The organism is Sinorhizobium prairiense, assembly GCF_029201645.2.
Taxonomy (GTDB): domain Bacteria; phylum Pseudomonadota; class Alphaproteobacteria; order Rhizobiales; family Rhizobiaceae; genus Sinorhizobium; species Sinorhizobium meliloti_A.
Window position 1 is genome coordinate 1,197,259 of the sequence record NZ_CP104133.1, and the last position, 56,030, is coordinate 1,253,288.

Sequence of the window (56,030 nt, forward strand, 5' to 3'; positions counted from 1 at the left end):
TCCTTGCCCTTCGTGCGCGCCCGATACGGAGCGCAGGCGCGCGGCCTGAAGCCCCAGTAACGGGCAAAGGCGTGGAGCCGGGCATTGAACCTGACCTCGCGTGTCACCGCATCATGGTGCTCGACCAGCGCCTTCGCATTGTCGATCAGCACTTCCGCGGGAACGCCGCCAAAGCGCAGGAAAGCGCCCTCCATCCCCTCGAACCAGTCCGTCTGCCGCTGCCGCTGCGAAGCCCGGATATGCAGCCGGCGCGAATAGCCGAGCGTGGCGACAAACACATGAATCCGCACCCGCTCGCCGCCGATCCAGACCCGCGTGTCGCCGAAATCGATCTGCATCTGATGGCCAGGCGCCGTCTCATAGCGCACCGTCGCCCGCTTCTGCGCTTTCAGTTCACGCCGCCATTCCCGAACCCGGCGCTCCACCTGCCGTAGGCTGATGGCGATCCCGTGCTCGCTTTCCAGCTCCTGGCGAATGACGTCCGCGTTGCCTTCGTGGCGGAAGAAGCGCTCCCGCAACCACTCATCCAGACCATCCAGCGCCGACGCGCGCGGGCGTCCTTTGTAAGCAATAGTCCCGCCTTCCCGAAGATAACGGCGAACCGTATTGCGGGCGCACTTGAATTCCTTCGCTATCCGTTTGGCTCCCCAGCCACTCTTATGCAGACGCACCATCGACATCACTGCGTCAGGTTCAAGCATCGCATCTCCCCGCATCCCTCTCGGCAATGCAGGATTCATCGAATTCTCAATCGACATCTATTCCTCCTCTCTAACGAGAGGGGTCAGTTCTTTATGTCGCTAGGGGGTCAATTGTGCATGTCGCCCGACAACTTCCGACGGCTACTTTGTAGCGCGCGTGTTCGCACCGTGCGCACCGGCATGCAGCTCTTTGCAGGCCAAGGGGCCGGTAAGTCGAAAATGCGAGCTGTGAAGGTCCCGAAGGATGCCTCACGCAATGCACGCGCGGCGCGTGCATTGCAAGGGCAACTCGAAATCGCCGCGCCAGATCCCGGCTCTATGAGACCGCGCGAGCTCTTGAGCATTGGCGTAAACGCCATTGCTACAACGGGACCTCCCCGGCGCATCGACACCGTGCAAGCGGATGCGCTCGCCGCGGATCTCGATCGTCGCCGTCAATCACGATCGCGCGTCGGATCGGCCGCAAACGCGGAATGCGCGATAACTAGAAGAGCCAAAGTGACGCCAATCGACCGATGCGAGTTCATCCAATTCTCAAAGTTTGAATCCGGTGGAACAGACGCCCACTTTTCGAGTTTTGTCGGAACACGTCCGTGTGAAGGAGGAAGGTTTGTGCCATGTCGCCCTCAATTTCATCTGTCCATATCGTAGCTCCAGATGAGCATATTCTAACTGTCCAGGAGGCATTGGAGCCTCTATACATGAAACTCGAACAGGAGGCGGAGGCCAGGCTGCTGGAGGCGGCTGTGTCTGCAGGTTGGTCGGCCCAAGAAGCGCTCGAAGCAATCGACGAATTAAAACGCCATGAGCTTGAGGCGATAGCCACCCAACACTAGAAGTTTCCCCTGAACAACTCAAAGCAGTAATGCTGCATCACGGTGCTTGTGTGCACGTGTCAATTCCAGGTCAATGCCGCGGCTGTGCTAATGGCGCGGCTTGCAGTCCGGCTGATGCTCAGATCAGAACCAGTTCGGCTCCGCCCGGCCGCGGCCACGCCGACGCTACCCATCTGGTCAGAGCGCAGGATCATCAATCTATCATGATGCGGACATGGTCGTGAGAAAGCCAATGTCATTCACCCGAATGGCTAAAGGATGCGGCCAGTGATCCGGTGCCTCCACTCAGACAGGCTGCGAAAGAAGCGGATCGGATCGGCCCTGAAGGCTTCGACATCGCGCGGTCAACGTCTATTCTGCGGATCACCAGCGTGACGAAGGCGGCCAGCAAGTGGCGCCAGCCGAGGAGGCCGCAAGGGTCCTAAGCGCCCACGCGCGCCATTGCGGCCGCTGTGGACCAAGGCCCTGCGGCTCGTCAAGATGCCTTCTGATCGCGGTTCTTTGATGTCTTATTTCGCGACGGATCCTCCGTGCGCTGTTCGGAAGGCCATAAGTCGGCGGAGGGCGTCAAGCAAATCAGGATAATGAGCTCAGCCTATCGGCACGGCAGTCCCACTTTGCTCGGCTGTGCTCCACATCTTATCGGTTCAATATACAAAGATGTTAGTGTCAGATAATTGCAATTAAGTCTGCGGCGTTCTCTGATGGATGCCCAGCTTCAGCCTCTCAAATACCTCGGGACAGAATTCGAATTGCCTCGCAGTTCCGCGCCCCATGGAGTTCTTCACGATTGTCTCTGTAAGTATGCCGCGCTCAACGAGTGGATCAATCGATTCGGCCACTGCATTGCGCGTCAACCCGGTGATTCTTACGATATTTGAAAGCGTTAGCTTTTCGTGGCTCTGGTGCATCATGTAGAGGACCGTCATCATCCCGAGCTGCTTCAGCCGTGATTGCGGCGTCTCCCCGTCAATCGGCTTGTCGAGGACTTCTTGCAAGGCGTAGGCCGAAAAAAGCTGGCTCTGCCAATGTGCGTTGAGTGCGCTTGTCATCTTCTATACTATCAGATATATGATTGTTAAACGAGTTCGCGAACTAGCAAGGACTGCTGGCATTCGCGCATGTTCGCGTCGATGAAAGGTGGCGGTCATGAACAAGTCTCTCGTACGGGCATTTGTCGCTGCAGTCAGCTTAGCGTCATTCTATCTAGTTTTCGACGGTAAAGCGCGAGCGGAGGACTGGGGATGCCAGGTTATCCTGTGCCTATCCAATCCGGCCGGTGCAACTCAGTATCCTGCGTGCCGGCCGCCGATCCATAAGCTCTGGCACGAGCTTGCAAAAGGACGCTCTTTCCCGACCTGCAGCGGCGTCGGGTTCCGCGTCGCGCGCCGCGGATACGAGCCCTACTACTGCAACAACGGCTATCGCCTGACGACGCGGTATGGAGATCGCGGGCTCGAGGCGAGCTGCACCTCGACCGCGCCCCAGACTGTCCCGCATTCTGAATGCTTTTTCGGCGATGACCGGGTCACCTCGGCAACGTGGCGGCTAAGGGAAGGCCGCACCGAGTGCCGACGCTATGTGACGACGCGGCCGAACCTCCGTCCGCATCCGCCCGCGCATCCTGAGCGGAAATGCGATGTTCTGGTGGATCGTCAGATGCGGAAAAAGCGCGTACTTCTGGAACACCATTCCGATGTTCCGGTGATTTGGCGCAAGGAAGGTTACGTCCTGGCCACCGATGGCGATCCTGCCGGCGCTCGGAGCCTCAAAGCCGGCTATCATCGTCAACGCTGTTGTCTTGCCGGAGCCGGACGGCCCCAACAGCGAGACAAATTCCCCGGCTGCGACGTCGATCGACAGCTCGCGAACTGCAAGGGCTTCGCCGTATCGTTTTTGAAGTCCCGCAAGGGACAGAGATTGACCGATCAAATCCGCCTTTCCTTTCAGCTGTTGGACGCTCTTCGGCGTCTTCCCCGAGATACGGCCGCTTCCGGCCGCAATGAAAAGCCTTCTTCCGACTCGGTACGAGTCAGGACAATGCGCTTATTGCTGAGGTTCTGGTGTCCCGCGGACCGCTTGTCGCCGGTCCGCGTGACGGTGCATGGGAAAGCTGCTAGTAGTCGTTGGTGCGACAAAAACTTTGCAAAACCTTCACACTTCATTTTTGTTGCATCAAAATTTCGCAGTGTCAACCGATTGAGAGAGTGAAATGGCGGACAATTCGATCGAATTGCCAGATCTTGAGAGAGCGCCGGAAAGATTGGGCGATGCCGCTTATCGGGAAATGAAGGAGCGCATCATCCGAGGCGTCTACAGGCCGGGCCATAAGTTGACGGTGCGCGCTGTCGCCCAGGACCTTGAGGTAAGCACAACGCCCGCGCGTGATGCGATCAATCGGCTGACGAGCGAGGGGGCGCTTGTTTACGCCGGGCCGAAGACGGTTGTCGTCCCGGTGCTCGACGCGGCCGCCCTTCGAGAGATAACGCTCACGCGCCTCGCGCTGGAGGGGCTGGCATCGGAGCAGGCCGCGCAACATGGCGCGCCTGCCGACGTCGAGGAACTACAGTCCTTACAAAAACTTATAAGTTCGGCCCTCGACGAAAAGCGCTATACGGACGCGCTGTGGCACAACAAGGAATTCCACTTTACGATCTACCGCCTCTCGGGTCTTCCCCAGCTTGTTTCAATGATTGAAAGCCTTTGGCTGAGGATCGGTCCCTCCTTGCATAATCTCTACCCAGAGTTTGCCGAGGAGAAATATGGCGTTCGCAACCACGAGATTGCCATGGAGGCTCTCTCGGAGCGCGACGCGGCGAGCCTCAGGGCGGCGATGGAGAATGATATCCGCGATGGATATCGCCGGCTGAAGCGGGCCAATCTGGAGAGGGATGCTGGCTGATCGTCCTAAAATTTTGTTGCATGGACTTGACGAGCTGCATTTTTGTTGCAACAAAATTGTGAAGCTCGTGCAAAGCGAGCGGTCGATTTCTCACCTCAGGAAGCCGGGACTATGCTCGTTCAAGCTACAAACAGGCTGCGGCAGGCGTCTGCGCGTCGTCGGTCAAAACATTTATTCAACCGCGCCAAGGCCGTGTTGGCAACATCCCGTCTCTTGTTGGAGCGTGGATGCCGGGTCGCCCTCTTCGGGCAAAAGCTCGTCAATGTTGAAAGCGCCGCCCAAGCTCTTTGTCAGGATTTCGGCTCCGAGCGGGTGTTCGCGCGCGCTGTCGATCTCGGTGAGCCGGCGCAGATAACGTCATTCTTTCGGGAATTGGACGATTGCTGGGGCAGAGCGGACATTCTCGTTTGTAATGCCGGCATATCACCCAAGGGGCTCAACGGGCCGACCCCACTCCAAGAGATCACACTCCAAGAATGGAACACGGTTCTTTCCGTCAACCTGACCGGGACAATGCTTTGCTGCCAGGCAGTGTTGCCCGGCATGAGCGCGCAAGGTTTTGGCCGCGTTGTCCTTGTCGGGTCTATCGCCGGCCGTGCGCTGCCCCGAATTGCGGGCACCGCCTATGTTACCTCGAAAGCCGCACTTGCGGGCTTCGCCCGCTCACTGGTCCCACGGTACGCGGCGGTAGGAATTACGGTGAATGTCGTTGCTCCGGGCAGGATTGCCACCGAGATGGCCGGCCCGCGAGACAGCGCGGTCAATCGCGCAGCAGTTGCCCGCATTCCCGCGGGCCGCATGGGGGAACCTGAAGAAGTAGCGGCCGCCATCGGTTTCCTGACCTCCGACACTGCGGCCTTCATCAATGGCGCGATCATAGACGTGAATGGCGGAGAATACGCGCCGCTTTGAAGTTGGAGACCGGGTGCGGAATGCATGCGGGTGTGCTGATTTACACGGGCAATGCGGAGCTCTTTCTTCTGCTCGAGTACATTCTCGAGACCGAGGGATTTCCCGTCCAGCTTTGCTCCGATACGAGCGAACTGATTGGTACAATCGAGACCAAAAGGCCGCTCGCGGTCCTGGTCGATTGTTCCGATCGGCGCCTGGAGGCGTCTGGTCTTTGCGGCCACATCAAGGCAATCAGCGAACGCCTGCCAGTCGCCGTCTTCACAAATGCATCGAGCACGGATCTCGGCAGTCTTGGGATCGACGTGGTCATATGCAGTCCTTACGATCCGCGACACCTGCTCGCGTTCCTCAAGGGCATTCAAACGAACTTGCCCGACGGCTCCCGCCCTGGCGTCTCACGAGAGCAGATATTTCGGCACGCGGATTTCGAGATGAATGTCACGACGGTTCGCGTTACGCGAAACGGACACACCGTAAGCCTTTCCGCACTACAATTCAGACTGCTTCTGCATCTCATGAAGATGCCCAATGTGGTGCACAGTCGTGACGATCTCATCGCCGCAGGCTGGCCGCCTGAAGCCGAAGTCGAGCCCCGCACCGTCGATATCCATATCGGTCACATCAGGCGCGCGCTGAACCAATATGGGCCCGATGTCATCCGGACCGTACGGTCCATTGGCTATGCGCTCGATAGTAGGCCCACCGCCCCACGCGGAAATTGACCGTTTTCCAATTTCCGCCGGCTAGCGCCTTGCTCGCTCACAGATCGCCGCAAGGCGCACCATCTGAGCAGATGAACCGCTAGATGAAGCGGTTTCTAACCCGTAGGAATACCTCAAACCAGAAGCCGTAATCGCTGTGTCGGTGCTCGGTCCAGGCCTCGAGCGCGCAATAGGCGGCCGCCGTTGCGGCTTCGCTGCCATAGAGGCCGATCGCCGCCTCCACCATTTCCTCCTGTTGGTGCTTCTGCCAGAAGCCATCTTTCCGGGGCTTTCCTCCCCCATGGCCGGATTGCGAAAAATTTTGGACACGCTGAACCTCCTGCTGTCCGGCGCAGGGGATCAATGGATTGCCGGACGTTGGAACTCAGCTTTCGCGAGCCACAGAACCATTTCGGTTCTCATCGTGCCGTCCCTGGCAAATGTGTATATCGTAAGCGAAGACTGTTCCCTCTCCGGACTCAGTCGAGATCATCTCCTGCTTGCTTTCCAAGCCGATCCAAGTGTTCGAAGCAGATCGCTTCCACGTCCGCGATCAGCTGACGGGCTCTTTCAACAAGCTAGACAAGGGCGTCTTCGCTGATTTCATAATGCTTCGAATATCGAGATTTGACGTAAGCCTCATTCAAGATGTTGAACCACGCTACATACTGATGCTGATCGCGGGCCAAACTTCAGAGAACCGCTGGTCTTGTTCCTCGGCGAGGCGGCGCAGATCCCTCATATTGTGAGATGCGGGGCTGCAGCTCGTCGGGACAAGCAAGAGTGCTGAGTACGCATGCTCGATCGCTTGGTGCAGGAGAAAGGCAGCCCCTTTGAAGTCGCGTTCGGGTAGACAGAACTCCGCGGTCTTTAAGAATACCCTGGAATGCGGCATACGGTCCTCGAAATACTCGACGGCTATTCGCAGGGCGTCGGCCGGCCCTCGAGATCTTGGCTCGGCAAGTGGTTCGTCGTCGGGTTCGTAGAGGAGAATTCCGTCGCGGCGGATTTCGACGAAGAAGTACTGTCCATCGTAGAGTGCCGTGTTCACTTCACGTCTTGAATGGACGATGAGGCTTACCGGCGTCTGGATCTCCGGTAGATGCATGAGGCGGTCCTGTGCCTTGTGCCAGTAGGTCCAGAAATCTGCTAGCTTCCTGTTGTTGACGACGATCAGCAGATCGTAGTCCGATTTGTATCCCTTCTTGGTGTGCGGCTCATCGACCCATGTTCCTCGGGCGTAGGACCCGAAGAGAATGATCTTCAGAATGCGGCCAAGCTTCTTGAAGTCGGCCGTTCCCTCCTTGAGGGCGTCCTCGAATTCCTGGTGCAGGACCTGGACGATGCGCGCGAGTTCGCGCTGTTTTCGAAGCGGAAGTTGGTCAATGCTGGTCTTCATCGGTTCTGGCGCGTTCTCTGAAGTCATGATGCATGAATAGCGAACCCGGTTCGCTGCATCTACACAGTGCCCATCTCACGTCTAAATTCAACAAAAATGTTGCAACAAAATATGATATAAACCGCTCAAGTTTTCAAGCTAGTGCGTTATTTTGCACAATATCACTGAAATTATAGGGATTACGCGCGAGTGTCAGGCATACTATTTCCATTTTTTGTGACATCAAAACACGGGAAGAGAGCGGCGATGAGACAGCTTGAAGGCACGAAGGCTCAGCAGACAAAATACTTGGTCCTGATCTGCTCGGGTAATGCGAACTTCTATGTGCTGCTTGCGCACATCCTCGCGTCGGAAGGCTTTCAGACGATGTTGGTGAGCGAAGAAGAGGTAGTGGACCAGGCTGCGCTAAGGCCGGTCACAGCAATCATCCTGGATTCAGCAGAGGATTCAGAGCTCACGGTGAGAACATGTGCCGCCATAAAGGCTAACGACGTAACCTCGCGCATCCCGACTATCGCCGTCGTTTCGTCGGGCAATGAGCGGTACTATCTGGCACTGTTGAAAGCGGGGGTTGACGAAAACTTCGTGCGCCCGGTCTCGCCGGCAAGGCTGCTTGCTTACCTTGGTTCTCTGCCGAACAATCGTGCGAATAATAGGCAGCCGACACATCCCGCTAGCGACGAGGCCGCTGAAACCTTTGGCGCGTTAAGAATCGAACCTGGGCGCCGTCTCGTCAGATATGGTGATGAAGACGTTCAATTCGGTCCCATCGAATTCAACCTGCTGCGATGCCTGCTTGAGGCACCAGGCCGGGTGCGGAGCCGTTTGGAACTGATCGAAGCGGCGTGGCCATCGAATCGCTACGTGCAGCCGCGCACCGTGGATGTGCATGTTAGTCGCTTGCGTCGGGAGCTCGAGCGCCTGACCGGCCGTCCTCTTATTCGCACAATACGGGCCACAGGCTATGCGATCGACATTGATGGCTCCGATTGAGCTCGGATACGTTTTACATTTCTCATGTATCATTCAAGAATGCAGGGAAAGGAGAATTTAACCGTAATTTTACGCGGAATGCGAAATTCAGCTTGAAAATATTTCGCAAATACTTCGTTGAGTTCAGCGCCTAACCAAATAAATCTCCCGTACATTCGCCGCTCAAGTATCGGGAGATTTTCGGATGGAAGAAAAAGCGCCGGGGCAGGGAAACATTGCTGGCAAGGGTGCCGCAAGGAACACTGCCAGCTTAATCCAGTACGCACAAAACCATTTCGATGCCGCGCATTTTCAGGGCTTGATGGCGATTTACGGGCGTCCCTTGGCGGATCGTGCCGTGGCACTAAACCACGACCGTGGACGCCGGGTCGTTGATTTTGTGCGTTGCTCCTATCTCGGCTTGGACAACCATCCGCAGATCGTCGCAGGTGCCGTCGACGCCCTGAAAGATTACGGCGCGCTTCATTGGTCATGCGCAAGGACGCGTCTCAATTTCTCAATCCTCGGTGACTTGGAGGCGGCGCTGTCGGAGTTGTTCGATGCGCGGGTGATTACTTATACCACGGTGCTCGCAGCCAACATGAGCGCGTTGCCGCTGATTGCTTCCGGGCATCTCACGGGTGGCGTTAAGCCGCTGATGGTATTCGATCGCTTCGCCCATGCGACGCTTGCCTTTCACAAGGGAACCATTGCCGCCGAAACGCGCGTCGAGACCATTGCTCACAATGATCTCGACGCGCTCGAGACGCTCTGCCGCGCGAACGAATCCGTCGCCTTCGTTTGCGACGGCGTCTATTCGATGGGCGGAAGCGCCGACATCGAGGACCTAAGGCGCCTGCAGGACCGCTATGGCCTGTTCCTCTATATCGATGACGCACATGGCGTCTCCATTTTCGGCAAGCACGGGGAAGGCTTTGCCAGATCGCAAATGAGCGGACACCTGGGTGATCGAACGATAATTGCGGCTTCGCTCGGAAAGGGCTTCGGCGCCTCAGGAGGCTTGATCATGCTCGGAACGGCGCGGCAAGAGGAACTGTTTCGAAGATTCGCGGTCGCTCATGCGTTTTCGGCGTCGCTGAATGTCGCGGCAATCGGCGCGGCGCGCGCGTCGCAGCAACTGCACCTAACGCAAGAACTCACTGAGCTACAACAGGGACTTCGAAGCAGAATCGCCTTGTTCGACAGCCTCGTTCCCACAGACCAGCAAGGCTCACCCTTGCCGATACGAACGGTCGAGATAGGCGACGAGATGACGGCCATCGAAGCCGCAAGAGCTTTGCTCGACCGCGGTTTCTATACGTCGGCGATCTTCTTTCCCACGGTTGCACGGGGAAGGGCAGGGTTGCGGCTTTGCCCCACGGCCGGACACTCCGAAGACGATATCCGGGCGGTGGGCACCGCGATCCAAGACGTGCTGACGAACAGATAAGAGCGTGCGCTGCACCAAGGCCACGCCAACATTGAATCTTACAAGGAGCGAACATGTCTGAGCACCTCTCGGAGTGCTGTGTCTCCGTCCCCGGTTCAAGGAACCTCGTCGAGACTGTCTCCCAACGGTTTGCCGAATTTTGCGTCTCAATCGTGGACAACGGAATGGAAAAGACCTTCAAGTTCATCGATGGCGAGGCCGTCGTGAGAGCTGTCGGTAGAGGGATTTTGATGCGGGTCGTCGCGACAGACGTGATCTCTTACTATGGAATACGAACGGCATTGGAGGGCAGCATTGTGAAGTTGGCTGCATTGGAGCCCGAGGAATTCGCTTGGTACCCGGCCGGTGAATCACCATTTGCAGCGGTCGGACGTGTACATCCGAGCCAAGATGAAGTGCATGAACGGGAGAAACTCGCCACGGCTGAGGTTCGCCACAAACGACTAACGGCAGGAATGTTGGACACGCAGAGCAATCACCACCATTGAGAACATGACCTACGCGAACTTCCACATGAATAATGCTCGCAGGTCGCCGAATGCCGGCACGCATGCGCAGGCGACAAAGCTCAAGCTGATTTGGAGCCCGTGAATACATTACGAATCGAGCAGAACTCTAGCCAACGTGCTCTACCGATAGCGTGCCCACCGGAAGGGGTTTGATCAACGACTTCGCAGAAACACTCGGGTTCAGCCAGTCAGTCCATACATCGCGCTCAAGGATCACGATCTGTCGATCGTGGTAGGGAGCGATGTCGGGCCCCGGCGCCATCGTCAGCATGGTGAAGGCTTGCCCGACCTCAGGCGTGTTGCGCCAGATGCCGGCGATGCAGAAGATCGGCTCGTCCTTCTTGGTGAACAGCCACTTGTCCTTGCGCTTCTTGCTCGGATCCTTCGGATCGGTGAACTCGTAAAAGCCGTCGGCAAGAATTAGGCAGCGGGAGTTGAACTCCCGTCCCTCTGATCGGAAGTTATACACCGGCCGCTTGTTCGGCCCCGGCCAACTCCAGCGTCGCTGTACGAGCTCGGCCTCATCCGGCACTCCGTCGATGGCCCTGACGATCGGCCCAACATCGGTGATCTTGATGTCCTCACGGGCTTCGAGATTCGGGGTGCCTTCGCCGAAACGGATCTTGATCTTGAGCTCGGCAAAGCCCTCGACGATGGAGGCGACATCCGTCATTAGCCGATAATCATTGCACATGCATCCTCCGTCTCAGGTCCGATTGTCTCGGAATCATGTTTCTGGTAAATGACGCGCGCGAAGGTTGCCAGTCCGACGCCCGCCGCGTCATCATGAGGCGCCATGATGGCGAAGTGGAGATGGTGGGGCGGCCGTGGGGCCTGCGTCCGCGCGACGTTGGCGGGCGCCGTGAACGTCGTCCGATCGGAAGACCCGGACGTTCCCCGCCCGCCGCTGCCTGGTGCCCGCGTCCGAGTTTCGCCACAGGAACTTCAGCTTCTCGCTCACCATTGGTGACTGGTTCTATTTCGCGGGGATTTGGCGGCCGGCGACCCGGCCTGGCCGGAGACATATGCCATCCTGACGATGGAGCCGAATGCCGATCTCGCGCCGTACCACGCCCGCCAGCTGGGTACACACCCGCGATCAACGCGTGGTCTGGCTCGACGGACTTTTCCGCGAAGAGGAAATCCTGCGGCCGCAGCCGGCAGGGACTTTCCAGGTCTTGCGACATCCAACCTCTCCGGTTCAGTCGATGCTGGACGGGTCTGCGTCCCCTTGGGCTTGTTCTGGCCAGACGCCATCTTAGACAGAAACTTGTTTCAGGAAATGCCGCAGAGCCGGTGAGGCCTGTAGCGTGATGCGCATGCGCGGCATTCCGAGCGCCTCTCGATGGCGCCAGCGCGTCTCCAATCCGTTCAGGTATCGCCAGTCCTGTCGTTGCTTCATTCCGGCAGTCAACTGCGCCATGCAGCGGACGTCGTCCCTTTTGCAGCTTGTCAGGACACCTATATTTGAATTAAGTCTTCAAATAAGAAGACACACACTATTTTTGTCCGACAGTCATCCGCATCGCGTTGCCGCTGCACGAGGGAAGAGTAACCACGCATGACAACAGAATCCGAACTGCCGCTTTCCGGCCTGGTGGTCGTCGACATGAGCCAGTTTCTTTCCGGCCCCTATTGTTCGCTGCGGCTGATGGATCTCGGCGCGCGGGTGATCAAGATCGAGCGGCCGGATGGCGGCGATCTTTCCCGCCGGCTTTATCTGAGCGACACCGAGATCGGCGGCGACTCGACCATTTTCCATGCGATCAACCGCGCCAAGGAAAGCCTCGCGATAGACCTCAAGAATGAGGCCGATCTGGCCGCACTGAAGCGGCTTCTCGCGCAGGCCGACGTCGTGATCCAGAACTTCCGGCCGGGCGTCATCGAAAGGCTGGGGCTGGACTATGAGGCGGTCAGGGCCATCAATCCGCGCATCGTTTATGCCTCGATCAGCGGTTATGGCGAGGAGGGCCCCTGGGTGAAGCGTCCCGGCCAGGATCTGCTGGCGCAGGCGCGCTCGGGCGTCATGTGGCTGAACGGCGACGAAGGGCAGGGGCCGGTTCCCTTCGGGCTCGCCATCGGCGACATGCTGGCAGGCGCCGCCGCCGCTCAAGGGATTCTCGCGGCGCTGGTGCGGCGCGGCATTTCCGGCAAGGGAAGCCTCGTCGAAACGAGCCTCCTGGAGGCGCTTGTCGATTTCCAGTTCGAGGTATTGACCACGCATCTCAATGACGGCGGCCGTCTGCCGAAGCGGTCGGCATTCCGGAGCGCCCATGCTTATCTCGCCGCACCCTACGGCGTTTATGCGGCGAGCGACGGCTATCTCGCGATCGCCATGACGCCGATCCCGAAGCTTGCGGACCTGCTTCAGATCGACGAACTCGCCCCCTATCGTGACGACCCGTCCTCGTGGTTCACCGAGCGCGACCGCATCAAGGCGCTGATTGCCGCCCGCGTCGCGCTCAGCACCGTCGACGAATGGCTGGCGGTGCTGGAGCCGGCCGATATCTGGTGCGCGCGCGTGCTCGACTGGAACGAGCTTCTGGAAAGCGAAGGCTTCCAGGTGCTCGACATGCTGCAGACGGTGACGCGCGAAGACGACGTATCGATCACGACCACGCGCTCGCCGCTCAGGATCAACGGCCGCCGCCCGCGCGTCGAGCGCGCCGCTCCGCGCATCGGTGAGCATGGCCGCTCGATCAGGGAGGAGTTCGGACTATGAGCGTCGTCCTCAAGGGAATGACCTGGAACCACCCGCGCGGCTATGATCCGATGGTGGCCTGCTCGCAATCCTGGCGGGAAAAGACGGGCGTCGAGATCCGATGGGAGAAGCGGTCGCTGCAGGATTTCGAGACCTTTCCGGTCGAGACCCTGGCAAGGAACTATGACCTGATCGTCATCGACCATCCGCATGTGGGGCAGATCACCGGCGAGAATTGCCTGCTGCCCCTGGACGTGCCGGGCCGCGAGGCGGAGCGACAGGCGCTCTCGGCGGCAAGCGTCGGTCCGTCCTATCGGAGCTACGCGTGGAACGAACGGCAATGGGCCTTTCCGATCGACGCGGCGACCCAGGTGCAGGCCTGGCGGCCGGACCGGACGGATCGCCTTCAGACCTGGCGGGATATGGTCGCGCTCGCGCGCAGCGGCGGCGTCCTCCTGCCGCTGAGGCCGCCGCATTCGCTGATGAGTTTCTATACGCTCTGCGGCAATCTCGGCCGTCCTTGCCGCAGCGCCGGTAAGGGCGATCTCGTCGACGCCGAAACCGGCGCCATGGCGGTCGAGCTGCTGCAGGAAATCTCGGCACTCATCGACCCCGCATGCTTCGGAATGGACCCGATCGCGGTGCTCGAGGCCATGGCGGCCGAGGCCTCGCCCGCCGCCTGCGCGCCGCTTATCTACGGCTATGTCAGCTATTCCATTGCCGGCTTTCGCCCGGCGCTCGTCCGCTTCGGCGATTTCCCGACCGTCGGTGCCGCCGGGCCGGTCGGCTCGGCGCTCGGCGGGACGGGCATAGCCGTCTCGGCCTTTTCGCAGACGCCGGAAGAGGCGATCGATTTCGCCTACTGGGTTGCGGGCGCCGGCGTGCAGCGCGGCCTCTATGCGGCATCCGGAGGCCAGCCCGGCCATGGGGACGCCTGGCAGGACGATACGGTCAATGCGGCGACCCATGATTTTTACCGCGCGACGCGGGCGACGCTCGAAGGGGCCTGGCTCCGGCCACGCCACGACGGCTACATGACCTTCCAGCAGGCGGGCTCGGACCGCCTGAACGAGGGGCTGCGGAGCAAGGAAAGGCCGAGGCTCGTGGTCGAAGAGCTCAACCGGCTGTTTCTTGCGAGTTTTCGCTGAGGGCGAAATCGCTCGCAACTCTGCCCGCGTAAAGATTGGATTCAATCTTTCTTGGTAATTTCCCGTTAGCAAGTCTCGTCAGTGGGTCCTGACGGCGCGGTTGCCGTCGGCTTTTGTATTGCGTGCGGGTCCTCATGCATCCTTTTTCGGCTGTCTCAGCGATCGTCATAACCTGCCTGGCTCTAACGAGCTGCGGCTTCGGGGGGAGCAGGCCCTCGCGCGAGACGACGAGCTCCGTCGTCCGTCCGGCAAGTCCGGTTCCTTCGGCGGAGGTCAGTGCCGCTGCCGCGCGAGCGGCGCCTCAGCCGGAGGCGCTCGCCTGGGCAGGAACCGTTCCCGAGCCGCAGGCCTTCATGCCGGCGGAAAGGACGGTGGGCATGCCGGTTCCAGTCGAGCGGCCCATTGCAATGCTCGCTCCCGAAAATCCCGCGCGCGAGCCGCGCGGCCGCTCACGCGTCTACAGCCACAGCTTCCGCGATGCCCATCCGATCAATTTCGGTACCCGGTCGCCGCGCAAACTCGCCGTTCACGGCGTCGACGTTTCGCGCTGGCAGGGCGACATCAACTGGGCGAAGCTGCGCACGCAAGGCGCCAACTTCGCCTATATCAAGGCGACCGACGGCGGCGATCATCTCGACCCCATGTTCAAGAAGAACTGGCGCCGGGCCGACGAGGCCGGGCTGAAACGCGGCGCCTACCACTTCTTCTATTGGTGCCGCACGGCCGGCGAGCAGGCGGACTGGTTCATCCGCAACGTGCCCCGGGATCCGAGCGCGCTTCCGCCCGTCATCGATGTCGAGTGGAACGGCGAGTCGAGCTGCAAGCGGCGTCCGTCGCCGGAGCGGGTGCGGGAAAAGATGCAGGTCTTCATGGACAAGCTGGAGCGCCACTACGGCCAGCGCCCGATCATCTATACCGCGCCGGACTTCTACCGCGACAATCTGCAGGGCGCGTTCCCCAATCATCCCTTCTGGCTGCGCTCGGTCGCGGCGCACCCGTCCAAGGTCTATCCCGGGCGCAAATGGATCTTCTGGCAATATTCGGGCTCGGGCCTGTCCCACGGCGTCGACGGGCGGATCGACCTCAACGTCTTCAACGGCAGCGAGGAAGACTGGCACAACTGGGTGGCGGCGCGCTCGAGCTGAGGGAACAGAAGTGACGCCGATCCGCCTGCTGCAGCCCAATGACGCGGCCTTCCCCGCACTTGCGGCCCTCATGGAGGAAATGCAGGCGCATTACCGCGTGGCCTGTCCGCCGCGCGCCGAGATAATCGCGGGGCTTGAAGCCATGCCGCCGGGCGCGGAGATCCTCGTCGCCGAGGAGCATGGTTCGGTGCTCGGTTTCGCCGCCTTCTCGGCGATTTACCCCGGGCCGGGCCTGAAGCCGGGCATCTTTCTGAAGGAACTCTACGTCAGCGGATCACAGCGGGGCCGCGGCCTCGGCCGGGCCTTGATGCAGAAGGTGGCCAGCCTGGCGAAGGAGCGCGGGCTCACGCGCATCGATTGGACCGCGGAGGCGGAAAACACACGGCTCCTCTCCTTCTATGAAGAACTGGGGGCGCACGCAAACCGGACAAGGTCTTCTTCCGGCTCGACGGAGAGGCGCTCGCGCGGCTGTCGGACTGAAGCGGGCGCCGCGGCCCGGGCCGGCCGCCCTCAGTCGCCCATGCCTTCGGCTTCCGCCATCAGCCATGCCTCGAACGTCCGCATGGAAGCACTCGGAGCGATGTCCCGCGGTTTTGCGAACCAGTAGCCATGGTCGCTTCGATATCCGAAGCCGTTCGGATTGACGAGCTTTCCCGCCGCAAGGTCATCGAGGATAAGGCCGCGCGGGATCAAGGCCATTCCCTGTCCGGCAAGTGCCGCCCGGATCACCATCGTATAATAGCCGAAGCGCGTGGTGTGCCGGACCGCGAGGTCGTCCTTGCCATGACCCTTGGCGAAATAATTCCAGTGCAGCGGCGTCTGCGGGTGCTCCAGCATGATGCCGTCGGCGAGATCTTCGATCGTCTCCGGAGTGCCGTTCTTCTCCCAGTAGGAAGGGGCGCTGACGACAAGAACCTCGCGCCCGAAGAGATAGCTGGTTTCCTCGTCCGGCAGGGGTTCGCTCAGGAAACGGAATATCGCATCGGGCGTCTGGGACTGTGTCGGAGAAACGAACGTCGTGAACTGCACCTCGATCTCCGGGTGCTGCTCGGTAAAACGAAGGAAGCGCGGCAGCAGCCACCGGTCCCCGAAAATGGGCGGCACCTGCAATCTCAGCACGCGCGGGCCCGGTTTCAGGCGGGCGACGCGGAGGGCGGCGTCCTCCATCGCCTTCAATGCGGTGCGCGCCTGTTCGATATAGATCGTGCCGACCTCCGTCGGGATCATTCCGCGCGGTGTCCGGACGAAGACGGGGCTGCCGATCAGCTCTTCGAGCGACAGCAATTGCTTGCTGACGGCGCTCTGCGACAGCGACGTGCTTTCGGCGGCGGCGCTCGTCGATCCTCTTTCGGCCACCGCAAGCAGCACCTGAAGCGCAGTCGTCGAAGGCAAGCGCCGCCGTCCCGAAGCCATGAAAATTCCTCCGCCAGATGCAGCCGATGCGCGTCCGCTCCGCCCCGTTCTTTGCGCAGACCCTAAATAAGTGCCCGGAGCAAGGCTAGTCGTTTTTGTCATAGCTTGGTGAAATAACTTCGCTTGCCGGGCTATGCCACCCGTGGGAGCTTCTTCGAAAGAATGACAAATAAAGGGAACGAAGATGACTGAGCCCACTCAGCTTTGGGGTGGACGATTCAAGTCCGGACCGTCCGAAGCGCTTGCCAATCTTTCCCGCGCGCCCCGCTCTTACTTTCGCCTGTACAGGGAAGATATTGCAGGTTCGCGCGCCCATGCTTCGGAGTTGAAGCGGGCCGGCGTGCTGGACGAGAGTGAATTCTCCGCGATACGCGCGGCCCTGGAAGGCATCGAAGCCGATGTCGGTGCCGGCCGCGAAGAACCTATTGCGGCCGACGAGGATCTGCATACCTTTCTCGAACGTCTGTTGATGGCGCGCCTCGGCACTCTTGGCGGCAAGCTTCGCGCCGGGCGGTCGCGCAACGACCAGACGGCCAACAATACGCGCCTCTATCTGCGGCGCATGGCGCGGGAGCTTTCCCGGGGCGTGATCGCCATCGAAGAAGCACTGATGGAGCAGGCATCCCGGCACACGGAGACCGTGATGCCCGGCTTTACCCATCTTCAGCCGGCCCAGCCGGTCGTGCTCGGCCACCACCTCATGGCGCACGCGCAGTCGCTGCTGCGCGACCTGCAGCGTTTTGCCGATTGGGACCGCCGCTTCGATCGCTCGCCTCTGGGTGCGGCCGCGCTGGCCGGATCCGGCATTGCGCGCCGCCCCGATCTCTCCGCCATCGACCTCGGCTATTCGGCCGCTTGCGAGAACTCCATCGATGCCGTCGCCGCGCGCGATCACGTCGCCGAATTCCTCTTCATCTGCTCGCTGGTGGCGGTGGATCTCTCGCGGCTTGCGGAGGAAATCTGCCTCTGGAGCTCCAAGCAGTTCAGCTGGGTGCGGCTGCATGATTCCTATTCCACCGGCTCCTCGATCATGCCGCAGAAAAGAACCCCGACGTCGCCGAGCTGACGCGCGGCATGTCGGGCACGCTGATCGGCAACATCGCCGGCTTCCTCGCGACCATGAAGGCGATGCCGCTCGCCTATAACCGTGATCTCGCCGAGGACAAGCGCAGCCTGTTCGAGACGATCGACGTTCTCGAACTGGTCCTGCCCGCCTTTGCCGGCATGGTGGGAACGCTGGAATTCGACGTGGAGAAGCTGCGCGAGGAGGCGCCGAAGGGCTTCACGCTCGCGACCGAAGTGGCCGACTGGCTGGTGGGCCGGAACGTGCCTTTCGCCGAAGCGCACGAGATCACCGGCGCCGTGGTGCGCTATTGCGAAGAGCGCGGTCACGATCTATCCGGCCTGACGGCTGAGGATCTGCCGGGGATCGATCCGCGGCTTCAGCCGGAGATGCTTGCGGCACTCGCGCTCGAAAAGGCGCTTGCGAGCAGAAACGGCTACGGTGCGACGGCGCCGGAGCGGGTTCGCGAGCAGATCGCCCGCTTCGAAACGGCGCTTGCCGGCTGCCGCGCCTTTGCCGGCGGCCCGACCGGCGGGGCCTTAGCGGGAGCGAAGAACGGCGCAGAGGAGGCGCGACGCCGATGAATGTGGCAAGCCTCGCAACTCCGCCTGCGCATTCCAAATACGAGATCGCCCACCTGAAACTGGTGCCGAAGAGGCATATCGGGCGGATGATTGCGGCGGGCATCGTGCTCCTGCTGTTTGCGGGTCTCGTGCGGGCCTTCAGCGTCGGGCAGATCGAATGGAGCTATGTCCGCGATTTTCTCTTCGCACCCGCAATCCTCGCCGGCCTCTACAACACCCTGCTGATGACGGTTGCCGCCATGGGCCTCGGTATCGTCCTTGGCGTCGTCATCGCCATCATGCGGATTTCAGGCAATCCGGTGCTGTCGTCGATCGCCATCGGCTATATCTGGGTCTTTCGCGGCGCCCCGGCGCTGCTGCAGTTGATGCTGTGGTTCAACCTGGCGCTCATCTTCCCGACGCTCGGCATTCCGGGACTGTTCGAGTTCAGGACGGTCGACGTCATGACGCCCTTCGTCGCCGCCGTACTCGGGCTCGGCATATCCCAGGGCGCCTATACTTCGGAGGTCGTGCGAAGCGGGCTTCTGTCCGTCGACAGCGGCCAGTACGAGGCTGCGCGCACGATCGGCATGACGCAGATGATGATGCTGCGCCGTATCGTTCTGCCGCAGGCGATGCGCGTCATGGTGCCGCCTGTCGGCAACGAGGTGATCGGCATGGTGAAGCTGACGTCGCTCGCCAGCGTCATTCAGTATTCCGAGATACTCCACAACGCGCAGATCATCTATTTCGCCAATACCCGCGTCCTCGAACTGCTGCTGGTCGCGAGCTTCTGGTACCTGCTCGTCGTCTCCGTGCTCTCGATAGGGCAGCACTATATCGAGCGCTATTTCGGCCGCGGTTCGAAGTCGATCCGCTCGTCCATGTGAGGTCGGTCATGAACCAGGATATTCTCGTCAAGGCTATCGACGTCACGAAGAACTACGGCACGTTCCGCGCTCTCGACAAGGTCAGCCTGGACGTCGCCCGCGGGGAGGTGAGCTGCATCATCGGTCCCTCGGGCTCGGGCAAGAGCACGCTTCTGCGCTGCATCAATCTTTTGGAGCGGATGGACGGCGGAGCGATCTGGGTCGAGGACGAACTGATCGGCTACCGCCGCGACGGCAACAATCTCCACGAGATCAGCGATGCGGAGATTTCGCGCCAGCGGCGGCGGATCGGCATGGTCTTTCAGCGCTTCAACCTGTTCCCGCACAAGACCGCCCTGGAAAACATCACAGAGGGCCCGGTGCAGGTGCTCGGCGAGCCGGTAAAGGAAGCGCGCGACAGGGCCTCGGCATTGCTGGAGCGGGTGGGCCTCGCGGACAAGGCGAACCATTACCCTTCCGAGCTTTCCGGGGGCCAGCAGCAGCGCGTCGCGATCGCCCGCGCCATGGGCATGCGGCCGGACCTCATTCTCTTCGACGAACCCACATCGGCGCTCGACCCTGAACTGGTGTCGGAAGTGCTCGATGTGATGCGGGACCTTGCCGCCTCCGGCATGACGATGATCGTCGTCACCCATGAGCTCGGCTTCGCCCGCAACGTGGCGAATACCGTCACCTTCATGGAGACCGGCAAGGTGGTCGAAACAGGCTTGGCATCGGAGGTTCTCAGCACCCCGAAAAGCGCCCGAACGGCGGAGTTCATCAAAGCCGTTCACAGCTGAGGAACAGAAAAACGGCGGCAGACGAAGCCGCCGGCTCGAACCAGGACAAGATGGGGAACCACATGAACAAGCATATCGCAGCGCTCACGGTCGCATGCCTCGCCGCAACCTCCGCCAGTGCCGCCGGCCTGCCCGAGCGGGTGAAGTCGGCCGGCAAGGTCGTCGTCGCCAACCAGCCGAACTATCCGCCGATGGAATATGTCGACCCGGCGACCAACGAGCTTAAGGGTGTCGACATCGACCTCGGCGTTGCGCTCGCCAAAGAGCTCGGCACCACGGTCGAGTGGTCGAATATCGGCTTCGAGCAGATGATCTCGTCGCTTCAGACCGGCCGCGTCGACCTTATCCATAGCGGCATGAGCGATCTTCCGAAGCGCCGGGATACGCTCGATTTCATCGATTACATGAAATCCGGCGCGCAGTTCTACACGTCCTTCGCCCGCAAGGACGAGTTCAAGACGCTCGCCGATTTCTGCGGCAAGACCGTCGGCATGAGCCGTCGCACCTCTTTCCCGGACGAGACGGCGAAATGGAGTGCTGCCAATTGCGAAGCCAAGGGGCTGCCGGCCATCAAGGTCGTCGGTACGGAAGGCTCCGCCGATGCCCGCGCCCAGCTCAAGCAAGGCCGGCTCGACGCCGCCGTCCAGGGTTCCGAAACTCTGCCCTATCTGATGGATCTCGAGAAGGACACCTACGCCGTCGTGGGTGAGCCCTTCACCGTGGTCTATCAGGGCATCGGTTTTGCCAAGAAGGACACGGAACTGCGCGACGCCTATGCCGCAGCGCTGAAGGCCCTGATGGAATCAGGCGAGTACAAGGCGATTTTCGCCAAATACGGCCTCGAGGGCACCTTGCTCGATGGCATTTACGTCAATGGCGAAGCGGTGAAGTAATCCGCCGCGTTGCGGCCCCGCCGAACAGGCCGGGCCGCAAAATGCGCCGTCGCCGACCGATTCTCGACAAACCATGAGCAGTTCCATGCCCCGCGTTGCCGCCGACGCGCCGGTCGACAGGCTGGCATCCTTTCTTGCAGCCCTTAAGTTCGAAGCGCTTCCAGCCGATGTCGTCAAAAAGACCAAAGTCCACATCGCGGACACGATCGGCGCGGCACTGGCTGGCGCCCGCTCGGCGGAAGCCGGCATAGCCCGCAGGGCCGCCGGTGTGCCCGGTAGCGCGCTGATCTGGGGCACCGGCGATCGCGCGGCAGCGCGTGAGGCCGCGCTCATAAACGGGGTCGCGGCCCACGCTTTCGAACTCGACGATTCCGGCGGGTGCGACCATTCGGGCGCCGTCGTCATTCCCGCCGTTCTGGCCGCGATTGCCGAGGCGAAGCGCCCGGTGACGGGCAGGGAGCTCATCGCCAGTGTGGTCGCGGGCTACGAGACCGGCCGGCGCGTCCTCGAAGCGGCGGGCGGATACGACAGCCACAACGGGCTCGGCTGGCATTCCACGGGCACCTGCGGGACGCTTGCGGCTGCGGCGGCCGTGGCCAGGCTTTCCCGTTTCGATGATCGTGCCACGCGCGATGCGATCACGCTCGCCACCAGCTTCTCATCCGGCCTCTGGGCCTTCATCCATGACGGATCGCAGGCGAAGAAGGTCCATGCCGGCCGCGCGGCCGAGGGCGGGCTGCTCGCGGCGCGGTTGGCGGGGAGGGCCTCGCCGGCCCCTCCAGGGTCTTCGACGACGTCTGGGGCGGCTTTTTCCGGTCGTTCAACAAGGATGTCTGCGAGCCGCAGAAGCTATGCGAAAGACTCGGCGACGACTGGAAGGTGAGGCGTGCGGTCCTCAAACCTTACGCCTCCTGCCGGGGCGCCCATTCGGCGATCGATGCGCTGGACGACCTGCTTTCGGAAACGGGCCGTGATGCAGCTGAGATCGAGCGGATCGAGCTGCGGTTGAGCGCCATGCTGATGGGAATGTGCGGCGCCCGGGAGAACGGTGCCATGGCGCCCACGCAGATGAGCCTGCCCTATGCGCTTGCGGCACGCTGCGTGTACCTGACGGCCGGGCTCCAGGCCTATGCCGCCGACCGGCGTGCCGATCCCCGCCTGCGGGCCGTCATGGAGCGCGTGCTGCTCACGGTGGACGATGAGATGCAGCCGCTCGACGAGCCGGTCGTCACGCTTCTCTTCAAGGACGGCGCTCGTCTGGCACGAATGGTGCCCCGCGCGACCGGCTCCGCCGAAAGGCCGATGCGCCCCGCCGCCATCCGCGCCAAGTTCGGAGAGCTCGCCGCGATGAGCATCGAAACGGAGCAGGCGGACGGGCTCTGGCGGATGCTCGCCGAGGTCGAACACGTCGAGGATTGCCGCGCTCTGGAGCCCCTGCTTGCCGGCGACGGCGACAAGCGTCTCGTTTTCTGCTGAGGATTTCGTCATGACCTACGACCTGACGCCCCGTCCGCTCAATCCGGCGCCGCAAACGCCGGCGCTGACCTGGCCGAACGGCGCGAAGAGCGCCGTCTTCATCGGCTTCGACGTGGATGCCGAAACCGCATGGATCGGCAACAATCCTTCGAATGTCGATCGGATGGTGACCACCTCCCATGGCGGCTACGATGCGCGCGTCGGCATTGCCAGGATCGTCGAACTGATGGACGAGCTGGCGATGAAGGCGACGTTCTTCACGCCCGGATGGACGGCGCTTGCCCATCCCGCGGCCTGCGAGAAGATTGTCGCGGCCGGACACGAGATCGGTCACCACGGCTATCTTCACAAGATGCCGGATCGCGATCGGCTGGACGAGACGTTCGAGGAGATCGACCGCGGCTTCGAGGCGCTGCAGCGGGCATTCGGCATCCGTCCCGTCGGTTATCGCGCGCCCTCGGGAGAGAACTTTCCCGAGCTCATCGCCTATCTTGCCAAATCGGGCATCCGCTATTCCAGCTCATTTCGCGACGACATCCTGCCCTACCGGCACGCGTCGGCGGACGGCGTGCCAGGCCCGGTGGAGATTCCGGTCAATTTCGCATTCGACGACTGGAATTTCGGGATGTCCAGCCGCTCGAGCGCGCGACCGCTCTTCGGCCGCGAAGCCGTCCTTTCGCTCTGGATCGACGAATTCGAGGCCACCCATGCCTGGGGCGGCGTCACGACGCTCGTCCTGCACCCGCAAGTGTCCGGCCGTCCGATGCGCTGGCACCTCCTTCGCGACTTCCTGCGTCACGTTCAGGCAAAAGGCGACGTTTGGATCGCAACCGGCAAGGAGATCGCCGACCATTTCGAGACGCTGGAACGGCAACGCGCCGCATCATGACGGCGTCTCCCGCACGCCCTCATTGCGGTGTGACAAGCACAGGGGTGAGGGAGCAAGGGAGAGAATGGTCAGGGCAGGTTCCAGATCCGCCGCGCATTGCCGGAGAGCAGCTTCCTCCGTTCCTCGGGACTGCAGCCTTCGATGAGAGCCTGGGTGGCCGCGACCCAGGTGGAGAGGTTGCCGCCGAGGGTGCAGACCGGCCAGTCGCTGCCCCAGACGACGCGGTCCCATCCGAAGACTCCGATGGTGTGCTCGACATAGGGACGGATGGAGGCGAGCGCCCAATCTTCCTCCGCATAGGCGACCACTCCGGAGATCTTGGCGACGACATTCGGGCGGCGGGCGATCTCGGTCATATGATCGCGCCAGGGATGCTCCGCGTGACCCTTTATGTCGGGAACGCCGCAATGGTCGAGAATGAACTGAACGTCGGGCGCGAGGTCGGCGAGTGCCATGGCTTTCGGAATCTGATGCGGCAGGACGCAGAGATCGAAGGTGAAGCGGGTGCCGGAGAGCCGCTTGATGTTTTGGCGAAAGAGAGATTGCTCGGAGAGATCGTCGGCAACGACGTGCAGCACCCGCCTGAAACCCTTGACGAAGGCGTTTTCCTCCTGCCGCGCGAGATAGGCGGCGAAGCCTTCCTCTTCCGGGCGGCAGGCGGCAATTGCGCCTTTGAGGAGGCTTCCGGGCTCACCCGCACGACGCGCGACCTCGCGCGTTTCGAGTTCGATCTCAGCCGGGTCGACGTCCACTTCCATATGCAGCGAGGCGGCAATGCCCACGCGCTTTGCCTCCGCCGCATAGGTCGAGTAGAGAAAATCGCGATTGAGCGCGGGAACGCCGGCGAGCCACGGATAGTTTAGCGCCGATTTGTCGATCAGATGCAGATGCGTGTCGATGATCAAGGCTGCTCCTCCTCTTCGTTCAAATAGGAAGTCTGTTTTTCCGATGCGGATCAACCCTGCGCGACATCGGCTCCGGCGAGCGCCGAGAGCTGCGATGCGGTCTTGAGCAGGAGCGATATGGTCTCGGTGATATCAGGGGCCGAAGGATTGTTGACCAGGGAGATATAGGGGCAGGTGAGCGCTGCGATGCTGCGTCCGTCGGGCCCAAGGATCGGGGCGGAGAGGTTGTAGACACCGGCGGTCTGGGCACTTGCCATCATCTCGTAGCCGCGCTCGCGGATCTGGTCGAGACGGGCGTAGAATTCCGGGGTGAGGTTGATCTCGTCCCTGCTGCGCACATGTTCGGAGATCATCATTTCCCGTTCCTCCGGCGAACGGAAAGCAAGCAGCACGTGGCCCGATCCGGTGTCGAACAGGCTGATATGCGAGCCCACCCGGATCGAAATGCCCCAATAGTCCGGCGCCTCCTGCTGCGCGATCACGACGGCCGAGCCGCGGTCGAAGACGGCGAGTTGGTTGGCCTGCTTGGACCGCTGGGCGAGCTCGCGCATCAGCGGCGTGGCGAAGGAGGCGAGCCGGCGCACGGGCGCATGCAACTGCGCCAATCCGAAGAGTTTCAGGGTCAGCGAATAGAGATCGCCGTCGATACGGGTCACGTAGCCGCGGCGCACGAGACGGTCGAGCATGCGGTAGAACTCGTTCGGACTGCGGTTCAGCCTCTTCGAAATCTCAGCCTGCGTGAGGCCGCCGTCGACGCTGGCAAGCAGCTCCAGTATGTCCAGGCCCTTGTCGAGTGCCGGCGCGCGATACTTGTCGGACTCTTCATTGTCCATCCGCGTCTCTCCCAGATGAATATTCCTCTCCATATACGCATGAAAAGCGGAAGACGGAAGGGAATGGCCCTTGACCATCCATAAATTTATCGTTTGTATATAAATTAGTTTCTCACGGATGAGGACTCATGCTCCTGGAGAAGGGCGTGTTCAGCGGAGGAAATACAATGAACAGGCTGCTTTCCGGCGTATCGGCCGGAGTGATCATGCTTGCTTGCGCAATGGGGGCGGCAAATGCCGCGGACCTGCCCGGCAAGTTCGAAGGCGTGACCATCGACGCCAAGCTGATCGGTGGACAGCAGTACGAGAAACTCTATGAGCGCATCGGCGAATGGGAGAAGGCGACCGGCGCTAAGGTCAACATCCTGTCGAAGAAGAACCACTTCGAACTGGACAAGGAGATCAAGTCCGATATCGCCACCGGCGGCCTCACCTGGTGCGTCGGTTCGAATCACTCTTCCTTCGCGCCGCAATATCCGGACATCTATGCGGACCTTTTCGGCCTCATCCCTTCCGAGGAAGTGGCCAAATTCGTGCCGGCCGTAATCGACGCCTCGACGCTCGACGGCAAGCTCGTCATGCTGCCGCGGGCGCAGTTCGACGTCTCCGCGCTCTATTTCCAAAAGAGCCTATACCAGGACGAGGCGAAGAAGACCGAATTCAAGGCCAAATACGGCTATGACCTCGCGCCGCCGGACACCTGGGCTCAGGTGAGCGACCAGGCAGAATTCTTCGCCGCTCCGCCGAATTTCTACGGCACCCAGTTTGCCGGCAAGGAGGAAGCGATCAACGGCCGCTTCTACGAAATGCTGGTCGCCGAGGGTGGGGAATATCTCGACAAGGACGGCCGCCCCGCCTTCAATTCGGAAGCGGGCGTGCGCGCGCTCGAATGGTTCGTCAAGCTCTACAAGGACAAAGCGGTACCGCCGGGCACCACCAACTATCTCTGGGACGATCTCGGACAGGGCTTCGCCTCGGGCTCGATCGCGGTCAATCTCGACTGGCCCGGCTGGGCATCCTTCTTCAACGATCCGAAGTCGTCGAAGGTCGCCGGCAATGTCGGCGTCAAGGTTCAGCCGGCCGGCTCCTCCGGCAAGCGCACCGGCTGGTCCGGGCATCACGGCTTCTCGGTGACCGAATCCTGCGCCGACAAGGAAGCAGCCGCCTCGCTCGTCTGGTGGCTGACGAACGAGGACAGCCAGAAGCTCGAATCCGCCGCCGGCCCGCTGCCGACGCGAAGCGCCGTCTGGGACTACAACATCAAGGCCGCTGAAGGCGACGCCTACAAGACCGAGGTCCTGCAGGCGTTCCAGGAAGCGGCCAAGCATGCTTTCCCGGTGCCGCAGACGGCTGAGTGGATCGAGATCTCCAACGCAGTCTATCCGGAGCTGCAGGCAGCGATCCTCGGCGACAAGACGTCGAAGGAAGCGCTCGACGCGGCCGCCGAAAAGGCGACCGGCATCCTCGAAGACGCCGGCAAGCTCTGATCCCGATTGAAAGGCGGCGCCGGACCGTTTCGGCGCCGCCACGCATGTGAACTCTTCCCAGGATCTCCGATGAAGCTCTCGAAACTGTCGGCACCCACGCTTCTGCTGCTTCCGGCCTTCATCGTCCTGGCAGTGTTCATCGTGCTGCCGCTCGTCTTCTCGCTTTATTCGAGTTTCACCCCGTTCCGTCTGACGAAGCCGGACTCGCTTTGGGTCTTCATCGGTTTTCGCAACTATATGAACGTCCTCACCAATGCCGAGTTCTGGGTCGCGTTCGGCCGGACGGTGCTCCTTCTCACCGTCGCGCTCAACGCCGAGATGTTCCTCGGTCTTGGCTTGGCGCTGCTGGTCAACAAGGCGACTTACGGCCAGCGGGCGTTGCGGACCGCGATGATGTTTCCGATGATGTTCTCGCCGGTGCTGGTGGGCTTCCAGTTCAAGTTCCTGTTCAACGACAATATCGGCTTCGTCAACAACGCGCTGCAGTCGCTGGGCCTCACCGACCGTGCCATCCCCTGGCTGATCGACGGCAATCTCGCGCTCTTCTCGATCATCGTCGCAGAGGTCTGGTCTTCGACCGCGGTTTTCGCGATCCTCATTCTCGCCGGGCTGCTTGCCATGCCCAAGGATCCGGTCGAGGCGGCCCATGTCGACGGCTGCACGCCCTGGCAGACCTTCCGCTACGTCACCTGGCCCTATCTGATGCCCTTCGCCTTCATCGCGATGACGATCCGTTCGCTCGATGTCGCGCGCGCCTACGACATCGTCAAGATCATGACGGATGGCGGCCCGGCAAAGCGCACCGAACTTCTCTGGACGCTTATCGGACGCACCGCCTATGGCGACGCCCGCATGGGGATGGCCAACGCAATGGCCTATGTCGCCATCCTGCTGTCGATCGTCTTCACCGTCTATTTCTTCCGCAAGCTCGCCGCGGCGCGCCAGCAGATCAGAGCCGAGTGGTAATGGATACGAACGCGTCTCATCGCCTGCGGCGGCGGTTGCTGAAGGTGGCGCACCTCGTGGGGCTCTTTCTCGCCATGCTGGTCATCTGCCTGCCGGGCCTCTGGATCGTGCTTTCATCGCTGAGGCCGACGGTCGAGATCATGGCCAAGCCGCCGGTCTGGATTCCGGAGACGCTCTCGTTCGACGCCTACCGGGCGATGTTTTCGGGCGCTGGACAGGGGGCGTCCCGGTCTGGGACTATTTCCGCAATTCGCTCATCGTATCGGTCACCTCCACCGTCATCGCCCTGGCGATCGGCCTTTCCGGCGGCTATGCCTTTGCGCGCTACCGGTTCAAGGCGAAGTCGGCCATCTTCCTCGGCTTCATGCTGACGCGCGCAGTACCGGGCATCGCGCTGTCGCTGCCGCTCTTCATGCTCTATGCGCGCACCGGCATCATAGATACGCATTTCTCGCTGATCCTCACCTATGTCGCGCTCAACGTTCCCTTCACGATCTGGCTGATCGACGGATTCTTCCGCCAGGTGCCGAAAGATCTCGCGGAAGCCGCGCAGATCGACGGCTGCACACCTTGGCAGGCCTTCTGGCAGGTGGAGTTTCCGCTTGCCGGCCCGGGCATTGCGTCGGCCGGTATCTTCGCTTTCCTGACGTCCTGGAACGAATATGCGCTCGCTTCGCAGATTACCCGCTCCGTCAATTCCAAGACCTTGCCCGTGGGGCTCCTCGACTACACCGCCGAATTCACCATCGACTGGCGCGGCATGTGCGCGCTTGCGGTCGTCATGATCGTTCCCGCGTTGACCCTCACCTTCATCATTCAGAAGCACCTCGTCTCGGGCCTGACCTTCGGCGCGGTGAAAGGATAATCGTTCATGGCGCCCGTTACGCTCAAGAAACTCGTCAAGCGCTACGGCGCTCTGGAAGTCGTGCACGGCATCGATCTCGAAGTGAAGGATCGCGAATTCATCGCGCTCGTCGGACCTTCGGGCTGCGGCAAGTCGACGACGCTGCGCATGATCGCGGGGCTGGAGGAGGTCAGCGGCGGCGCGATCGAGATCGGCGGGCGCAAGGTCAACGATCTGCCGCCGCGGGCGCGCAACATCTCGATGGTCTTTCAGTCCTATGCACTCTACCCGCATATGACGGTTGCCGAGAATATGGGCTTCTCGCTGAAAATCGCCGGGCGTCCGGCGGAAGAGATCAAGACGCGCGTTGCCGAGGCGGCGGCGATCCTCGATCTCGGCCATCTTCTCGAACGTCGCCCTTCGCAACTGTCGGGCGGCCAGCGCCAGCGCGTCGCCATGGGACGCGCGATCGTGCGGCAGCCGGACGTCTTTCTGTTCGATGAGCCTTTGTCGAATCTCGACGCGAAGCTCAGGACCCAGGTGCGCACCGAGATCAAGAAACTGCACGCCCGCATGCAGGCGACGATGATCTACGTCACCCATGATCAGGTGGAGGCGATGACGCTCTCCGACCGCATCGTCATCATGCGCGACGGGCATATCGAGCAGGTGGGCACGCCGGAGGATGTCTTCCGCCGCCCGGCGACCAAGTTCGTCGCCGGCTTCATCGGCTCGCCGCCGATGAACATGGAGGAGGCGGTCCTGACGGACGGAAAGATCGCCTTTGCAAGCGGAGCGACCCTGCCGCTTCCGCCACGCTTCCGTTCCTCGGTTCGCGAGGGCCAGAAAGTGACCTTCGGGCTTAGGCCGGACGATGTCTATCCTTCGGGGCACGGCCTCCATGCGGGCGATGCGGACGCCGTCCACGAGATCGAGCTTCCGGTCACGATCACGGAACCGCTGGGCAACGAAACCCTGGTTTTCACTCAGTTCAACGGGCGGGATTGGGTCTCGCGGATGCTCAACCCGCGGCCGCTGCGCCCAGGCGAGGCGGTGCGCATGAGCCTCGATCTGTCCCGGGCGCATCTCTTCGACGGCGAGACCGGAAAGGCTTTGGCAGGCTGACATGGCAAGGATCGAGAAAATAGAACTGCGGATGGTGGATCTTCCGCCGAAGGTCAAGCGGACCGACGCCATCCAGAGCTTCGTGAGCCAGGAAACGCCGATCGTCACGATCACGGATGCGGACGGTGCGACCGGCACCGGCTACAGCTACACGATCGGAACAGGCGGATCGTCCGTCATGCGGCTGCTCTCCGATCATCTGGTTCCAATCCTGCTCGGGGAAGACGCGGACTGCATCGAGGCGCTTTGGCACAAGATGGAGTTTGCGACGCATGCGACGACCATCGGCGCCATCACGGCCTTGGCGCTCGCCGCCGTCGATACGGCGCTATGGGATCTGCGTGCGAAGAAGCAGAAGCTGCCGCTCTGGAAACTGGCGGGTGGCGCGAAGGAAAGCTGCCCGCTCTACACCACCGAGGGGGGCTGGCTGCACATCGAAAAGCAGGCCCTCGTCGACGACGCGTTGCAGGCGAAGGCCAGGGGCTTCTCCGGATCGAAGGTCAAGATCGGCAAGCCGAGCGGGGCGGAGGATTACGATCGGCTCTCGGCCATGCGCGCAGCACTTGGCGACGGCTTCGAAATCATGACGGATTGCAATCAGGGCTTCACCGTCGACGAGGCGATCCGCCGCGCCGCCCGGCTCCGCGAACTCGATCTCGCCTGGATCGAGGAACCGCTGCCGGCCGACGATCTCGACGGTCACATCCGCCTGACGCGATCGACGCCGACGCCGATCGCCGTCGGCGAGTCCATCTATTCCATCCGCCATTTTCGCGAATATATGCAAAAGGGCGCCTGCTCGATCGTCCAGGTGGACGTGGCGCGGATCGGCGGCATCACCCCTTGGCTGAAAGTGGCCCACGCGGCGGAGGCCTTCGACATTCCTGTCTGCCCGCATTTCCTGATGGAACTGCATGTGAGCCTCGTTTGCGCGGTGCCCAACGGGAAATATGTGGAATACATTCCGCAGCTCGACGATCTGACGCAAAAGGGAATGGAGATCCGGGAGGGCAGGGCGATCGCGCCTTCCGATCCGGGCATTGGCATCGCCTGGGATTGGGAGGCTGTCCAGGCGCGCTCGGTCGCCGAGTTCACCCGCGAGTTCCGCCGGTAGAAGGGAACGGTCATGCAGAGAATGGGAATGGTGATCGGGCTCGAACCGCCGAAAGTGGCGGAATACAAGCGGCTGCATGCGGCCGTCTGGCCGGAGATTCTCGCGCTGATCAGCGAGTGCAACATCACCAATTACTCGATCTTCCTGAAGGAGCCGGAAAATCTTCTCTTCGGCTACTGGGAATATGTCGGGGAGGACTTCGAAGCCGACATGGCGAAAATGGCGGCACATCCGACAAACCAGGAATGGTGGTCGGTGTGCATGCCCTGTCAGAAGCCTCTCGAAAGCCGCAGGCAAGGCGAGTGGTGGGCTATGATGGAGGAAGTCTTCCACCATGACTGAGACGTTCGATCCCTCGTCGCTGCGGCAATGGTGGCCGAAGCCGGCTACGCCACGCCCCATCGTCATCTTCGGTGCGGGCAGCATCGTCGGCGACGCCCATCTTCCGGCCTACAGAAACGCAGGCTTCCCGGTGGCCGGCATCTTCGATCCGGATGCGGAGAAGGCGGCGGCGCTCGCACGGCAATGGGATGTCAGCGCGTTTACGAGCGAAGGGGAGGCTCTTTCGGCGGAGAACGCGATCTTCGATCTCGCGACGCCGCCGGCCGCGCACGCCTCGATTCTCTCGAAACTGCCGAAGGGCTCCTTCGCGCTGATACAGAAGCCGATGGGCAGCGATCTTGCGGCGGCGACCGGGATTCTCGAAATCTGCCGTGAGCGGAACATCAGGGCGGCGGTGAACTTTCAGCTTCGCTTCGCGCCGATGATGCTCGCGCTCAAGGACGCGATCGCCAGGGGCTATCTCGGCGAGGTTGTCGATTTCGACGCCTGGCTGGCGCTTGCGACGCCCTGGGGGCTCTGGCCGTTCCTGAAGGGACTGCCGCGCATCGAGATCGCGATGCATTCCATCCACTACCTGGACCTCGTGCGCAGTCTCCTAGGCGATCCCCAGGGTGTTCACGCCAAGACCATCGGCCATCCGAACCACGAGGTGGCTCAAACCCGCACCGCCGCGATCCTCGATTACGGCGATGCCGTGCGCTGCGTGCTTTCCGTCAACCACGACCACGATTTCGGGCGGAGGTTCCAGGCCTGTGAATTCCGCATCTGCGGGACGAGGGGTGCCGCCTATGTCAAGCTCGGCGTCAATCTCGACTATCCGCGCGGGGAGCCGGACGAGCTGTGGATTCGTCCCTCGGGGGACAGCGAATGGATTTCGGTGCCGCTTGAAGGTTCGTGGTTCCCCGACGCCTTCGCCAACCGGATGGCCAATCTGCAACGCCATGCCTGCGGCGAGGACGATGAACTCATCGGGTCGGTCGAGGACGCATGGCGGACGATGGCCCTGGTGGAGGCCGCCTATCAATCGAGCGCGCGCCCGGCAACGCCGATCGCAGCGCTTCCATCGGAAAAGTGAAATGAGCGAGCAGACGATCTACTACGAGGACTACGAACAGGGCCAAGTGCGGCTGACGAGCGGACGCACGATCACGGAAACGGACTTCGTCGTCCACGCCGGGCATACGGGTGATTTCTTCCCGCACCACATGGACGCGGAGTTCGCCAAAACGCTGCCCGGCGGCCAGCGCATTGCCCACGGCACGATGATCTTCTCGATCGGCGTCGGGCTCACCGCCTCCTTGATCAACCCGGTCGCCTTCTCTTACGGTTACGACCGTCTGCGATTCGTCCGCCCTGTCCATATCGGCGATACGATCCGCACCCGCGTCACCATCGCCGCCAAGGAAGACGATCCGAAGCGCCCGAGGGCCGGCCGGGTCATCGAGCGGTGCGAGGTCATCAACCAGCGCGGCGAGGTCGTTCTTGCCGCGGATCACATTCTGATCGTCGAACGCAAACTTGAGGGAACCATTCAATGACAGCGAGCCTTGCCGGAAAGGTCGTCCTCGTCACAGCTGCGGCGCAGGGCATAGGACGCGCAACCGCACTTGCCTTCGCCAGGGCCGGTGCCAAGGTCCATGCGACCGATATCAATGCGGACGTTGTCGGCAGCCTCGAAGGCGAGGCGGGCATCAGCACCCACAGGCTGGACGTCCTCGACACCGCTGCGGTCGAAGCGCTGGTCGCAGAGATCGGGGCCGTGGACGTGCTCTTCAACTGCGCCGGTTTCGTGCATGCAGGCTCGGTCCTGACGATGAAGGACGAGGACCTCGATTTCGCCTTCGACCTCAACGTCAAGTCGATGATCCGCACCATCCGCGCGGTGCTGCCCGGCATGATCGCCCGCAAGGACGGGTCGATCGTCAATATGGCCTCGGTGGCCTCCAGCATCAAAGGCGTGCCGAACCGCTTCGCCTATGGTGTGACCAAGGCAGCCGTCATCGGACTGACGAAAGCTGTTGCGGCGGATTATGTGGGCGACGGAATTCGCTGCAATGCGATCTGCCCGGGAACGGTCGAAAGCCCGTCGCTCGAAAGCCGCATGCGAGCACAGGGAGACTACGAAACGGCGCGCGCGGCCTTTATCTCCCGCCAGCCGATGGGCCGCCTCGGCACGCCCGAAGAGATCGCCGACCTCGCCGTCTATCTCGCCGGCGCCACCTACACCTCCGGCCAGGCCTACGCCATCGACGGCGGCTGGACCATTTGAACGCTTCATCAGGGAAAAAGCACATGAAATTTCTTCGTTATGGCGAACCGGGCCAGGAAAAGCCGGGTCTCCTCGGTTCCGACGGCATCATCCGCGATATTTCCGGCCACGTTCCCGATCTCGCCGCAGGCGCGCTCGATCCCGGCAAGCTTGAAGAACTCGCGAAGCTCGATGTCGCGGCGCTGCCTGCCGTGTCCGGCAATCCGAGGCTTGGTCCCTGCGTCGCAGGTACGGGCAAGTTCATCTGCATCGGCCTCAACTATTCCGATCATGCTGCCGAGACGGGCGCGACCGTGCCGCCGGAGCCGATCATCTTCATGAAGGCGACCTCCGCCATCGTCGGGCCGAACGACGATCTGATCCTGCCGCGGGGTTCGGAGAAGACCGACTGGGAAGTGGAACTCGGCATCGTCATCGGGAAGACAGCGAAATATGTGAGCGAAGCCGAGGCGCTCGACTACGTCGCCGGCTATTGCACGGTCCACGATGTCTCCGAACGCGCTTTCCAGACGGAACGTCACGGTCAGTGGACGAAGGGCAAGTCCTGCGACACCTTCGGGCCGACCGGACCGTGGCTCGTCACCAAGGACGAGGTGGCGGACCCGCAGGATCTCGCAATGTGGCTGAAGGTCAACGGCGAGACGATGCAGGACGGCTCGACCAAGACGATGGTCTACGGCGCCGCCTATCTCGTCTCTTATCTCTCGCAGTTCATGTCGCTGCGTCCCGGTGATATCATCTCGACGGGCACGCCGCCGGGCGTCGGCATGGGCATGAAGCCGCCGCGCTATCTGAAGGCCGGCGACATCGTCGAACTCGGCATAGAGGGCCTCGGCAGCCAGAAGCAGCGCGTTCGCGCCGACACCTGAGCTACTCGCATGTTTCCTTCGGTCCTATTCGACTGAAGGACACGAACAGGCAGCATCAAAGTGCCACCGTGTTCTCCGCGCGTCCGAAAAGGCGCGCGGCGCTGTAGGTCCATTGGAGCAAACATGACCCGCATCACCGACCTTCGCGTCTTCGACCTTCGTTTTCCGACCTCGGCGAGCCTCGACGGCTCGGACGCCATGAACCCGGATCCGGACTATTCGGCGGCTTACGTCATCCTCGACACGGATCGGCCGGGGCTGGCGGGTCACGGCCTCACCTTCACCATAGGGCGCGGCAACGACATATGCTGCATGGCGATCCAGGCCATGCGGCATCTCGTGGTGGGCCAGGACATCGGCGGCATTTTGAAACATCCCGGCCACTTCTGGCGTCACCTGACGAGCGACAGCCAGCTGCGCTGGATCGGCCCGGAAAAGGGCGCGATCCATCTTGCGACCGGGGCCATCGTCAACGCCGTCTGGGATCTTCTCGCAAAGGATGCCGGCAAACCGGTGTGGCGTCTCGTCGCCGACATGTCGGCGGAAGAGATCGCCGACATCGTCGATTACCGCTACTTGACGGATGTTCTCACCCGCGACGAGGCGGTCGAGATCCTGCGGCGGGCCGAGCCCGGCAAGGCCGAGCGGATCGCCAGGCTCGAGAAGGAGGGCTACCCCTGCTACACCACGTCTGCAGGCTGGCTCGGCTACGACGACGAAAAGCTCCGGCGGCTTGCGCAGGAGGCGGTCGACGCAGGTTTCGACCACATCAAGATGAAGGTCGGGCGTGACCTCGACGACGACATCCGCCGGCTGAGGATTGCCCGCGAAGTGATCGGCCCCGACAGGTACCTGATGATCGATGCGAACCAGGTCTGGGAAGTGGGCGAGGCAATCGAATGGGTGCAAAAGCTCGCCTTTGCCAAGCCCTTCTTCATCGAGGAGCCGACGAGCCCGGACGACGTCGCCGGACACCGCAAGATCCGCGAGGCGATCGGCCCGGTCAAGGTCGCGACCGGCGAGATGTGCCAGAACCGCATCATGTTCAAGCAGTTCATCGCCGAGGGCGCGATCGACATCGTGCAGATCGATTCCTGCCGTATGGGTGGCCTGAACGAGGTGCTGGCGGTGCTGCTGATCGCCGCCAAATACGGACTGCCCGTCTGGCCGCACGCCGGCGGCGTCGGCCTCTGCGAATATGTGCAGCACCTTTCCATGATCGATTACGTTGCCGTTTCCGGCACGAAGGACGGGCGGGTGATCGAATATGTCGACCACCTGCACGAACATTTCCTGGATCCGTGCGTGATCCGCAACGCCGCTTACATGCCGCCCGAGCGGCCCGGCTTCTCGATCGAAATGAAGCAGCAATCGATCGAGGACTACACGTTTGACGGCTGATGTGAGCGCTCCGTCTTTGTCAGGCTCGCATGTGGATTCTCGGGCCAAGCCCGGGCCAGACACGAGGATGGTGACCGCGCCCGGGGATTGACGCCGGAAGAAGCCCGAGGTCACGACCGAAGGGAGGCGAGAATTACTGCGACGCCACCGAAATTCTCTAAGTGTGCCACCCGCCGCCGCTTGTTCGATTTCCTCATTCCTGTGCTCGTCACAGGAATCCAGCCAGACCAAGTCCTTGGGCTGAAAGAACGCCTCCCGCGCCGCAGACGCGGCGCTGCTGGATCCCTGTGACGAGCACAGGGATGAGGCAAAAGGAGAGATTGCAGTCCTCCGATACCTTCCTGAAGCCTGTTGAGATTCGGGCCACCCGCCGCCGCCTGTTTGATTTTCCTCATTCCTGTGCTCGTCACAGGAATCCAGCCAGACCAAGTCCTTGGGCTGAAAGAACCCTTCCCGCGCCGCAGACGCGGCGCTGCTCTCATCCCTGTGACGAGCACAGGGATGAGGCAAAAGGAGAGATTGCCGTCCTCCGATACGCCTCCTACAGCGCCGCGCGTCTTATGAGACGCGCACGCTCGGTACTCAATGAATTCAAGCGCATCGCCCTGCGTGCCGACAAAACCGACCAGAGCTTCAACGCCATTATCCATCTCGCAGCAGCCGTCAACGGGCCTTAGCTCAGATATCATCGCCCGGGTGCTGCACCCCGCCTTTGCGCCCGACGGTAAAGGACCTGATATAGTCGTCGATCCTGCCCGGATCGAAGACGTGGCCGTCCATGAAACGATCGCCGTCGGTTGCTCCTTCGAGCCTGCCGTCCGCGTCGGCCGGCAAGGCATCCTTGCCCAGCGCCTCGCGATAGAGGTCCGGACGATAGGCGGAGCTGGCCGCGCCAATTCCCTGCCTCGACAAGGATGTCTGTCCCCAGCGCACCATCTGACTGTAGGTCCAGAGCGCCTGGCTGGGACGCGGGAAGTTGGCAAAGTCTGCGTGGAAGACGAGATAGTTCTCGACGACGCGGCGGTTTCTTCCCGGGTCAATTGCGAATTCGCCCGCAAGCACCCGGCGGATGATGTCGGCCGGTGCTGCCACGTGACGTTCCTCTGCCAGCACTTCCGCAAGGCGGCCGCGATTGCCCGGCTCGTCCGACCAGCGGGCGGCGCGGTCGAGCGCGACAATCAGGCGCGAGACCGTCTCCCTGTTGGCTTCCGCCCATTCGGGACGCATGCCGATGACCTTTTCCGGTGCGGAGGGCCAGATGTCCTGCTTGGTCGCGACGATGCGGCCGACGCCGCGTTCGGATGCGACCATGTTCCAGGGCGCACCGACGCAAAAGCCGTCGATCGCGCCCGCAGCCAGCGCGTCGGAGGTCATTGGCGGCGGCACCACGACCAGCTTGACGTCGCGGTCGGGATCGATGCCGCCGGCCGCGAGCCAGTAGCGGAACTCGTAGTTATGGGACGAGAAGGGGTAGGTGACGCCGAGCGTCAGCGGCGGCTTGCCGGCTGCCTCCGCGCTGCGGATGACCGCCGCCAGGGCCTTGGCATTCTTCAATGCATCCTCGCCTGCGCCGAGCCCTCCTGCCTCCTGCATGAGCCCGTAGAGCCGCGTCGACAGCGTGATCGCGTTGCCGCCGCGTCCGAGGGAAAAGGGCGCAATCGTCGGCGACGGATTGGAGCCGAGGCCGAGCATGGCGGCAACCGGCATGGGTGAAAGCATGTGGGCCACGTCGAACTGTCGAAAGGCAAGCCTGTCACGTACATTCGCCCAGGAGACGTCCTTGACGAGCTCGAGGGTGACGCCTTCGCGCTGCGCAAAGCCGAATTCGGCGGCGGCGATGAGCACGGCCGCGTCCACGAGGGGATGAATCCTGCGCGGACGGTGCGCGATCCCTCGTGCCGGATGCGACCTGGCGCCGGCATGGCGCCGCCGGCGGCGAGCTTCTTGCCGGTGAATTCACTTTTGTTCGTCAATATGTTCACTCCGGTGTCTCCCGAGGTGCCGCAGCAGAAGAGCGGCCGGTCACCGGATCAGCAATCCGGCGGCGGTCACGACGCTTTGCGCGATCTCCGAAATCTTTTTCTTCTCGTTCATCGCCGTCTGACGCAGCAGCGCGAAGGCTTCCTCTTCGGAAAGACTGCGCATTTTCATGAGAATGCCTTTGGCGCGCTCGACGAGCTTGCGCTCTTCGAGTGCGGATTTGGCCTCCGCCAGTTCACGCTGAAGCCGGCTGAAGGCCTTGAAGCGGCTGACGGCCATGTCGAGGATCGGCTTGACGCGCTCCTTCTTCAATCCGTCGACGATATAGGCCGAGACGCCTGCCTCGACGGCCGCCTCGATAGAGGCCGTGTCGGAGCGGTCCACGAACATCGCGATCGGGCGGCCGACCGTGCGGGTCAGCTGGAAAAGATGTTCCATCATGTCCCGGTTGGGGTTTTCGATGTCTATGACGATCACGTCCGGGCGGAGCGTCTCGATGACCCGGGCGACGCCGTGAACCTCCTCGATCACGGTGACCTTGCCGTGTCCTGCTTCGCGCAATCCTTCCTCGATGATCGAGGCGCGGATGGCGTTCTCGTCAATCACAAGAATGGTGAGGTCGCGATGGGTCATGCCGTATCATGATGCGATGCAGCAATTTCCGCAATATAGATATGCCTAAATATTTTGCGATATACCGGTATGCCTAAATGTTAAGCAGATGGCCGCCGGTCTGGCGTAAATTCAGGCAGGTTCATTTGTGGAAGTCGGCAACGGGTCAAGCGCTCTCGCCCAGAGGCTGGTCGCATGGAACGTCCATTGGCATTTCGCGTGCTGTCGTTCGCCTGTGTGGCTGCGCAGCGTTTCCAGAAGCTCGAGGCCGTCGGCCCGCTTCTGATCCACATAGCCCGCTCGCAGCTTCCCGATCAGTGCATCGCCGTTCGTTATCAGCCGGGCGCGCGCAGCGATCGCACCCCAGCTCCGTTCCTTGTAGAACAAGGAGGAGGCGGCTTCCTCGACGCCAGCGGCATCTTCGACCGACAACGATCGCAGTTCCAGGAGCCGGCGGAGGGTGGCTCTGACATTGACGAGGGGAATGGTCAGCGGCGCGTAGCCGAGTTCCTCGGGAGCGTGGAGCAGTGCTACGTCGGAATCGTCTTCGGCCTCGCCGCTTGCATATTGGCGAAAGATCTCGCCGATGCCGGCCATTCCGAAATCGGCGCATTCGGCCGCGCGCAGAGCACCCATGCTCGCTGCGCCGAAGACGGCCACGCCCTGGGAAAGGGCGAAGAGAATTTCCTTGTGCCAAACGGGGGCGACATGTTCGAAGTTGCCGTCGATCAGGCCGATGGCCGCAGCGCCGTCGTGCACCGCCCGGAGAACATCGCCCTGCCTGGCAGGCGGGCGGACCGTCAGCGTATCGCCGGCCAACCGCACAGCATCCGGAACGGTCGGGCCAACGAATACGACTTTCATTCCGCCTCAGTGGATTTGGAAACGGCGGAGGCAGCCTGTCCGCCGCCAATCGTCTTCATGGACAGCCATGTTCATGGCGATCTTCAGCCATGAAGTGATTCCGCATGGCGGGTTCCGGATTGGGCGGGGGTCTGATCCGACTCGGGCGTCTGCGCCATCGCCGCGACGAGAGAGATGATCTTCTTGCGAAGCACCGGGTCGGTGATCTTCAGGAAGGCCCGGTTGAGTGCGATACCCTCCTTCGAGGCGACGAAGGATGAAATCTCCTGGGATTCGTGAACATCTGCAGCGGGCCTGCCCGATTGGGCGCTGCCCTCGTCCTGCTGGAAGAAAAAGCTCGGATGAACACCGAGTATGTCGGCGATCGCCTGCAACCGGCTGGCGCCGATGCGGTTGGTGCCTTTTTCGTATTTCTGGACTTGCTGAAAGGTGATGCCGAGCCCGTCGGCGAGCTTTTCCTGGCTCAGACCTATCATCAGCCTGCGCATGCGAACACGCGAGCCGACAAAGGCATCGATCGGGTTAGGATCCTTTTTGTTCATCTGGTAGTCTCCTCGCGAGTTCGATTCAGCTTATGGCATATAAGTTTGCTTGAATGAACGCCGCGATGCAATCAGCACGCGTCGCTTTCTGTGGCAAAACGCAAGTTTCCAATGATTGTCGGGTTCGAAACGCCGGTCGGCAGAGAACTTGCCGCACCAAGGGGCAAGTGGCTGCATTCATGTACCGGAACGTTGTCGTCGAATCGGATAGGATTTAAGGGAACATCAGTAATGAGTGGAAGCCTGCGACAATGAGTGTTGAGTCCAAATCAGAAGCAACCCCGCCACGGCGCTTTGCCGGCTCGATCGTCGTCATGGGCGTCTCCGGCAGCGGCAAATCGTCGGTGGGGGAGGCGATCTCCGAAGCTTGCGGATATCCCTTCATCGAAGGCGACGCGCTCCATCCTCCGGAAAACATCAGGAAAATGTCCGAGGGGATTCCGCTCACCGACGACGACCGCTGGCCGTGGCTCGCTGCGATCGGAGAGCAGCTGGCGAGCCGGGAGCCCGTCGTCGTTTCCTGCTCCGCCCTCAAGCGCAGCTACAGGGACAAGCTTCGCGAAAGTACACCCGGCGGCCTGGCCTTCGTCTTCCTCCACGGCAGCGAGTTCCGTGCTTGCGGAGCGGATGCACCACCGCACAGGGCATTTCATGCCGTCCTCTTTGCTGCAGACGCAGCTTGCGACGCTCGAGGATCCGACAGGGGAGGTGAGGACGGTCGCCGTAGACGTCGCCCAACCGCTCGCGGAGATCGTCCGCGAGGCGCTTGCAGGCCTCGCCCGTCTTTAAGGTTGCATTTCGCAATGCCCGCCGCGGTCTTTGCAGATCGTGCTTGGCACGCCGGCTCTTTGGAAGGAAATTAGCCGGCGGCGATGTTATCGTTCGCGACGGTGGACGTGCGGCGACACACCGCAGCGGCTCACCTCTGCTCGGCGATGGGGAGATCGTGGAGCGGGCGTCGGGAGGAGATGGAAATGTTTGAAGCTGGATTGAACTTCGCGCTTGGCGAGGAGATCGATGCGCTGCGCGAGAGCGTGCGCCGCTTCGCAGCGGAGCGAATCGCGCCGCTTGCGGACGATGTGGATCGCAAAAACGCCTTTCCGATGTCGCTCTGGCGGGAGATGGGGGAGATCGGCCTGCTCGGCGTTACCGCCGACGAGGCTCATGGCGGTGCGGGACTCGGCTATCTCGCCCATTGCGTGGCGATGGAAGAGATCAGCCGCGCCTCGGCTTCGGTGGGCCTGAGCTACGGCGCCCACTCCAATCTCTGCGTCAATCAGATCAACCGCAACGGCAAACCGGCACAGAAGAGCAGATATCTGCCGAAGCTCATTTCAGGCGAGCATGTCGGGGCGCTTGCCATGTCCGAGCCCGGCGCCGGCTCCGATGTCGTTTCGATGAAACTCAGGGCCGACAAGCGCGGCGACCGTTACGTCCTGAACGGCAGCAAAATGTGGATCACCAATGGCCCTGACGCCGATGTCCTGGTCGTCTACGCCAAGACCGATCCGGCAGCCGGACCGCGCGGCATCACCGCTTTCCTGGTGGAAAAGGCATTCCCCGGCTTTTCGGCCGGCCAGAAGCTCGACAAGCTCGGCATGCGCGGATCGAACACGTCGGAACTCATCTTCACGGATTGCGAGGTGCCGGAGGAAAACGTGCTCGGCGGCGTAGGCGAGGGCGTCAAGGTGCTGATGTCCGGCCTCGATTACGAGCGGGTCGTGCTTTCTGCCGGACCGCTCGGGATCATGGCCGCTTGCCTCGATGTCGTCGTCCCCTATCTCCATGAGCGCAAGCAGTTCGGGCAACCGATCGGCGAGTTCCAGTTGATGCAGGGAAAGCTTGCCGACATGTATGTGACGATGAATGCCGCGCGGGCCTATGTCTATGCCGTGGCGGCCGCTTGCGACCGTGGTGAGACTGCGCGCAAGGACGCGGCCGGCTGTATTCTCTATGCGGCGGAAAAGGCGACGGCCATGGCGCTGGAGGCGATACAGGCGCTGGGTGGCAACGGCTACACCAACGATTATCCGGCAGGCCGGCTGCTACGCGACGCCAAGCTGTACGAGATCGGTGCGGGCACGAGCGAGATCCGTCGCATGCTGATCGGACGGGAGCTCTTCGCCGAAACGAAATAGGCCGAATAGGTAACGCTTGGGGGGAGCATGACAGTATTGCGTTCGCATATTTCGCCGTCCTCGGAGGAGTTCAAGGCGAACCGCGCGGCCATGACGGAGGCCATCGCGACGGTCGAGGACGCGGTGCGCCTGGCCGCAGCCGGTGGCGGCGAGACGGCGCGCGAGCGCCACGTCAGCCGCGGCAAGCTCCTGCCGCGGGATCGGCTCGCTACTCTCATCGATCCGGGCACGCCTTTTCTGGAGGTCGGAGCGACCGCCGCACATGGAATGTACAACGACGATGCGCCGGGCGCGGGCCTGATCACCGGCATTGGCCGGATTTCCGGCCGCGAGTGCATGATCGTCTGCAACGATCCGACGGTCAAAGGCGGCACCTATTATCCGCTGACGGTCAAGAAGCATTTGCGCGCGCAGGAGATCGCGGCGGAGAACCGGCTCCCCTGCGTCTATCTTGTCGACTCCGGCGGCGCGAACCTGCCGAACCAGGACGAGGTCTTTCCGGACCGGGACCATTTCGGCCGCATCTTCTACAACCAGGCCAACATGTCGGCGGCCGGCATCCCCCAGATCGCGGTGGTCATGGGATCCTGCACGGCGGGGGGCGCCTATGTGCCGGCCATGTCCGACGAAGCGATCATCGTCGAAAAGCAGGGCACCATCTTTCTCGCAGGGCCGCCGCTCGTTCGCGCGGCGACCGGCGAGATAGTCTCGGCCGAAGACCTTGGCGGCGCGGACGTCCACACGCGTCTTTCGGGCGTTGCCGATCACCTTGCGCGCGACGATGGGCATGCGCTGGCCTTGGCGCGCCGGGCGGTTTCGGCCTTGAACCGTGAGAAGCCGTGGCCGGTCGAGCGCATCGAGCCGGAGCCGCCACTCTATGACCCGGAGGAAATCGCCGGCATCGTCCCCGCCGACCTCAAGACGCCCTACGAGATCCGAGAGGTGGTCGCCCGGCTTGTCGACGGTTCCCGTTTCGACGAGTTCAAGGCGCGCTTCGGCACCACGCTCGTTTGCGGTTTCGCCCATGTCCACGGAATTCCCGTCGGCATCGTCGCCAATAATGGCGTGCTCTTCTCGGAATCGGCCGTCAAGGGCGCCCATTTCGTGGAGCTCTGCGCCCAGCGCAGGATTCCGCTGGTCTTTCTGCAGAACATCACCGGCTTCATGGTCGGCCGCAAATACGAGACGGAGGGAATTGCCAAGCACGGCGCCAAGCTGGTGACCGCAGTGGCCACCGTGAAAGTGCCGAAGATCACCATGCTGGTCGGTGGCTCGTTCGGGGCGGGCAATTACGGGATGTGCGGGCGCGCCTTCTCGCCGCGGTTTCTCTGGACGTGGCCGAACAGCCGCATTTCGGTCATGGGCGGCGAACAGGCGGCAGGCGTCCTCTCCTCGGTGCGCGGCGAAGCCTTGAGGCGGTCGGGGAAACCGTGGAGCGAAGAGGAGGAGGCACGCTTTCGCCAGCCGGTGCTCGATCTGTTCGAACGGCAGAGCCATCCGCTCTATGCATCGGCAAGGCTTTGGGATGACGGCGTGATCGATCCGCGCAAGAGCCGCGACGTGCTGGCGCTGTCTCTGTCGGCGGCTTTGAACGCGCCGATCGAGGAGACGCGCTTCGGACTGTTCAGAATGTGACGAGAGGTCCCGAGATGAAACGCGACAACATCAATGCCCTGAATGCACCGCAGCCGCGCGGCGGTTATTCGCAGGCTGTCAGCGTCGAGGATTTCCGGCGGATGCTTTTCGTCAGCGGCCAAATTCCGGTGACGTCGGATGACGTCGTGCCGGAAGGTTTCGAAGCGCAGGCGCGCCAGGTCTGGCTGAACGTCGATGCGCAGCTCAAGGCGGCCGGCATGTCCAAGACCGACATCGTCAAGGTCACGACCTATCTCGCCGACAGGCAGCATGTCGTGGCAAACCGTGAAATCCGCAACGACTATCTCGGCTCGCTGGCGCCGGCGATGACGGTGGTGATCACCGGCATTTTCGATTCGGCCTGGCTCATGGAAGTCGAAGTGGTAGCGGCGCAATAGCACCGGAAAAGAGGCGCATGTTTTCGAAGCTCCTGATTGCCAATCGCGGTGAGATCGCCTGCCGCATCATCCGCACCGCGCGACGGCTCGGCATTCGCACCGTCGCCGTCTATTCCGACGCAGACGGAGACGCGCTGCATGTGGCGCTCGCCGACGAGGCGATCCGGATCGGGGAGCGCCCGCCGCCGAAAGCTATCTGGCGATTGCGCCCATCGTTCAAGCGGCAGGAAGCGTCGGCGCACAAGCCATTCATCCGGGCTATGGTTTTCTCTCGGAGAACGCCGATTTCGCCGAGGCTGTCGAAGAAGCAGGCATGATATTCGTCGGGCCGCCGCCGGCCGCGATCCGCGCCATGGGTCTCAAGGACGCGGCCAAGGCGCTCATGGAACGATCCGGAGTACCGGTCGTGCCCGGCTACCACGGCGATGAGCAGGATGCGTCCTTTCTTGCCGAGAGGGCACGGGAGATCAGATATCCGGTGCTGATCAAGGCGCGGGCGGGCGGCGGCGGCAGAGGCATGCGCCGGGTCGAGCGGCAGGAGGATTTCGGCCCGGCGCTGGAGGCCGCACGACGGGAGGCCGAATCCGCCTTCGGCGACGGTTCGGTGCTTATCGAGCGCTATCTGACGAAGCCGCGTCACATCGAGATGCAGGTCTTCGGCGACCGGCACGGCAATATCGTTCACCTCTTCGAGCGCGACTGCTCGCTGCAACGGCGACATCAGAAAGTGATAGAGGAGGCGCCGGCGCCCGGCATGACGGCCGAGGTCCGCCGGGCGATGGGCAATGCGGCGGTCAGAGCCGCCCAGGCGATCGGCTATGTCGGCGCCGGCACGGTGGAATTCATCGCCGACGTGACCAACGGTCTCTGGCCGGATCACTTCTATTTCATGGAGATGAACACGCGGCTGCAGGTGGAGCATCCGGTCACGGAAGCGATCACCGGCATCGATCTCGTGGAATGGCAGTTGCGGGTCGCCAGCGGCGAGCCGCTGCCGAAGAAACAGGCCGATATTTCCATGAACGGCTGGGCCTTCGAGGCGCGCCTCTATGCGGAGGATCCGGCCCGGGGCTTCCTGCCGGCGACCGGCCGGCTGACGCAATTGAGCTTTCCCGAGGATACTGCGCGGATCGATTCCGGCGTCCGGCAGGGGGATACGATCACGCCCTATTATGATCCGCTGATTGCCAAGGTGATCGTGCATGGCCAGAACCGTTCGGCGGCGCTGGGTCGGTTGCAGGACGCGCTCAAGGAATGCCGGATCGGCGGCACCGTTACGAACCGCGATTTTCTCATCCGCCTGACGGAAGAGCACGATTTCCGCTCCGGCCATCCGGATACGGGGCTGATCGACCGCGAGATCGAGCGCCTGACCGCGCCGGTCGCACCCGGCGACGAGGCGCTGGCGCTCGCGGCGATCATATCGACCGGCGCGCTCGATCCGAACAAGTCGAGCGATCCATGGTCGTCGCTCGGCTCCTGGCAAATCTGGGGCGACGCGCACCGCATGGTGGTGATCGAGCATGCGGACGACCGCGTAACCGTGACCTTGGCTTCGCGCGGCCGCGACCAGTTCGCCGTGCGTGCCGGCGCGAGCACGCTGCCCGTCCTCGTGCTCGACCGCTTCGAGGGTGGTGCCCGGCTCGAGGTGGCCGGACAGAAGCGCCTGATCCGTTTCTCGCGGGATCGCGAGGCGTTGACGCTCTTCCATGGCGGGCGCAACCTGGTGTTCCAACTGCCGGACGGATTGACCGGCGGGCAGAGCAGCGAGATCGCCGACGACGAGCTGGTCGCGCCGATGCCGGGTCTCGTGAAGCTGGTGCGGGTCGGCGCCGGCGACGCGGTGACAAAGGGACAGGCACTCGTCGTGATGGAGGCGATGAAGATGGAACTGACGCTCTCGGCCTCACGCGAGGGCACGATCGCCAATGTGCATGTGGCGGAAGGCGCTCAGGTCAGCGAGGGCACGGTGCTCGTGACGCTGATGGAGGAGGCTGCGCAATGACGTCGCCGGCAAAGGAGCGCGTCACGATTGTCGAGGTGGCGCCGCGCGACGGTCTTCAAAACGAGTTCGCGGCTCGTCGCCACCGAGGACAAGGTCAGGCTCGTCGATCTGCTGTCCGACTGCGGTTACGAGCGCATCGAAGTAACGAGCTTCGTCAGTCCGCGCTGGGTACCGCAATTGGCCGATGCGCCGGCTGTCATGGCTGACATCGTCCGACGTCCGGGCACGCGTTACGCGGCGCTGACGCCCAATATGCGCGGCTTCGAGGCGGCGCTTGCGGCTGGCGCCGACGAGGTCGCGATCTTTGCCTCGGCGTCGGAAGGCTTCTCCGAGAAGAACATCAACTGCTCGATTGCCGAAAGCATCGAGCGTTTTCGGCCGGTCGCCGAAGCAAGCCGGCGCCAAGGCATTCCCCTGCGCGGCTATGTGAGCTGTGTCGTCGAATGTCCCTATGAGGGCGCGATCGCGCCGGCGCAGACCGCCCGCGTCGCGGGGCTGCTTGCCGACCTCGGCTGCTACGAGATCAGCCTCGGCGACACGATCGGGCGCGGCACGCCGGAAGCGATCGATGCCATGCTGACAGCGGCGCTCTGCGAGATCGATGCCAAGAAACTCGCCGGGCATTTCCACGACACGTCCGGCCGGGCGCTGGAGAATATCGCGGTAGCACTGGAGCGCGGTATCCGGGTTTTCGACGCTTCGGCCGGCGGGCTCGGCGGTTGTCCCTATGCGCCGGGAGCGGCCGGCAATGTCGATACGCTTGCGGTGAACGCCTTTCTCGACGCGCGGGGTTTTGCCACCAGCCTCGACTCGGACAAACTCGAGCGCGCCGCTGCTTTTGCACTATCGCTGAGGAGCGCAGCATGACCTTCGATACGATCCGCTGTGCCATCGACCAGCGCGGCGTCGCCCGGGTGACGCTTGCCCGTTCGGCAAAGCACAATGCGCTTTCCGCCACCATGATCGGCGAATTGACGGCCGTCGCAGGCCGGCTCGCAACCGACACATCGATCAGGGCAGTCATTCTTGACGCCGAAGGCAAGAGTTTCTGTGCCGGCGGCGATCTCGAATGGATGCGTCAGCAGTTTTCCGCCGACCGGCCGACGCGGATCGCCGAGGCGACGAAGCTTGCGATGATGTTGAAGGCGCTGAACGATCTGCCGAAGCCGCTGATTGCGCGCGTGCATGGGAACGCCTTCGGCGGTGGCGTCGGGCTGATCAGCGTCTGCGACACGGTGATCGCCGCTTCCGGCGCCCAATTCGGCCTGACCGAGACGCGCCTCGGGCTGATCCCGGCGACGATCAGCCCCTATGTCGTTGCCCGGACAGGCGAGGCGCGGGCGCGGCCGCTGTTCATGTCGGCGCGGATCTTCGGTGCGGAGGAGGCGAAGGTCGCCGGTTTCGTGACGACGGTCGTCGACGGCACCATGCTGGACGGGGCCGTCGATGCCGCGGTGACGGCCTATCTCGTCGCGGCTCCGGGCGCCGCCGGGCGGGCGAAGCGGCTTGCGCGGTCGCTGGGTCTTCCCATCACCGACGCCGTCATCGCCGCGACGATAGAACAGCTTGCCGATAGCTGGGAAACGGACGAAGCACGGGAGGGCGTGTCGGCCTTCTTTGAACGGCGCAATCCCCCCTGGCGGCTATGAGCCGAGATTGCGCTTGAATTGACGGGAAATCGATCCTATTTTTATAGGGACCCGATCAAAACAGGATCGATTTCTCATGATTGCCCTCGATTTCCAGATCCCTGCAGCCCGTTTCGGGGACGATCATTCCCCGTTTCTCTCGGCCCGCCTGGTCGCCGACCGATTGGGCGTCACCCTCGCCGAACTCGCCAAGCTGATCGGTGTCGCCCGCAATACGCTGACGGCGAAATCCGGCGCCCGGAAGGTGGACAGCGCCTTGAGCAAGGTCGTCCGCATCCTGGCCATGGCTTCCGAAATGGCGGGCGACGAAGCCCGCGCCGTCATCTGGTTCAAGCACCAGCCTATTCCCGGCTGGGCCGGCAAGACGGCATTCGACCTGGTCGGTGAAGGCAAGGCCGACAAGGTGCTCGCCTATCTCGAATCGGTACGCGCCGGCGTCTACGCTTAAGACCGGATGAGGAAACACAGTCCGCTCGTATCGCGACCCGATCCGGAACCGACGGCGTCGGTCGAGCCGATAACGCTCTGGCGGGCCTTCGTTCCACGCTGGGCACATATGCCGCTATCCGGCGCGGGTGCTGCTCGCTTCGGTGGCCGCTGGAACCCGATCGGCGTGCCTGCGATCTATGGCGCGCGCGAGCTTTCCACCGCCTGGGCCGAATACAATCAGGGTTTCGTCCAGCATCCGGCGCTGATCGTGCAGCTCGAGTTGCTGGGGGCGAGGCTCGCGGACCTCACGGATGTCAGCCTTCTTGTGGAGCTTGGTGTGGATGAGGCGATCCATCGCTGCGAATGGCGTGATGCGCTCGACAAGGGCGCGGTGCCGGAGACCCACAGGCTCCAGTCGGAGCTTCTGGCGCGCGACTTCCATGGGGTGATCTATCCATCCTTCATGTCGCCCGGCGGCACCTGTGTTGCGCTCTGGCGTTGGAACGGTCCGCAAGAACCGCGTCTCGGCGTCATCGACCCCGATGGCCGGCTGCCGAAATCGCCCGCCTCATGGGTTTGAAGATTCGTGCGACCGCCGTCGCCGCTTGTTTGACTTCCTTATTCCTGTGCTTGTCACAGGAATCCAGCCGGACCAAGTCCTTGGGCTGGAAAGGCTCTTTCCGCGCCGCAGACGCGCGCTGCTGGATCCCTGTGACGAGCACAGGGATGAGGGGAGGAGAGGTTGCAGTCCTCCGATACGTTTCCTACAGCGCCGCGTCTTACGAGACGCGCAAAGGCCGCTGGAGCACTTCGAGCTGCATGTTTCCATTGACCGGGCTGTAGAGATTCGAGCGACCGCCGCCGCTTGTTTGATTTCCTCATTCCTGTGCTCGTCACAGGAATCCAGCCAGGCCAAGTCCTTGGGCTGAAAGAACGCTTCCCGCGCCGCAGACGCGGCGCTGTTGGATCCCTGTGACGACCACAGGGATGAGGTCGGAGAGGGTGCGGTCTCTCGGCGCGTTCATTGCGTCACAGGTGGCCATCCCTCGCATATTCGCAAGCGAATGTCGTAGTAGCCGCACATCCCCGGTCCCTTGTGTGTAGCGAATCAGCGATTGTGTTGGCGCCACGGACGGGAGGCGATCGCCTCCCGTCCGTGGCGGCGGCCGAGAGCCCGTCGTCCCTCGGTGCCGATACCGTGAATAAGCTGGGGCCCGACCGCCTTTCTTTTTGAACCCGAACAGTTGCAAGGGGCAAGCCCCCGCACCGCAAGGAAGGGATGAAAGAGATGGCTGAAAAGGGTCTGGTGGTCGGTATCGATGTCGCCAAAGGGTGGCTGGACGTCGCCGTTCTGGAAACGGGAGAGAGTTTTCGCGTCGACAACGACTCGGCCGGCTGGGCGCTGCTTTTGCAGCGGCTGCGGGGTCGGCGGGTGCGGGCGGTCGGCCTGGAGCCGAGCGGCGGCTACGAGCGCGGGGCGAAACAGGCGCTGCGCAAGGCCGGCCTGCCGGTCCGCAATGTCAACCCGCACAAGCTGCGCCACTTCGCCCGCGCCCTCGGTCGCTTGGCCAAGAACGACCGCCTCGACGCGGTCGTGATCGCTCGCTACTCCGCCGACATGCCGACGCGGGAAATGCGCGTCGATCCGTTGCGCGAACAGCTCGCCGAGCTGGTCAGCGCCCGCCGGCAGCTCACCGAGGACAAGGTCAGCCTTTCCAATCAGCTTGACCAGCTGCGTGACGCGATGGTCCGGCGCCTCTTTGCCCGCCGCCTGCGCAGCATCGAGGCCAACATCCTGTTGATTGACAAGCGGCTTGCCGAACTCGTCGCCAGCGATGTGCAACTGGCGGAGAAGGATCGACTGATCCAATCCTTCAAGGGCGCTGGCCCGGTGCTCAGCCACACGCTGCTGGCGCTGGCTCCGGAGCTCGGCCAGGCGTCAAGGCGCGAAATCGCCGCGCTTGCCGGTCTGGCGCCCTACGACCACGACACCGGCGTGTTCCGAGGTCGGCGCAGCATCTGGGGCGGCCGTTCCGAGGTGCGTGGCATGCTCTACATGGCGGCCCTGACCGCCTGCCGCTGCAATCCCGTCCTTAAAGCCTTTCATCAACGCCTGTGCGACGCTGGAAAGAAGCCGAAGGTCGCGCTCATCGCCGTCGCTCGCAAGATCCTGACTATCCTCAGCGCCATGCTGCGCAGCAACCAGCCATGGAATCCGGCACACAGCTAAAAACACAGTTGCTCATTCCTGTGCCTGTCACAGGAATCCAGCCAGACCAAGTCCTTGGGCTGAAAGAACTTCCCGCGCCGCAGAAGCGGCGCTGCTGGATCCCTGTGACGAGCACAGGGATGGGAACGGAGGAGAGATTGCAGTCCTCTGAACAGTCTCCTACCGCGCCGCGCGTCTTATAAGACGCGCAAAGGTCGCTGGAGCACTTTGAGCTGCATCGCCATGCATGCCGACAAAACCGACAGAGCTTCAACGCCATTATCCATCTCGCAGCAGCCGTCATAAACTCGAAATGAAATTCAACAGGCCTTAGGCTAAGACCTTGCCGGCATTGAGAATACCGTTCGGATCGAAGGCATTCTTGATGCGCCGCATGAGTTCGAGTTCCGCGGAACTGCGGGAGCGATCGAGAAAGTCGCGCTTCAGGAGGCCGATCCCGTGCTCGGCGGAAACCGAGCCGCCATAGGTGCCGACCAGTCCGTAGACGACGGCGTCGATCGCGTGCGCCGTGTCCTCGGTTGCGCCGGGAACGGAGAAGGCGATGTGCAGGTTGCTGTCGCCGACATGGCCGAAGAACGACACGTGCGCCTCGGGGAACTTGGCCCGGAGCGCCGTGCCGCATTCCTCGGCGAAGCTGCCGATCGCGCCGATCGGCAGGCTGACATCGAAGTTGAGAAGCAGGGGCAGCCGATCCAGCGCGTGACCCTCGCGGATACGCCAGAAGGTTTGAGACTCTTTTTGCGATTGCGCCATCAGCGCGTCGCCGATCACACCGTCCTCCAGGGCTCGCCCGAGAAACGTTTCGAACCGTTCGCGCTCCGCTTCATGGCCCTGCAGGTCCTCTTCGACGATGACGGCGAAAGCGGGAGTGGCTTCGAAAAGCCTGAGCTTTTCAGCCTCGCAGTTGAAACGGAAATAGCTCTCCCACATCGCCTCATAGGCGGAGAGGCCGGCGAGTTCCTTCTGTGCCCGCTTGAGCAGAGCGACGACATTCTCATAGCTGTCGAGCGCGCAGAGCGCCGTCAGCCGCCCGGCCGGTAGCGGGCGCAGGCGCAATACCGCCCGCGTGATGATGCCGAGCGTGCCTTCCGAACCGATGAAGAGCTGCCGCAGGTCGTAGCCCGTGTTGTTCTTGATCATCTTGTTCATCGACGAAATCACGGTTCCGTCCGCAAGAACGGCCTCGAGCCCCAGCACATTGTCGCGTGCCACACCGTTGCGGATCACCCGGATGCCGCCGGCATTCGTGGCCAGATTGCCGCCGATCTGGCAGGAGCCGCGGGCTCCCAGATCGATCGGCAACAGGAAACCGGCATCCTCGGCCGCGCGCTGGGCGACTTCGAGGGGTGTTCCGGAGAGAACCGTCATCGTACCTGCGGCAGCATCGATCTCCTCGATGCCGGAAAGTCTCTCCAGCGAAATGGCAACGTCGCCAGCGCACGGATTGGCGCCGCCGGCGAGCCCGGTCAAGCCACCCTGCGGCACCACGGCCTGGCGATGCGCGTTGCAGATCCTCAGCGCGTCGGCGACCTCGCCAACGCTTGCCGGGCGAACGACCGCCAGGGGGAGGATTCGGCCCGTGAGGCTCGCATCGCCGCGGTGACGTTCGGCGATCCGGTCGCCGGTGAGCACGGCATCGCCGAGTGCGCTCGTGAGATCATCGATAACAGACATTGGACGGTTTCTAGCGCAGGATTCATTCGATCGGAACCGATTAATTCGGCAGATCAACGCCCGGCTTCCGGACCGGGCGAATCCGCGCTTTCACAGCCCGGGTTCACCGCCTCACGTGCCGGTGGCCGCGAGCACCGGCGCCTCCGCCTCTATCGGCGGTGCCTCCTTTTGTCCGCCCTTGCGGAATAGCTTCCATCGCGTCGGCCGGAAGGCGATGCGCGTGTGGTCCGTGGAGGCGGCGCGTTCCGGCGGCAGCTCGATCTCGACCGGAGGGTGCGTACGTCCGAGGTCGAGTTCCAGATGCCGGGTGCCCGCCACGCGCCGGCTGGCCGTGACGAGGCCGGCGAGGCAACCGCCGCAGCCGTCGATGAGTTCCACGTCGTGCGGCCGGAAATAGAGGGTTGCGGCGCCGTCCGGTTCGTTCCCGGCACGAAGGCCGATCGGGCGGTCCTCATGCCAGATTTCGCCATTGGCGAGGGTGACGTTGAGGCAGTTGGACTGGCCGATGAAGCCGTAGACGAAGGGCGAGACCGGATGGTCATAGATCTCGTCGGGCGTGCCGACCTGCTCGATCGCGCCCTTGCTCATCACGACGACGCGGTCGGCAAGCTCGAGTGCTTCCTCCTGGTCGTGAGTGACGAAGATCGTGGTGTGGCCGGTGCGATCGTGGATTTCGCGCAGCCACCGCCTCAGCTCCTTGCGCACCTGCGCATCGAGCGCGCCGAAGGGCTCGTCGAGGAGCAGAACGTTGGGTTCGACGGCCATGGCGCGGGCGAGTGCGACGCGTTGGCGCTGCCCGCCCGAAAGCTGGGCAGGGTAGCGTTTCTCCAGCCCGGAGAGTTGCACGAGTTCCAGCAGGTCGAGCGCCCTGCGGCGGATGTCGGCAGCCGCCGGCCGCCGTTTGGCGGGCCGCACCTTCAGACCGAAAGCGACGTTGTCGAGCACCGTCATGTGGCGGAAAAGCGCATAATGCTGGAAAACGAAGCCGATGTTGCGCTCCTGCACGGTCTTCTTCGACGCATCCTCGTCGCCGAAGAAAATCGTGCCTTCGGTCGGGCTTTCGAGCCCGGCGACCAGCCTGAGCAGCGTGGTCTTGCCGGAGCCGGAGGGGCCGAGGAGCGCGATCAGTTCACCCGAGCGGATGTCGAGGGAAACGTCGTCGAGCGCGGGAAAACGGCCGAATTCCTTGCGAATATTCTGAACGCGGACTTCCATGGAGGTCTGGACCTTTCAGTGCCTGCGGCTGGCAGCGATCTCGTCGCTGTAGCGAAGTTCAAGAGCAGTCTTCAAAACGAGCGTTACCAGCGCCAGGAGCGCCAGGAGCGCCGCCACCGCGAAGGCCGCGACGAAATTATATTCATTGTAGAGGATTTCGACCTGCAACGGCATGGTGTTCGTTTGCCCGCGAATATGGCCGGACACGACCGAGACCGCACCGAATTCGCCCATGGCGCGGGCATTGCAGAGAAGCACGCCGTAGAGCAGGCCCCATTTTATATTGGGAAGCGTCACATGCCAGAAGGTCTGCCAGCCGGTGGCGCCGAGCGAAAGTGCCGCCTCCTCGTCGGCCGTTCCCTGTTCCTGCATCAGCGGGATCAATTCACGCGCGACGAAGGGGAAGGTCACGAAGACGGTGGCGAGCACGAGACCCGGAACGGCAAAGAGGATCTGGATGCCGTAGCTTTGCAGGATCGGTCCGAGCGCGCTATGAGAGCTGAATAGCAGCACGAAAACGAGGCCGGAGATCACTGGCGAAACGGAGAAGGGCAGGTCGATCAGCGTCGTCAGGAACGCCTTGCCCTTGAACTCGAATTTCGCGATGGCCCAGGCGGCCGCCACCCCGAAGATGAGATTGAGCGGCACGGCGATCCCCGCGACGAGCAGTGTCAGACGGATCGCGGAAAAGGTCTCGGGATCGCCAAGCGCCGTGAAGAACTCCATCGCTCCTTTGCGGAACGCCTCGATGAACACCGTGGCGAGCGGCAGAAGCAGGAAGAGCGCGACGAAACCGAGCGCAACGGCGGTGAGGACCACGCGCGAAAGCCGCGTTTCCGACGTTGCAGCCGTCACAAGCGTATTGGAAGCGTAGCCGGCATCATGCGCCATAACCATATCTCCGTCTGCTCCACGCCTGGATCACATTGATGACCAGCAGCATCATGAAGGAAAGCAGGAGCATTACCGCGGCGATCGCGGTTGCTGCCGGATAGTTGAATTCCTCGAGGCGGATGACGATCAGAAGCGGCGCGATCTCCGAGACATAGGGAAGGTTGCCGGCGATGAAGATCACCGAACCATATTCGCCGACGCCGCGGGCAAAGGCGAGTGCGAAGCCGGTCAACCCCGCAGGCAGGAGACCGGGCAACAGGACCCGGCTGATCGTCTGGAAGCGGGTGGCGCCGAGGGTCGCAGCCGCCTCTTCGACTTCCTTGTCGATCTCTTCCATGATCGGCTGCACGGTACGCACGACGAAGGGCAAGCCGACGAAGATCAGCGCCACGACGATCCCGGCCGGAGTGAAGGCTATCTTGATGCCGAGCGGAGCGAGCAGCGAGCCGATCCAGCCGTTCGGCGCATAAAGCGTCGTGAGCGCAATGCCGGCGACCGCGGTCGGCAGGGCGAAGGGCAGATCGACCATGGCGTCGATCACGCGCTTGCCGGGGAAGCGATAGCGCACGAGAACCCAGGCGAGGAGCACGCCGAAGACCAGGTTGACAACGGCGGCGATGAAGGCCGTGCCGAAGCTGATCGTCAATGCGTTGACCGTGCGCTCGTCAAGCGCCAGTTCCACGAATTTCGACCATCCGAGGCCGCTCGAGCGCCACAGCAGTCCGGAGAGAGGAATGAGAACGATGATGGTGAGCCATGCCAGCGTGACGCCGAGCGCCAATCCGAAACCCGGAATGACGCTCGGCTGCCGAAACCGCCACCGCGTGTTGCTGCGAGCGGCCATCGATATCATTGCCCCGGCCTGTAGATCTGATCGAAGACCCCGCCATCCCCGAAGAATTTCGGCTGAGCTTCCTTCCAGCCGCCGAAGTCGTCGATCGTGACGAGCTTCAATTCGGCGAAGCGCGCGGTGTCCTTGGGATCCGCCAGTTCAGGCTTGAACGGCCGGTAGTAGTGTTTGGCCGCGATCTTCTGCCCGACATCGCTGTAGAGATAGTCGAGATAGGCCTCGGCGACCTTGCGGGTACCCTTGCTGTCGACGTTGCCATCGACCAGCGCAACGGGGGGCTCCGCCTTGATCGAGATCGACGGCGTGACGATGTCGAAATCGTCGGGGCCCAGCTCTTCCAGTGACAGATAGGCTTCGTTTTCCCAGGCCAGCAACACATCGCCAAGGCCGCGCTGGACGAAGGTGGTCGTCGCGCCGCGCGCGCCGGTGTCGAGAACCGGCACATGCTTGAAGAGCTGCGCCACATATTCCTGCGCCTTCGCATCGTCCCCGTTATTGGCGGCACGTGCCCAGGCCCAGGCGGCCAGGAAGTTCCAGCGAGCGCCGCCCGAAGTCTTCGGGTTGGGCGTAATTACCTGCACATCCTCCCTGACGAGATCGCCCCAATCCTTGATGCCTTTGGGGTTGCCCTTGCGGACGAGGAAGACGATGGTCGAGGTGTAGGGCGCACTGTTGTTATCGAAGCGGGACTTCCAATCGGCGGGAATTTTGCCGCTTTCCTTGGCGATCGCGTCGATATCCGCTTCGAGGGCCAGCGTCACGACGTCGGCCTCCAGCCCGTCGATGACCGAACGGGCCTGCTTGCCGGAACCGCCATGCGATGTCTGGATCGTCACGGTTTCGCCGGTGTCGGCCTGCCATTTTTCGGCAAAGGCCGCGTTGAATTCCTTGTAAAGTTCCCGAGTCGGGTCGTAGGACACGTTCAGGATCGTCGTGTCCGCAGCCGCGAGGCCAATTGAGCCAAGCTGCAGGCTTCCGACGATAAGCGCTAATTTGACTATTCCGGCAAGACTATTCGAGCTCATTTCGACCTCCATCTTTTGCCAGATAAAGCTATCGATTTGGTAGACTACTTCAACGCAAACTTATGACGCCTGGAGGCGGTTTCTTGAAAAGTCCTGTCAATATGCGAGCTGCTGAAAGAATGCCGTGCCCGTTATCGGTCTTGGCTCTCTGCCGCCGATAAAATAGCACGACATTTTAGAAATGCACTAAAATTGTGGACTAATGGTTTTCGGCTCCCCAGCGGGCTCTTAAGGCTCACGGGCGCCGTCGTGACCGGGAGCCCGCTCAAAGGACGCGGCCGCGGGCGACGACCGTCCATGTTCCTTTTGGCATGCCGCTCTCGATGACGTGGACCGCGTCGACCATGTTGGTCACGACGCAGGCATGGTTCGGAACGATGCGGACCTGTTCGC

At 62.4% G+C, this 56,030-nt stretch carries 47 protein-coding genes and 15 pseudogenes (2 of these 62 only partly in view); 41 read left to right on the top strand and 21 right to left on the bottom strand.

Annotation, left to right across the window (positions count from 1 at the left end):
- Both istA and N0Q91_RS28920 read right to left on the bottom strand, forming a co-directional pair.
- Positions 1-758: the 5' portion of an IS21 family transposase gene (gene istA, locus N0Q91_RS28915; protein WP_275598932.1), read on the bottom strand. The gene continues 529 nt to the left of window position 1, outside the view; 758 of the gene's 1,287 nt are visible here — the first part of the coding sequence; the start codon lies at positions 756-758; its stop codon lies off the left edge, out of view.
- Positions 759-943: 185 nt separating this feature from the next.
- Positions 944-1,228, bottom strand: a pseudogene (locus tag N0Q91_RS28920) (thermonuclease family protein); the annotation flags it as partial.
- Between the two features lie 90 nt (positions 1,229-1,318).
- Between N0Q91_RS28920 and N0Q91_RS28925 the strand changes: the two are divergent.
- Positions 1,319-1,537, top strand: coding sequence for a hypothetical protein (locus N0Q91_RS28925; protein WP_275598933.1), 219 nt, complete (start codon positions 1,319-1,321; stop codon positions 1,535-1,537).
- Between the two features lie 251 nt (positions 1,538-1,788).
- On the opposite strand, the pseudogene N0Q91_RS28930 reads toward N0Q91_RS28925, so the two are convergent.
- Positions 1,789-2,035 (bottom strand): annotated as a pseudogene (locus tag N0Q91_RS28930) (capsular polysaccharide export protein, LipB/KpsS family); the annotation flags it as partial.
- Between the two features lie 185 nt (positions 2,036-2,220).
- Positions 2,221-2,589, bottom strand: coding sequence for a conjugative transfer repressor RctA (gene rctA, locus N0Q91_RS28935; RefSeq protein WP_275598934.1), 369 nt, complete (start codon positions 2,587-2,589; stop codon positions 2,221-2,223).
- Positions 2,590-2,686: 97 nt separating this feature from the next.
- Between rctA and N0Q91_RS28940 the strand changes: the two are divergent.
- Positions 2,687-3,151 (top strand): annotated as a pseudogene (locus tag N0Q91_RS28940) (hypothetical protein); the annotation flags it as partial.
- Here the strand turns inward: N0Q91_RS28940 and N0Q91_RS28945 are convergent.
- Positions 3,125-3,469, bottom strand: a pseudogene (locus tag N0Q91_RS28945) (ABC transporter ATP-binding protein); the annotation flags it as partial. The pseudogenes N0Q91_RS28940 and N0Q91_RS28945 overlap by 27 nt on opposite strands.
- Before the next feature lie 280 nt (positions 3,470-3,749).
- Between N0Q91_RS28945 and rctR the strand changes: the two are divergent.
- From rctR to N0Q91_RS28960, 3 genes are all read left to right on the top strand, one after another.
- A complete protein-coding gene (gene rctR / locus N0Q91_RS28950; protein WP_275598935.1) occupies positions 3,750-4,439 on the top strand; it encodes a GntR family transcriptional repressor RctR in 690 nt (229 codons plus the stop codon).
- A gap of 111 nt (positions 4,440-4,550) precedes the next feature.
- Positions 4,551-5,351: an SDR family oxidoreductase gene (locus tag N0Q91_RS28955; RefSeq protein WP_275598936.1), complete on the top strand. Its 801-nt coding sequence runs from the start codon at positions 4,551-4,553 to the stop codon at positions 5,349-5,351.
- A gap of 20 nt (positions 5,352-5,371) precedes the next feature.
- Positions 5,372-6,073 carry a winged helix-turn-helix transcriptional regulator gene (locus tag N0Q91_RS28960; protein WP_275598937.1) on the top strand — a complete coding sequence of 234 codons (702 nt, stop codon included), beginning with the start codon at positions 5,372-5,374 and terminating at the stop codon, positions 6,071-6,073.
- A 79-nt stretch (positions 6,074-6,152) separates the two neighbouring features.
- On the opposite strand, the gene N0Q91_RS28965 is transcribed toward N0Q91_RS28960, so the two are convergent.
- Positions 6,153-6,296 (bottom strand): Y4oE-related protein, encoded by a 144-nt coding sequence (locus tag N0Q91_RS28965; RefSeq protein WP_275598938.1) that lies wholly within the window; start codon positions 6,294-6,296, stop codon positions 6,153-6,155.
- Positions 6,297-6,531: 235 nt separating this feature from the next.
- Positions 6,532-7,451: pseudogene (locus tag N0Q91_RS28970) on the bottom strand (nucleotidyltransferase and HEPN domain-containing protein).
- A gap of 246 nt (positions 7,452-7,697) precedes the next feature.
- Between N0Q91_RS28970 and N0Q91_RS28975 the strand changes: the two are divergent.
- From N0Q91_RS28975 to N0Q91_RS28990, 4 genes and pseudogenes are all read left to right on the top strand, one after another.
- Positions 7,698-8,444 carry a winged helix-turn-helix transcriptional regulator gene (locus N0Q91_RS28975; protein ID WP_275598939.1) on the top strand — a complete coding sequence of 249 codons (747 nt, stop codon included), beginning with the start codon at positions 7,698-7,700 and terminating at the stop codon, positions 8,442-8,444.
- Positions 8,445-8,628: 184 nt separating this feature from the next.
- On the top strand, positions 8,629-9,873 hold the full coding sequence (locus N0Q91_RS28980) for an 8-amino-7-oxononanoate synthase family protein (RefSeq protein ID WP_275598940.1): 1,245 nt from the start codon (positions 8,629-8,631) through the stop codon (positions 9,871-9,873).
- Positions 9,874-9,926: 53 nt separating this feature from the next.
- The gene (rctB, locus tag N0Q91_RS28985; protein ID WP_448131178.1) at positions 9,927-10,361 is read left to right on the top strand and encodes an SMa0974 family conjugal transfer regulator; all 435 of its coding nucleotides are present in this window, start codon (positions 9,927-9,929) and stop codon (positions 10,359-10,361) included.
- Positions 10,348-10,464 (top strand): annotated as a pseudogene (locus tag N0Q91_RS28990) (autoinducer-binding protein); the annotation flags it as partial. The gene rctB and the pseudogene N0Q91_RS28990, both read left to right, overlap by 14 nt.
- 24 nt (positions 10,465-10,488) lie before the next feature.
- Here N0Q91_RS28990 and N0Q91_RS28995 read toward each other — a convergent pair.
- Complete coding sequence (locus N0Q91_RS28995; RefSeq protein ID WP_275598942.1) at positions 10,489-11,076, bottom strand: SOS response-associated peptidase; 588 nt, start codon at positions 11,074-11,076, stop codon at positions 10,489-10,491.
- Between the two features lie 35 nt (positions 11,077-11,111).
- Here N0Q91_RS28995 and N0Q91_RS29000 point away from each other — a divergent pair.
- The 5 genes and pseudogenes from N0Q91_RS29000 (at position 11,112) to N0Q91_RS29020 (ending at position 15,856) form a co-directional block, all read left to right on the top strand.
- Positions 11,112-11,644 (top strand): annotated as a pseudogene (locus N0Q91_RS29000) (SOS response-associated peptidase family protein).
- A gap of 299 nt (positions 11,645-11,943) precedes the next feature.
- Positions 11,944-13,104 carry a CaiB/BaiF CoA transferase family protein gene (locus tag N0Q91_RS29005; RefSeq protein WP_275598943.1) on the top strand — a complete coding sequence of 387 codons (1,161 nt, stop codon included), beginning with the start codon at positions 11,944-11,946 and terminating at the stop codon, positions 13,102-13,104.
- A complete protein-coding gene (locus tag N0Q91_RS29010) occupies positions 13,101-14,231 on the top strand; it encodes an extracellular solute-binding protein (RefSeq protein ID WP_275598944.1) in 1,131 nt (376 codons plus the stop codon). Before N0Q91_RS29005 ends, N0Q91_RS29010 begins: the two co-directional genes overlap by 4 nt.
- Before the next feature lie 134 nt (positions 14,232-14,365).
- Positions 14,366-15,376: a glycoside hydrolase family 25 protein gene (locus tag N0Q91_RS29015; RefSeq protein ID WP_275598945.1), complete on the top strand. Its 1,011-nt coding sequence runs from the start codon at positions 14,366-14,368 to the stop codon at positions 15,374-15,376.
- 10 nt (positions 15,377-15,386) lie between these two features.
- A pseudogene (locus tag N0Q91_RS29020) lies at positions 15,387-15,856 on the top strand (GNAT family N-acetyltransferase).
- 30 nt (positions 15,857-15,886) lie between these two features.
- On the opposite strand, the gene N0Q91_RS29025 reads toward N0Q91_RS29020, so the two are convergent.
- On the bottom strand, positions 15,887-16,789 hold the full coding sequence (locus N0Q91_RS29025; protein WP_127709659.1) for a LysR substrate-binding domain-containing protein: 903 nt from the start codon (positions 16,787-16,789) through the stop codon (positions 15,887-15,889).
- A gap of 184 nt (positions 16,790-16,973) precedes the next feature.
- Between N0Q91_RS29025 and argH the strand changes: the two are divergent.
- The 6 genes and pseudogenes from argH (at position 16,974) to N0Q91_RS29055 (ending at position 23,342) form a co-directional block, all read left to right on the top strand.
- A pseudogene (gene argH / locus N0Q91_RS29030) lies at positions 16,974-18,436 on the top strand (argininosuccinate lyase).
- Complete coding sequence (locus tag N0Q91_RS29035; protein ID WP_275598946.1) at positions 18,433-19,305, top strand: amino acid ABC transporter permease; 873 nt, start codon at positions 18,433-18,435, stop codon at positions 19,303-19,305. The pseudogene argH and the gene N0Q91_RS29035 overlap by 4 nt, the downstream one beginning before the upstream one ends.
- An 8-nt stretch (positions 19,306-19,313) precedes the next feature.
- The gene (locus N0Q91_RS29040) at positions 19,314-20,084 is read left to right on the top strand and encodes an amino acid ABC transporter ATP-binding protein (protein ID WP_018097183.1); all 771 of its coding nucleotides are present in this window, start codon (positions 19,314-19,316) and stop codon (positions 20,082-20,084) included.
- 62 nt (positions 20,085-20,146) lie between these two features.
- The gene (locus tag N0Q91_RS29045) at positions 20,147-20,977 is read left to right on the top strand and encodes an ABC transporter substrate-binding protein (protein WP_275598947.1); all 831 of its coding nucleotides are present in this window, start codon (positions 20,147-20,149) and stop codon (positions 20,975-20,977) included.
- 85 nt (positions 20,978-21,062) lie between these two features.
- Positions 21,063-22,453 (top strand): annotated as a pseudogene (locus N0Q91_RS29050) (MmgE/PrpD family protein).
- Positions 22,454-22,463: 10 nt separating this feature from the next.
- A complete protein-coding gene (locus N0Q91_RS29055; RefSeq protein WP_275598948.1) occupies positions 22,464-23,342 on the top strand; it encodes a polysaccharide deacetylase family protein in 879 nt (292 codons plus the stop codon).
- Positions 23,343-23,410: 68 nt separating this feature from the next.
- Here the strand turns inward: N0Q91_RS29055 and N0Q91_RS29060 are convergent, their stop codons facing one another.
- Both N0Q91_RS29060 and N0Q91_RS29065 read right to left on the bottom strand, forming a co-directional pair.
- Positions 23,411-24,247 carry an amidohydrolase family protein gene (locus N0Q91_RS29060; RefSeq protein WP_275598949.1) on the bottom strand — a complete coding sequence of 279 codons (837 nt, stop codon included), beginning with the start codon at positions 24,245-24,247 and terminating at the stop codon, positions 23,411-23,413.
- A 50-nt stretch (positions 24,248-24,297) separates the two neighbouring features.
- Positions 24,298-25,080 carry an IclR family transcriptional regulator gene (locus N0Q91_RS29065; protein WP_010975556.1) on the bottom strand — a complete coding sequence of 261 codons (783 nt, stop codon included), beginning with the start codon at positions 25,078-25,080 and terminating at the stop codon, positions 24,298-24,300.
- Between the two features lie 167 nt (positions 25,081-25,247).
- On the opposite strand from N0Q91_RS29065, the gene N0Q91_RS29070 reads away from it, so the two are divergent.
- From N0Q91_RS29070 to N0Q91_RS29120, 11 genes and pseudogenes are all read left to right on the top strand, one after another.
- Complete coding sequence (locus N0Q91_RS29070; protein ID WP_018097178.1) at positions 25,248-26,567, top strand: ABC transporter substrate-binding protein; 1,320 nt, start codon at positions 25,248-25,250, stop codon at positions 26,565-26,567.
- Between the two features lie 69 nt (positions 26,568-26,636).
- Positions 26,637-27,533: a carbohydrate ABC transporter permease gene (locus N0Q91_RS29075; protein WP_275598950.1), complete on the top strand. Its 897-nt coding sequence runs from the start codon at positions 26,637-26,639 to the stop codon at positions 27,531-27,533.
- Positions 27,533-28,398 (top strand): annotated as a pseudogene (locus N0Q91_RS29080) (carbohydrate ABC transporter permease). Before N0Q91_RS29075 ends, N0Q91_RS29080 begins: the two are co-directional and overlap by 1 nt.
- 6 nt (positions 28,399-28,404) lie before the next feature.
- Complete coding sequence (locus N0Q91_RS29085) at positions 28,405-29,502, top strand: ABC transporter ATP-binding protein (protein WP_275598951.1); 1,098 nt, start codon at positions 28,405-28,407, stop codon at positions 29,500-29,502.
- Position 29,503: 1 nt separating this feature from the next.
- Positions 29,504-30,616 (top strand): mandelate racemase/muconate lactonizing enzyme family protein, encoded by a 1,113-nt coding sequence (locus tag N0Q91_RS29090; RefSeq protein WP_275598952.1) that lies wholly within the window; start codon positions 29,504-29,506, stop codon positions 30,614-30,616.
- Between the two features lie 12 nt (positions 30,617-30,628).
- Positions 30,629-30,958, top strand: coding sequence for an L-rhamnose mutarotase (locus N0Q91_RS29095; RefSeq protein WP_275598953.1), 330 nt, complete (start codon positions 30,629-30,631; stop codon positions 30,956-30,958).
- Positions 30,951-32,033, top strand: a complete 1,083-nt coding sequence (locus N0Q91_RS29100; RefSeq protein WP_275598954.1) for a Gfo/Idh/MocA family protein — start codon at positions 30,951-30,953, stop codon at positions 32,031-32,033. The genes N0Q91_RS29095 and N0Q91_RS29100 overlap by 8 nt, the downstream gene beginning before the upstream one ends.
- Before the next feature lies 1 nt (position 32,034).
- A complete protein-coding gene (locus tag N0Q91_RS29105; RefSeq protein ID WP_275598955.1) occupies positions 32,035-32,496 on the top strand; it encodes a MaoC/PaaZ C-terminal domain-containing protein in 462 nt (153 codons plus the stop codon).
- The gene (locus N0Q91_RS29110) at positions 32,493-33,227 is read left to right on the top strand and encodes an SDR family oxidoreductase (RefSeq protein WP_275598956.1); all 735 of its coding nucleotides are present in this window, start codon (positions 32,493-32,495) and stop codon (positions 33,225-33,227) included. Before N0Q91_RS29105 ends, N0Q91_RS29110 begins: the two co-directional genes overlap by 4 nt.
- Positions 33,228-33,250: 23 nt before the next feature.
- Positions 33,251-34,096, top strand: coding sequence for a fumarylacetoacetate hydrolase family protein (locus N0Q91_RS29115; protein WP_275598957.1), 846 nt, complete (start codon positions 33,251-33,253; stop codon positions 34,094-34,096).
- Positions 34,097-34,219: 123 nt separating this feature from the next.
- On the top strand, positions 34,220-35,497 hold the full coding sequence (locus N0Q91_RS29120; RefSeq protein ID WP_275598958.1) for an L-fuconate dehydratase: 1,278 nt from the start codon (positions 34,220-34,222) through the stop codon (positions 35,495-35,497).
- 678 nt (positions 35,498-36,175) lie between these two features.
- Here N0Q91_RS29120 and N0Q91_RS29125 read toward each other — a convergent pair.
- The 4 genes and pseudogenes from N0Q91_RS29125 to N0Q91_RS29140 form a co-directional block, all read right to left on the bottom strand.
- Positions 36,176-37,479 (bottom strand): annotated as a pseudogene (locus tag N0Q91_RS29125) (ABC transporter substrate-binding protein).
- A gap of 40 nt (positions 37,480-37,519) precedes the next feature.
- Positions 37,520-38,110: an ANTAR domain-containing response regulator gene (locus N0Q91_RS29130; protein ID WP_275598959.1), complete on the bottom strand. Its 591-nt coding sequence runs from the start codon at positions 38,108-38,110 to the stop codon at positions 37,520-37,522.
- A 111-nt stretch (positions 38,111-38,221) separates the two neighbouring features.
- On the bottom strand, positions 38,222-38,953 hold the full coding sequence (locus N0Q91_RS29135; protein WP_275598960.1) for a TfuA-like protein: 732 nt from the start codon (positions 38,951-38,953) through the stop codon (positions 38,222-38,224).
- A gap of 83 nt (positions 38,954-39,036) precedes the next feature.
- On the bottom strand, positions 39,037-39,495 hold the full coding sequence (locus N0Q91_RS29140) for a helix-turn-helix domain-containing protein (RefSeq protein WP_275598961.1): 459 nt from the start codon (positions 39,493-39,495) through the stop codon (positions 39,037-39,039).
- Positions 39,496-39,746: 251 nt separating this feature from the next.
- On the opposite strand from N0Q91_RS29140, the pseudogene N0Q91_RS29145 reads away from it, so the two are divergent.
- The 10 genes and pseudogenes from N0Q91_RS29145 to N0Q91_RS29190 all read left to right on the top strand — a co-directional run bounded on the left by N0Q91_RS29145 (position 39,747) and on the right by N0Q91_RS29190 (position 49,979).
- Positions 39,747-40,284 (top strand): annotated as a pseudogene (locus N0Q91_RS29145) (gluconokinase).
- A 185-nt stretch (positions 40,285-40,469) separates the two neighbouring features.
- A complete protein-coding gene (locus tag N0Q91_RS29150; RefSeq protein ID WP_275598962.1) occupies positions 40,470-41,633 on the top strand; it encodes an isovaleryl-CoA dehydrogenase in 1,164 nt (387 codons plus the stop codon).
- A gap of 27 nt (positions 41,634-41,660) precedes the next feature.
- Positions 41,661-43,268 (top strand): carboxyl transferase domain-containing protein, encoded by a 1,608-nt coding sequence (locus N0Q91_RS29155; protein ID WP_275598963.1) that lies wholly within the window; start codon positions 41,661-41,663, stop codon positions 43,266-43,268.
- 14 nt (positions 43,269-43,282) lie between these two features.
- On the top strand, positions 43,283-43,666 hold the full coding sequence (locus tag N0Q91_RS29160) for a RidA family protein (RefSeq protein ID WP_100670781.1): 384 nt from the start codon (positions 43,283-43,285) through the stop codon (positions 43,664-43,666).
- Between the two features lie 17 nt (positions 43,667-43,683).
- Positions 43,684-45,671, top strand: a pseudogene (locus N0Q91_RS29165) (acetyl/propionyl/methylcrotonyl-CoA carboxylase subunit alpha).
- Positions 45,668-46,538, top strand: a pseudogene (locus N0Q91_RS29170) (hydroxymethylglutaryl-CoA lyase). Before N0Q91_RS29165 ends, N0Q91_RS29170 begins: the two co-directional pseudogenes overlap by 4 nt.
- Positions 46,535-47,320, top strand: coding sequence for a crotonase/enoyl-CoA hydratase family protein (locus N0Q91_RS29175; RefSeq protein ID WP_275598964.1), 786 nt, complete (start codon positions 46,535-46,537; stop codon positions 47,318-47,320). The pseudogene N0Q91_RS29170 and the gene N0Q91_RS29175 overlap by 4 nt, the downstream one beginning before the upstream one ends.
- A gap of 76 nt (positions 47,321-47,396) precedes the next feature.
- Positions 47,397-47,768, top strand: coding sequence for an antitoxin Xre/MbcA/ParS toxin-binding domain-containing protein (locus N0Q91_RS29180; protein ID WP_018097157.1), 372 nt, complete (start codon positions 47,397-47,399; stop codon positions 47,766-47,768).
- Between the two features lie 6 nt (positions 47,769-47,774).
- Positions 47,775-48,329 carry an RES family NAD+ phosphorylase gene (locus tag N0Q91_RS29185; RefSeq protein ID WP_275598965.1) on the top strand — a complete coding sequence of 185 codons (555 nt, stop codon included), beginning with the start codon at positions 47,775-47,777 and terminating at the stop codon, positions 48,327-48,329.
- Positions 48,330-49,028: 699 nt separating this feature from the next.
- Positions 49,029-49,979, top strand: coding sequence for an IS110 family RNA-guided transposase (locus N0Q91_RS29190; RefSeq protein ID WP_275598966.1), 951 nt, complete (start codon positions 49,029-49,031; stop codon positions 49,977-49,979).
- Positions 49,980-50,288: 309 nt separating this feature from the next.
- Here N0Q91_RS29190 and N0Q91_RS29195 read toward each other — a convergent pair whose 3' ends face one another.
- From N0Q91_RS29195 to N0Q91_RS29220, 6 genes are all read right to left on the bottom strand, one after another.
- Positions 50,289-51,653, bottom strand: coding sequence for an FAD-binding oxidoreductase (locus N0Q91_RS29195; RefSeq protein WP_275598967.1), 1,365 nt, complete (start codon positions 51,651-51,653; stop codon positions 50,289-50,291).
- Between the two features lie 111 nt (positions 51,654-51,764).
- Complete coding sequence (locus N0Q91_RS29200) at positions 51,765-52,868, bottom strand: sulfate/molybdate ABC transporter ATP-binding protein (protein ID WP_275598968.1); 1,104 nt, start codon at positions 52,866-52,868, stop codon at positions 51,765-51,767.
- Between the two features lie 15 nt (positions 52,869-52,883).
- A complete protein-coding gene (gene cysW, locus N0Q91_RS29205) occupies positions 52,884-53,759 on the bottom strand; it encodes a sulfate ABC transporter permease subunit CysW (RefSeq protein ID WP_275598969.1) in 876 nt (291 codons plus the stop codon).
- The gene (gene cysT / locus N0Q91_RS29210) at positions 53,749-54,615 is read right to left on the bottom strand and encodes a sulfate ABC transporter permease subunit CysT (protein WP_180980771.1); all 867 of its coding nucleotides are present in this window, start codon (positions 54,613-54,615) and stop codon (positions 53,749-53,751) included. The genes cysW and cysT overlap by 11 nt, the downstream gene beginning before the upstream one ends.
- Positions 54,612-55,637, bottom strand: coding sequence for a sulfate ABC transporter substrate-binding protein (locus N0Q91_RS29215; RefSeq protein ID WP_275598970.1), 1,026 nt, complete (start codon positions 55,635-55,637; stop codon positions 54,612-54,614). Before N0Q91_RS29215 ends, cysT begins: the two co-directional genes overlap by 4 nt.
- 265 nt (positions 55,638-55,902) lie before the next feature.
- On the bottom strand, positions 55,903-56,030 hold the 3' portion of the coding sequence (locus tag N0Q91_RS29220) for a D-TA family PLP-dependent enzyme (protein WP_275598971.1). 931 nt of this gene lie beyond the right edge of the window; the window shows 128 of its 1,059 coding nt (coding positions 932-1,059); its start codon lies off the right edge, out of view; the stop codon is at positions 55,903-55,905.

Excerpts from the sequence above, each read along its gene's own strand:
- N0Q91_RS28925 (WP_275598933.1), top strand. The coding sequence starts at position 1,319 with ATGTCGCCCTCAATTTCATCTGTCCATATCGTAGCTCCAGATGAGCAT.
- rctA (WP_275598934.1), bottom strand. The coding sequence starts at position 2,589 with ATGACAAGCGCACTCAACGCACATTGGCAGAGCCAGCTTTTTTCGGCC.
- rctR (WP_275598935.1), top strand. The coding sequence starts at position 3,750 with ATGGCGGACAATTCGATCGAATTGCCAGATCTTGAGAGAGCGCCGGAA.
- N0Q91_RS28955 (WP_275598936.1), top strand. The coding sequence starts at position 4,551 with ATGCTCGTTCAAGCTACAAACAGGCTGCGGCAGGCGTCTGCGCGTCGT.
- N0Q91_RS28960 (WP_275598937.1), top strand. The coding sequence starts at position 5,372 with ATGCATGCGGGTGTGCTGATTTACACGGGCAATGCGGAGCTCTTTCTT.
- N0Q91_RS28975 (WP_275598939.1), top strand. The coding sequence starts at position 7,698 with ATGAGACAGCTTGAAGGCACGAAGGCTCAGCAGACAAAATACTTGGTC.
- N0Q91_RS28980 (WP_275598940.1), top strand. The coding sequence starts at position 8,629 with ATGGAAGAAAAAGCGCCGGGGCAGGGAAACATTGCTGGCAAGGGTGCC.
- rctB (WP_448131178.1), top strand. The coding sequence starts at position 9,927 with ATGTCTGAGCACCTCTCGGAGTGCTGTGTCTCCGTCCCCGGTTCAAGG.
- N0Q91_RS28995 (WP_275598942.1), bottom strand. The coding sequence starts at position 11,076 with ATGTGCAATGATTATCGGCTAATGACGGATGTCGCCTCCATCGTCGAG.
- N0Q91_RS29005 (WP_275598943.1), top strand. The coding sequence starts at position 11,944 with ATGACAACAGAATCCGAACTGCCGCTTTCCGGCCTGGTGGTCGTCGAC.
- N0Q91_RS29010 (WP_275598944.1), top strand. The coding sequence starts at position 13,101 with ATGAGCGTCGTCCTCAAGGGAATGACCTGGAACCACCCGCGCGGCTAT.
- N0Q91_RS29015 (WP_275598945.1), top strand. The coding sequence starts at position 14,366 with ATGCATCCTTTTTCGGCTGTCTCAGCGATCGTCATAACCTGCCTGGCT.
- N0Q91_RS29025 (WP_127709659.1), bottom strand. The coding sequence starts at position 16,789 with ATGGCTTCGGGACGGCGGCGCTTGCCTTCGACGACTGCGCTTCAGGTG.
- N0Q91_RS29035 (WP_275598946.1), top strand. The coding sequence starts at position 18,433 with ATGAATGTGGCAAGCCTCGCAACTCCGCCTGCGCATTCCAAATACGAG.
- N0Q91_RS29040 (WP_018097183.1), top strand. The coding sequence starts at position 19,314 with ATGAACCAGGATATTCTCGTCAAGGCTATCGACGTCACGAAGAACTAC.
- N0Q91_RS29045 (WP_275598947.1), top strand. The coding sequence starts at position 20,147 with ATGAACAAGCATATCGCAGCGCTCACGGTCGCATGCCTCGCCGCAACC.
- N0Q91_RS29055 (WP_275598948.1), top strand. The coding sequence starts at position 22,464 with ATGACCTACGACCTGACGCCCCGTCCGCTCAATCCGGCGCCGCAAACG.
- N0Q91_RS29065 (WP_010975556.1), bottom strand. The coding sequence starts at position 25,080 with ATGGACAATGAAGAGTCCGACAAGTATCGCGCGCCGGCACTCGACAAG.
- N0Q91_RS29070 (WP_018097178.1), top strand. The coding sequence starts at position 25,248 with ATGAACAGGCTGCTTTCCGGCGTATCGGCCGGAGTGATCATGCTTGCT.
- N0Q91_RS29075 (WP_275598950.1), top strand. The coding sequence starts at position 26,637 with ATGAAGCTCTCGAAACTGTCGGCACCCACGCTTCTGCTGCTTCCGGCC.
- N0Q91_RS29085 (WP_275598951.1), top strand. The coding sequence starts at position 28,405 with ATGGCGCCCGTTACGCTCAAGAAACTCGTCAAGCGCTACGGCGCTCTG.
- N0Q91_RS29090 (WP_275598952.1), top strand. The coding sequence starts at position 29,504 with ATGGCAAGGATCGAGAAAATAGAACTGCGGATGGTGGATCTTCCGCCG.
- N0Q91_RS29095 (WP_275598953.1), top strand. The coding sequence starts at position 30,629 with ATGCAGAGAATGGGAATGGTGATCGGGCTCGAACCGCCGAAAGTGGCG.
- N0Q91_RS29100 (WP_275598954.1), top strand. The coding sequence starts at position 30,951 with ATGACTGAGACGTTCGATCCCTCGTCGCTGCGGCAATGGTGGCCGAAG.
- N0Q91_RS29105 (WP_275598955.1), top strand. The coding sequence starts at position 32,035 with ATGAGCGAGCAGACGATCTACTACGAGGACTACGAACAGGGCCAAGTG.
- N0Q91_RS29110 (WP_275598956.1), top strand. The coding sequence starts at position 32,493 with ATGACAGCGAGCCTTGCCGGAAAGGTCGTCCTCGTCACAGCTGCGGCG.
- N0Q91_RS29115 (WP_275598957.1), top strand. The coding sequence starts at position 33,251 with ATGAAATTTCTTCGTTATGGCGAACCGGGCCAGGAAAAGCCGGGTCTC.
- N0Q91_RS29120 (WP_275598958.1), top strand. The coding sequence starts at position 34,220 with ATGACCCGCATCACCGACCTTCGCGTCTTCGACCTTCGTTTTCCGACC.
- N0Q91_RS29130 (WP_275598959.1), bottom strand. The coding sequence starts at position 38,110 with ATGACCCATCGCGACCTCACCATTCTTGTGATTGACGAGAACGCCATC.
- N0Q91_RS29135 (WP_275598960.1), bottom strand. The coding sequence starts at position 38,953 with ATGAAAGTCGTATTCGTTGGCCCGACCGTTCCGGATGCTGTGCGGTTG.
- N0Q91_RS29140 (WP_275598961.1), bottom strand. The coding sequence starts at position 39,495 with ATGAACAAAAAGGATCCTAACCCGATCGATGCCTTTGTCGGCTCGCGT.
- N0Q91_RS29150 (WP_275598962.1), top strand. The coding sequence starts at position 40,470 with ATGTTTGAAGCTGGATTGAACTTCGCGCTTGGCGAGGAGATCGATGCG.
- N0Q91_RS29155 (WP_275598963.1), top strand. The coding sequence starts at position 41,661 with ATGACAGTATTGCGTTCGCATATTTCGCCGTCCTCGGAGGAGTTCAAG.
- N0Q91_RS29160 (WP_100670781.1), top strand. The coding sequence starts at position 43,283 with ATGAAACGCGACAACATCAATGCCCTGAATGCACCGCAGCCGCGCGGC.
- N0Q91_RS29175 (WP_275598964.1), top strand. The coding sequence starts at position 46,535 with ATGACCTTCGATACGATCCGCTGTGCCATCGACCAGCGCGGCGTCGCC.
- N0Q91_RS29180 (WP_018097157.1), top strand. The coding sequence starts at position 47,397 with ATGATTGCCCTCGATTTCCAGATCCCTGCAGCCCGTTTCGGGGACGAT.
- N0Q91_RS29185 (WP_275598965.1), top strand. The coding sequence starts at position 47,775 with ATGAGGAAACACAGTCCGCTCGTATCGCGACCCGATCCGGAACCGACG.
- N0Q91_RS29190 (WP_275598966.1), top strand. The coding sequence starts at position 49,029 with ATGAAAGAGATGGCTGAAAAGGGTCTGGTGGTCGGTATCGATGTCGCC.
- N0Q91_RS29195 (WP_275598967.1), bottom strand. The coding sequence starts at position 51,653 with ATGTCTGTTATCGATGATCTCACGAGCGCACTCGGCGATGCCGTGCTC.
- N0Q91_RS29200 (WP_275598968.1), bottom strand. The coding sequence starts at position 52,868 with ATGGAAGTCCGCGTTCAGAATATTCGCAAGGAATTCGGCCGTTTTCCC.
- cysW (WP_275598969.1), bottom strand. The coding sequence starts at position 53,759 with ATGGCGCATGATGCCGGCTACGCTTCCAATACGCTTGTGACGGCTGCA.
- cysT (WP_180980771.1), bottom strand. The coding sequence starts at position 54,615 with ATGATATCGATGGCCGCTCGCAGCAACACGCGGTGGCGGTTTCGGCAG.
- N0Q91_RS29215 (WP_275598970.1), bottom strand. The coding sequence starts at position 55,637 with ATGAGCTCGAATAGTCTTGCCGGAATAGTCAAATTAGCGCTTATCGTC.